The sequence below is a fragment of the Streptomyces yatensis genome (assembly GCF_018069625.1).
Lineage (GTDB): Bacteria > Actinomycetota > Actinomycetes > Streptomycetales > Streptomycetaceae > Streptomyces > Streptomyces yatensis.
Genome location: NZ_CP072941.1, coordinates 1036696 through 1094366, shown reverse-complemented (window position 1 = coordinate 1094366; position 57671 = coordinate 1036696). Strand labels below are relative to the sequence as shown.

Here is a 57671-nt window from a genome sequence, read left to right as displayed (position 1 = left end):
GGGCGGCCGATGAGGTCGGCTGTGGTGGCGTGGATGAACTGGCGCTGCGGGTGCCGCTGGTCCTGCCGTCGTCGGGCGCGCTGCGGGTGCAAGTCGTCGTGGGCGAGGCCGCCGAGGACGGGCGCCGTGATGTGCGGGTGTACTCACGGCCCGCCGGTGCGGGAGACTCCGGCACGGGATGGGTGTGCCATGCGGAGGGCGTGCTGAGCGCTCCCTCGGACCGTGCCGACGAGGCGCCGGGACTGGGCGGGGCGTGGCCCCCGGCCGGTGCGGCACCGCTCGGTGTCGAGGGGTTCTACGACCGGGTCGCGGCCTCGGGATATGCCTATGGGCCGTCGTTCCAGGGGCTGCGGGCCGCATGGCGCGACGGCGCGGATGTGTGCGCCGAGGTGGCCCTGCCCGAGGCCGCCGGGGAGCAGGCCGGATTCGGCATCCACCCGGCGCTGCTGGACGCCGCGCTGCATCCCGCACTGCTGATCGACCAGCTCGACGCGGACAACACCGAGACCGGTACCGAAGCCACCGGTGGCCGCGTCTGGCTTCCGTTCGCCTGGAACGGCGTGACGCTGTGGGCGGCAGGGGCCACCACGGTCCGGGTCCGGCTCTCTCTCGCGTCGGAGAACACCGAGGGCGAGCGCGCCCTGCGGCTGACCGTGGCCGATGCCGTCGGCGCTCCGGTGCTGACCGTGGACTCGGTGGCGATGCGGCCCACGAGCGTCGATCAGTTGCGGGCGGCGGTGGCCCACGGCAGCCACGCCACGGACAGCCTCTTCACCGTCGATTGGACTCCCCTGCCACTCGCGGCCGGGGTCGAAGAGGCGGTGGCCGGGGCCGACGACTGGCCCGTCCTGGGCGACGGCGGCCACCAGGATCCTGCCGCGCTGATCGCGACCCTCGATGATGAGGAGGCCGCCCCGCCGGTCGTTCTCGCCGATATGACCGCCCTGACCAGCCACACCGGTGCGGGCGCCGAGGAGGCGTCGGCCGAGGCGCTGTCGGCGACGGAACGGGCGCTGGGGCTGGTGCGGAGCTGGCTCGCCGAACCGCGGTTGGCGGAGGCCCGGTTGGTGGTGGTGACGCGAGGCGCGGTCGCGGTCGACGGCCCCGAGAGCACCACCCGGGTGGACTTGGGCGCGGCCGCCGTATGGGGCCTCGTACGCAGCGCACAGTCGGAGAACCCCGGCCGGTTCGTCCTCCTCGACCTCGACGACGACCTGGACGCCAACGCCAACGCCAACGCCAACGCCAATGCCCACGCCAACGCGGACACCGACCCCAACGCCGATCCCAAGGCCACCGCCCACACCGACGCCGTGCGCATCGCCGTGGCCCGCGCCGTGGAGATGGACGAGCCCCAGCTGGCCCTGCGTGCCGGCCGGGCGCTGGTGCCCCGCCTGGTCCATGCCGGTACCGGGGGCGCGGGGCTGGTGGGCCCCGTGGAGCAGCCGGAGGCATGGCGGCTGGACACGGCGGGCACGGCGACCCTGGAGAACGTCGTACCCGTGCCCTGCCCCGAGGTGCTGGAGCCCCTGGGCGCGGGCCAGGTACGGATCGCCGTGCGCGCCGCCGGTGTCAACTTCCGTGATGTGCTGGTCGGTTTGGGCATGGTGCCGGGACAGACCGGACTCGGCGGTGAGGGCGCCGGAGTGGTGGTGGACATCGGCCCCGAGGTGACCCACGTGTCCGTGGGCGACCGGGTGATGGGCGTCCTCGACCAGGCGTTCGGACCACTGGCGGTCACCGACGCGCGGATGCTGGCGCCGATCCCGGACGGCTGGAGCTTCCGGCAGGCGGCGGCCGCACCGGTGGCCTATCTGACCGCCTGGTACGGACTGACCGACCTCGCCGGGCTCCGGCCAGGGGAGTCGGTGCTGATCCATGCCGCGACCGGTGGTGTCGGGACGGCCGCGGTGCGGATCGCCCGGCATCTGGGCGCGGAGGTCTACGCGACGGCGAGCCCCGGCAAGCATGCGGTGTTGGACGCGATGGGCATCGACGAGGCGCACCGGGCCTCGTCCCGCGATCTGGACTTCGAGGAGTCGCTCAGGGAGGCCACCGGTGGCCGGGGTGTGGATGTGGTGCTCAACAGCCTCGCCGGGCCCTTCGTGGACGCCTCGCTCCGTCTCCTCCGTGAAGGCGGCCGGTTGCTGGAGATGGGCAAGACCGACGTCCGCGACCCGGAGCTGATCACCGCCGAATACCCCGGGGTGACCTATCGGGTCTACGACCTGATCACGGACGCCGGTCCGGACCGTATCCGCCAAATGCTGCGGGAACTGGGCGAGTTGTTCGACTCCGGATTGCTTGAGCCGCCACCGGTACGGGCGTGGCCGCTCAGCCGGGCGCGTGAGGCGCTGCGGTATTTCAGCCAGGCCAAGCACACCGGCAAGCTGGTGCTGGATGTCCCCGCCCCGGTGGATCCGGACGGCACCGTGCTCATCACCGGTGGCACCGGCACCCTCGGCAAGCACGTCGCCGAACACCTCGTCCGCGTCTGGAATATCCGCCATCCGCTGTTGGTGAGTCGCCGCGGTATGGATGCCCCCGGCGCCCCGGAGCTGCTGGCCCACCTCACCGACCTGGGCGCCGAGCCCCGGATCGTGGCCGTGGACGTCACGGACGGCGCCGCGGTGAACGACCTCGTCGCGGGCGTCGATCCGGCGCACCCCCTGACCGGTGTCGTCCACGCGGCGGGTGTGCTGGACGATGCGATGGTCACCTCGCAGACCCCGGAGCGTCTGGCGCGGGTGTGGGCGCCCAAGGCCACGGCCGCGGCCCATCTCCATGCCGCCACCGCGCAACTGCGGCTCGGCATGTTCGTGATGTTCTCCTCGGCCGCGGGGGTGATGGGCAGCCCGGGTCAGGCCAACTACGCGGCGGCCAACGCCTATTGCGACGCCCTGGCCACCCACCGCCAGGCCATGGGCCTCCCGGCGGTCTCGGTGGCCTGGGGGCTGTGGGCCGATGCCAGCGGGATGACCGGGCATCTGGACGAGGCGGACCTGGCCAGGATGTCCCGCTCCGGCATCGCCGCCATGTCCGGCGATCAGGCGCTGGGGCTGATGGACGCCGCCTGCTGGCACGGTGCCCCGCAACCCGCGGCCGTCCGGCTCGACCTCGCGGCCCTGGCCGCTCAGCCCGCGGACACCCTGCCCGCCCTGCTGCGCACACTCCTCGACACCGGAACGAGCACCCGTCGTACCGCCGCCACCGGGGCGCCCGCAGCCGGTCTGGTCGCCCAGCTCGCGGCGGTGCCCGCGGAGGAACAGCACCGGATCCTGCTCACGCTGGTGCGCACGCAGGCCGCGGCGGTCCTGGGCCACACCGACGCCGGGGCGGTGTCCGCTGACACCCCCTTCAAGGATCTGGGCTTCGACTCGCTGACCGGTGTCGAACTGCGCAACCGGCTCGCCGCCGCCACCGGGCTGCGGCTGCCCGCCACCGTCGTCTTCCGGCATCCGACGCCGTCGGCCATCGCCGCCGAACTGCGCGAGAAGCTGTGCCCCGCGCAGGCGGACACCTCGGCGCCCGTCTTCGGCGAGCTGGAGCGGCTGGAGGCGGCGATGGCGCGCCTCGTTCCCCACGACGACGGGGCCCGCGACCGGCTGGCGAAGCGTCTGGAGGCGCTGCTGTGGCGCCTGACCGACGACACACCGGCCGAGGCCACCGGTCGGCACCACCCCACCGTGGACGACGGCGCCCTCGACTCCGCGTCGGACGACGAGTTGTTCGAGTTCATCGACAGGGAACTGCCCTCTTGATCGTGAGTGAGGACTGATGTCGGGTACGGAAGAGAAACTCCGCCAGTATCTGAAGCGGGTCACGGTGGATCTCGGGCAGGCTCGTCAGCGGCTGCGCGAGATGGAGGAGCGATCCCAGGAGCCGGTGGCCATCGTGAGCATGGCCTGCCGTTATCCGGGTGGTGTCGGCTGTCCCGAGGAGCTGTGGGAGCTGGTGGCCTCCGGTGGCGACGGCATCACCGCGTTCCCCACCGACCGGGGCTGGGATCTGGAGGGCCTCTACCACCCCGACCCCGACCACCCCGGCACCAGCTACGTGCGGCACGGCGGTTTCCTGGACGGCGCCGACCGCTTCGACGCGGAGTTCTTCGGGATCAGCCCGCGCGAGGCCCTGGCGATGGATCCGCAGCAGCGGCTGCTGCTGGAGGTGGCCTGGGAGCTGTTCGAACGCGCGGGGGTCGACCCGGTGACGGTGAAGGGCAGCCGGACCGGTGTGTACGCGGGTGTGTCCAGCCAGGACTACATGTCCCGGATGCCCCGCGTCCCCGAGGGCTTCGAGGGCTATGCCACCACCGGCAGCCTCACCAGCGTGGTCTCGGGCCGGGTGGCGTACACCTTCGGCCTGGAGGGCCCGGCGGTGACGGTGGACACGGCGTGTTCGTCGTCGCTGGTGGCGATGCATCTGGCGAGCCAGGCGCTGCGGCAGGGCGAATGCGATCTGGCGCTCGCGGGCGGGGTCACCGCGCTCACCACACCGACCGCCTTCGCCGAGTTCTCCCGGCAGCGCGGGCTGGCCCCGGACGGCCGCTGCAAGTCCTTCGCGTCGGCCGCGGACGGCACGGGGTTCTCCGAGGGCGTCGGCCTGGTGCTGCTGGAGCGGCTGTCCGACGCGCGGCGCAACGGGCATCGGGTGCTGGCGCTGATCCGGGGCTCGGCCATCAACCAGGACGGCGCCAGCAACGGTCTGACCGCGCCCAACGACGTATCGCAGGAACGGGTGATCCGTCAGGCGCTGGACAGTGCGCGCCTCGCCGCCGACCAAGTGGACGCGGTGGAGGCCCATGGCACGGGGACCTCCCTCGGCGATCCGATCGAGGCACACGCACTGCTGGCCACCTACGGACAGGACCGGCCCGGCGAACGGCCCCTGTGGCTGGGGTCGCTCAAGTCGAACATCGGCCATGCTCAGGCGGCCGCCGGAGTGGCCGGTGTCATCAAGATGGTGATGGCGCTCCAGCACGAGACGCTGCCGGCCACCCTGCACATCGACGAGCCGACCCCTCATGTGGAGTGGGAAGGCGGCGGGGTACGGCTGCTGACCGAACCGGTGGCGTGGCCGAGGGGTGAACGATCCCGCAGGGCCGGGGTGTCCTCCTTCGGGATCAGCGGCACCAACGCCCATCTGATCCTGGAACAGGCCCCCGAGCCCAGCCCCCCTGACCCGCCGGAGCCCGCCACCCCCGCAGCCGAGGCAGTGGTGCCCTGGGTGCTTTCCGCCCGTGGCGCCCAGGCCCTGCGGGGGCAGGCGGCGGCGCTCGCCCGGCGGATGGCCGCCGATCCCGGGCCGTCCATCGCCGAGGTGAGCTGGTCGCTGGTCACCACCCGATCGGTGTTCGACCACCGGGCCGTGGCCGTGGGCGAGACCCGCGAGGAGCTGATGGCGGCCGTGGAGGCGCTGGCCACCGGCGGGGCGCACCCGGGCCTGGTCCACCCCGGTGGCGCCGCCGTGGCGGGGGACCTGGGCCCGGTACTGGTGTTCCCCGGCCAGGGCTCGCAGTGGGCGGGCATGGGCGCCGAACTGCTCGATGCCTCACCGGCTTTCGCGGCCCGCGTGGCGGAGTGTGCACGGGCCCTGGCGCCGTACGTCGACTGGTCCCTCACCGATGTGCTGCGAGGTGCCGACGGGGCGGCCGACCTGGGCCGCGTCGATGTGGTGCAGCCCGTCCTGTGGGCCGTGATGGTGGCGCTCGCCGCGGTGTGGGCAGGACACGGCGTACGTCCCGGGGCGGTGATCGGGCACAGCCAGGGCGAGATCGCGGCGGCCGTGGTGGCCGGGGCGCTGTCGCTGGAGGACGGTGCCAAGGTGGTGGCGCTGCGCAGCAAGGCGTTGCGACGGCTCGCCGGTGGCGGGGCGATGGCCTCCCTGGGGATGGGCCGGGAGCGGGCCGGGAAGCTGCTGGCCGATCTGGGCGACCAGGCGGCGGCCGTGGGCGTGGCGGCGGTCAACGGCCCCTCCTCCACGGTGATTTCCGGACCGCCCGAGCAGGTGGCGCACGCCGTGGCGGCGTGCCAGGAGGCGGGCGGCCGGGCGTGGCCGATCGAGGTGGACTACGCCTCGCACAGCCCCCAGGTGGACGAGATCGCCGACGAGCTGGCGGAGGCCCTGGCGGGTGTCCGGCCGGTCGCGTCCAAGGTGGCGTTCTACTCCACGGTTTCCGCCCGCCGGATCGACACCACCGGGCTGGACACCGCGTACTGGGTGGCCAACCTCCGTGAGCCGGTGCGGTTCGCCGACACCGTCCAGCGGCTGCTGGCCGATGGCCACCGCGTGTTCATCGAGAGCAGCACCCATCCCGTACTGACCGTGGGAATGCAGGAGAGCTTCGAGGAAGCCGGGATCGACGCGGTCACCGTGCCCACGCTCCGGCGCGACCACGGCGGGCGGGCGCGGCTGATCGAGTCCCTCGCGCTGGCCTTCACCGCGGGCGTCGCGGTCGACTGGACCACCCTCCACCCCACCGGCCCCGCCGCCCCGCGCACGGTCGCGCTGCCCACCTACGCCTTCCAGCGGGAGCGGTACTGGCTGGCCGACGCGGTGTCCTTCGCCACCGAGTCCCCGGCCGACGAGGAGGAGTCCCGGTTCTGGGCCGCGGTGGAGGGAGAGGACCTGAGCGCGCTCTCCGAGACGCTGAGCCTCCCGGACGGCACCGGCCACCGGGCCTCGCTGGGCACCGTGCTCCCCGCGCTCTCCACATGGCGTCGCGCCCGGCGCGAGCGCTCGGCCGTGGACTCCTGGCGCTACCGCGTCGAGTGGCGGCCCGTCCCCGACGCCGCCCCCGCCACCGCGGGCTCCTGGCTCGTGGTCCACCCGAAGGGCGCCGCCGACGGCTGGACGGACGCCTGCGTACGGGCGCTGGGCGCGGACGGCGGCCAGGTGCGCCAGCTGGAGCTGGCCGAGGACACCGACCGGACGGGGCTCGCCGAACTGCTGCGCTCCCGGTGCGCCGGGGAGATGCCACCGACCGGCGTACTGTCGCTGCTGGCCCTGGACGACGGCACACGGCCACCGCTCCCCGACGTGGCTCCCGGCCTGACCGGCACGCTCACCCTCCTCCAGGCGCTGGTCGACGCCGCCGTCACCGCGCCCCTGTGGTGTGCCACCCGCGGCGCGGTCGCCATCGACGACTTGGACCCCCTGGACGCTCCCCACCAGGCTCAGCTGTGGGGGCTCGGCAGGGTGGCCGCCCTCGAACACCCCGACCGGTGGGGCGGGCTGGTGGACCTGCCCGCGAGCCCGGACACCCTGGCCACGGAGCGGCTGCGCGCCCTGCTCACCGGGGCCTGCGGCGAGGAAGAGGTGGCGCTGCGCCCGACCGGTGCGTACGGCCGACGGCTGGTCGCCGACCCGATCGGCGGCCGTGCCCCGCGGCGCACCTGGAAACCCCGGGGCACCGTGCTCATCACCGGAACCGCCGACGGACCCGCCGCCCACGTCGCCCGCCGGCTGGCCGCCGAGGGCGCCGAACACATCCTGATGCTGAGCCCCGGAGGCGGCGACGCCCCCGGCGCCCTGGAGGTGAAGGCCGAACAGGAGCTGAAGGCCGAACTGGACGCGCTCGGCACCGGACTCACCATGGCGGACCACTCACCCGCCGACCGGGACGGCACCGCACGCCTCGTCGAGCGGGTGGCGGAGGCGAGCGGACGCATCGGGACCATCATCCACACCTCAGCCTCCGGTGAACTGGCCCCGCTGATGGAGCTCACCCCGCGGCGGCTGGCCGAGGAGATCCGCGCCCATCTCGACGACACCGGGCGCCGGTTGGACGAACTGTGCGGCATGGGCCCCGAGGACACCGTGGTCTACTTCTCCACCGTCGCCGCGTCCTGGGGCAGCAAGGACCACGGCTCCTACGCGGCCGCCACCGCCTGCCTCGACGCGCTGGCGCAGCGCGACCGGGCCGATGGCCGCCCCACCGTCTCGATCGCGTGGGGGCTGTGGGATCTGCCGTACGACGGTGACGCATCGGACGCGTCGGCGGCCCCGCACGCCGAGCGCTCCCGGCGGCAGGGCCTGTCCCCGCTGGACCCACGGCCCGCGCTGACCGCGCTGCACCAGGTGCTCGACCACGACGACCCGCGCGTCACGATCGCCGATGTGGAATGGGAGCGCTTCGCACCGCTGTTCACCCTCGCCCGCCCCAGCAGGCTCTTCGACGACATCCCGGCCGCCCGCCACGCCATCGAGGCCGCGCGGGGATCCGCGGAGGACACCGGCACCGATGAGGCGTCGGCGCTGCGGAGGGAGCTCGGCCCCTTGGCCGAGGACGAGCGGGTCGAGCGGCTGCTGGCGCTGGTACGCGCCCATGTGGCCGCCGTACTGCACTATCCGGCGCCGGAGTCGGTCGAGCCGGACCGCCCGTTCAAGGAGCTGGGGTTCGACTCCATCGCGGCCGTCGAGCTCAGGAACCGGCTGCGCGCCACCACGGGGCTGAGCCTGCCGACGACGGTGGTCTTCGACTATCCGACCCCCCGGGCGCTGGCGGGCCATCTGCTGGCCGAGGTGGATCCGGAAGAGGCCGGCGCGGCACATCCGCTGTCCGGACACCTCGACGAACTCGAGGCCGCACTGGCCGGGCTGCCGACCGGCGATCCGCGCCGAGCCGGTCTGGTGAACCGGTTGCAGGCCCTGGTCTGGAAGTACACCGCCACCGCGCAGGAGGCCGACGGACCGGCAACCGAGGAGGACCTGACGGCGGCCACCGCCGACGAGGTGTTCGCCCTCATCGACCGCGAACTCGGAGTCTGACCGGTGGTCGCGGGCCCCGGCCCGCGACCACCGCATACGCGAACTCCCCGTACGCAGACCGTACGGGGAGTTCGCCTATGCGGTGAGTCAGCGAGCGTCGAGGGCCGGCTGGACGCCGCGGGCCAGGTCGAGCAGATCGTCGGCCACCCGCCGCGGACGCTGGGCGTGCAGATCGTGCTCGGAGTCGAGATATTCGCGCATCGTCGCGTGGCGCAGATCGGCCGTGGTCTCCCTGATGCGGGAGCGGATGCGGTCCGCCCACTTCCCGTCCGCGCCCTTGGGAATGGCGGGCATCAGCAGAGTGGGCACCGTGATGGCCGCGTACCACGGCCTCGGCGGCTCGTTCCAGATGCTGTGCAGGATCGACATGTGCTGCTCGGTGGACATGCGCCGGGACAGCGAGCCGTCCGGGTTCACCAGCATCGTGTCCACCGCGGCCTCGATCGCCGCCGGGGACCAGTCCGGGTGGATGGCGCGGAAGTAGTCGCTCACGCTCTGCACGGTGGCGCCCTCCAGGGACGCGGGCCGCAACGCCCCGACGAACGCGTCCCAGGACGCGAACGCCTTGGCCGGCTCCAGCCAGCCGCCGTCCACGAGGGCCAGCGCGGCCACCAGCTCGGGGTGCTCGGCGGTCAGCCGCACCGAGACATTGCCGCCCCAGGAGTGGCCGGCCACCACCACCCGGTCCAGCCCGAGGGCGGCGGACGCCGCCACCAGATCCGCGACCGCGGTCTGGGTGTCGTAGCCGGTTTCCGGTGTGTCGGAGTCACCGTGGCCACGCAGATCCACCGCGTACACCGCATGGCCCGCGGCGGCCAGATGGTCGGCCACCTCGTCCCACAGCCGGGCGCTGGAGGCCATGCCATGGACCAGGAGAAAGGGAAGCGACGCCGTTCCCGGCCGGTGCCGGAAATGCAATTTCACATCGTCGGTTACGGGCACGGAAAGATCCATGCCGGAATTCTAGCCGGGTAGCCCAATCCGATTCGACCGCTGGGCATGTGATGTCCGCGCAGATTAGCGGCACTTAAGCGGGGCGCGAGATGCTGGGCCGCCGGGCGATTCATTTTCTCATGCCGACCCGACTCTTTTACCGACCGTAGACTCCGAGCCGAAGTGAGGCGCTGTGTATCCCCCGGAATCGAGGTTCACCCATGTCGACAACATCGACCTCACCGACTTGTCCTTCTGGGCCCAGCCCTACGGCGACCGTGACGCCGCCTTCGCGGCGCTGCGCCGGCGGCCGGAGCCCGTGCTCTTCCGTGAGCCGGTCATGCCCGGGTTCGGGCGTGGGTCCGGCTATTACGCGATGGTCAGGCACGCCGATATCGCCGAGGTGAGCCGCCGTCCGCAGGACTTCGGCTCGCTGCCCACCGCGATCAGCATCATCGATCTGCCGGAGGAGTTCAACAGCTTCTTCGGATCGATGATCAATATGGACAATCCCCAGCACGCCCGGCTGCGCCGGCTGGTGTCCCGCGCGTTCGGCCGGGGAATGGCCGCCGAGTTCGAGGTGGCGTCCCAAAAGGCGGCCCGGAAGATTGTCGACGACCTCATCGCGGACGGCCCGGGCGACTTCGTACGGAACGTCGCGGCGATCATGCCGATCGCGGTGCTCAGCGGCATGATGGGCATTCCCGGCGACGACTACGAGTTCATTTACGACCGGTCCAATGTCATCGTCGGCACCTTCGACCCCGAATACGTTCCCCGGGCCGATCAGGCCACCGCCGCCCTGCTGAAGACCTCCCATGAACTCGCCGACTACATCTCACGGCTCGCCGCCGACCGCACCCGTAACCCCACCGGGGATCTGGTCACCCGGCTGGTGCAGGCGCAGATCGACGGTGAGCGGCTGAGCCCCGAAGAGCTCTCCTCCTTCTTCATCCTGCTCGTCGTCGCCGGAATGGAGACCACCCGTAACGCGATCTCACGTGGTCTGGTGCTGCTCACCGAACATCCGGAGCAGCGGAAGCTGCTGCTCTCCGACTTCGAGACCTACGCGCCGGGCGCGGTCGAGGAGATTCTGCGGGTCGCGACCCCCATCAACTGGATGCGCCGCACCGTCAAACGGGACTGCGAGGTGAACGGCCACCGCTTCCAGGAGGGCGACAAGTTGCTGCTCTTCTACTGGTCCGCCAACCGGGACGAGGACGTCTTCACCGACCCCTATCAGTTCGACATCACCCGGGACCCCAATCCGCATATGACCTTCGGGTCGGTCGGCCCGCACTTCTGCCTGGGCGCCCATCTGGCCCGCATGGAGGTCACGGTCCTCTTCCGTGAGCTGTTCGGCCGGCTGCCGGAGATCCGCACCGTGGGGGAGCCCCGGCGGCTGGTGGCCAGCTTCGTCGAGGCCATCAAACACGTGGACTGCGCGTTCTGACACACCGGCGGAAGCCGCGCACCACCGACTGGAAAACGCCGCGCGGGAGGGGGTTTGTCCCCCTCCCGCGCGGCGTTGTGCCCTGCGGGCCGGACTAGGCCGTGGCGCCGTCACCGGAGTTGACCGCGGCGTACGCCTCGGCGAGGTAGTGGCCGAGCTGGGCGGGGGTGGGGTACTCCAGAATGGCGACGAGGGGGATCTCCACGTCGGTGAGCGTCATCAGATTGCGGGTGAGCTCGAGAGCGGTCAGCGAAGTGAGGCCGTTCTCCAGGAAGTTGCTGTCGTCGTCCACCACGGCGGGTGCCAGGATGTCGGCGAGCTGCGCGCGCACGGTCTCCCGCAGGATGTCCTCGCGCTCCTCGGCCGTGGCGATGGCGAGCGCCTGGTGCAGCGCCGCCCCGTCCAGTGCGGTTTCGCTCTTCTCCGTCTGCATCGCGGATCCGTCTCCTTGAGGGCCGGCGTCGCCGGGCGTGTGGTTGTTGACGGTGGTGTGTGTGTTCATCGGTACTCCCGCCTGGTTGGGGCCGGTCGGCGTGATCACCGACCGTGGTGCGTATGCGGCGTGGCCGAAGGGCCGGAAAGGCCATCGAAGAGCCGATCCGTTCCCAGCTCGGAGGCGTGTGCGGTCATCCAGGCCCAGTCGATGTCCGCGATGACCACGGAGGCCATGTCGGCCATGACCGCCTGCCGCAGCAGGGCGGCGGCCGAGCGCTGGGGCAGTGCGGGCATCCCGTTGGTCCTCAGCTGCTTGGCGGCGCCGACGGCCGTGTCGGGCTCGTCGATCGAACCCCAGCACACCGAGGTCGCCGGAACGCCCCGCGCCCGGCACCCCTGGGCCAGCGCGCTCAGATAGGCGTGGGCCGGCGCCTGGTTGCCCAGGCCCGGGCTGGGCAGGACGCCCACGATCGAGCACCCGAGCACCAGGACCGACAGCTCATGGCTGCTGCCGAGCGCGCAGAGGTTCACCGCACCCGCCACTGTCGCCGCCCACTCGTCCTCGATCCGCGCCGCGTCCAACTGCCCCGTCTCGGCGGCCAGCGGCGCCGCGAGATGCAGGACGGCCGTCAGCGGGAACTCCGCGGGAATGCCCGTGACCGCCGCGGCGAGCGCCTCCGGGTCCGCCACGTCGACGTTGGCCACGGAGACCCGTACGCCCGAGGCGTTCAGCTCGGCCACCAGGTCGGCGACCGGTGGTGCGGTGTCGACCAGCAGCAGGTGTTCGGCGCCCTCCTCGGCTGCCCAACGGGCGGTGTGCGCGGCCAGGGTGGTGGCGGCGCCCGTGATGAGGACCGTCCCCCGGAGCCGTCGGGCAGGGGTGGTGGGGGCCGTGGGGGTGTCGCGCACCAGGCGCCGGGCGAAGCAGCTGTCGCCGCGCACGGCCACCTCCACCTCGCCGTACGCCCCGGCCAGGACCGCAGCGAACCGCCGTCCCGCCCGGTCGTCGAACAGCTCCGGCAGGTCGACCAGCCCGCCCCACCGGCGCGGACGCTCCATCGCCAGCGCCCCGCCCAGACCCCAGAACCGGGCCTGCTCCGGACGGGACATCGGATCGCCCAGGTCGACGCCGACGCCCCCACGGGTGGCCAGCCACACCGGTGCCTCGATCCCGGCCCGGCGCAGTGTCTCGAACACGTCGAGGGTCGGGGCGAGTGCCGGGCCGCGCCCGTCGCCGGTCGGTGGCTCCACTGCCAGCAGGGAGAGCACCCCGGCGACCGGCCGCCCGGCGACGGCTTCGGACATCCGCCGGGCCCGGGTCTCCTCGTCCGGCGGTGTGGTCTCCGAAGATGTGGTGTCCGGGGCGAACACGACGGCCTCGGCGCCATGGTCGCGCAGCGCGGTGATCACGGCGGTCACCATGGCGTCGCCGCCGCTGTCACCGGACCCGCTGTGGCCGGACGTCACGACCAGCCAGGTGCCGGTCAGTCGTGACGTCGGCGGGTCGGCGAGGGGTTTCCAGGCGATGCGGTAGCACCACTCCCGCTGCCGCCGCCAGGTGGCCAGGGCGGGAAGGATCTCCGCGAGCACGTCCCGTCGGTCGGCGGGGACCTCGAGTGCCCGGGTCAGGGCCGCCGTGTCCGTACGGGCCACGGCGTCCCAGAACTCGGCGTCCGCCCAGGTCTCGGCCCGGGACACGGCATCCGCCGGAGCCTCGTTCTCCAGCCAGAAGCGCTGCCGTTGAAAGGCATAGGTGGGCAGGGCGACGGTGCGGGGAGCCGGATCGCCGTCGAACAGCGCGACCCAGTCCACGGTGGCGCCCATGGTGTGCATACGTGCCAGGCCGCACAACAGCTCCCGCACCTCCGACTTTTCGGTCCCCTCGGCCCCATCGCCCCGGAAGGGCGACAGCACCAGCGCCGCCGGGGCGGAGGTCAGCATCGCCTCCGGCCCCAGCTCCCACACCGCGCCGGCCTCATCGAGCGAGGGCAGGGGCGGCCGCTCGTACTCCACCGTGCTCGGATCGGTGCCGGCGGCTACCAGGCGGCAGGCGCGGGTGAGGTCGAGAGCACCGGCGATGTGCGCCGCGGCGATCTCACCGACCCCACAGCCCACCACCGCGTCGGAACGCACCCCCACCGAGGCCAGCAGCCGGGCCAGTGCGACGTAGAGGGCGAACAACCCCTCCCGGGAGGACGCGTCGCGGTCCCCCTTCACTCCCAGCAGCTCACCGGCCTCGTCGAAGGCGGAGGCGAAGACGGGGAACCGGTCGTACAGCTCGGCGCCCGTCCCCGGGAGGTGGCGACCCTCGCCACCGAAGACCAACACCGTCCCGCCCACCGAGGCGGCCGCCGCGCCGGCACGGGCCACCTCGGGTCCCACCACCGAGGGATGCGGCTCACCGGCCGCCAGCGCCGCCAGCCCCGCCCTCAGCTCATCAGGCCCCCGGCCGACCACGACCGCCCGGTGGTCGAAGGCCGACCGCGTGGTCACCAGTGACCATCCCACCTCGACGGGGGACAGCCCCGGACCGGCCGCCGCCGTATGCGCGGCCAGCGCACGGGCCTGGCCGCGCAGCGCCGCCGCACCTCGCGCGGACACCACCCACGGCACCAGCCCCGGGTCGCGGGCGCCACTGTCGTCGACATCAGACTCCACCGATTCGGTGAACTCCTCGAGAATCACATGGGCGTTGGTGCCGCTGGCGCTGAACGAGGACACCCCGGCCCGCCGCGGCCGGTCCACTCGCGGCCACTCCGTCCGCTCGGTCAGCAGCCGCACCGCGCCCTTGCGCCAGTGCACCAGCCGGGTCGGCCGGTCGATGTGGAGCGAACGTGGCAGCACGCCCCGGCGCATCGCCATCACCATCTTGATCACACCGGCCATTCCCGCGGCGGCCTGCGTATGACCGAGATTCGACTTGATGGATCCCAACAGCAGCGGCCGGTCCTCCGGACGGCCCTGGCCATACGTGGCGAGCAGCGCCTGGAGCTCGATGGAGTCGCCGAACGCGGTACCGGTGCCGTGCGCCTCCACCGCGTCCACATCCCCCGTGGACAGCCGGGCGTCGGCCAGGGCGTCGCGGATCAGCTGCTGCTGGGCGGGGCCGTTGGGAGCGGCCATGCCCGTACTGGCACCGTCCTGGTTGATCGCCGAGCCCCGGATGACGGCCAGCACGGGATGCCCGTTGCGCCGCGCGTCCGACAGCCGCTCCAGCAGCACCAGCCCGGAGCCCTCCCCGTACACCATGCCGTCGGCGGCGTCAGCGAACGACCGGCACCGGACATCGGGGGACAACTGGCGCTGACTGGAGGCCACTTGGAAGACGCTCGCGGTGTACATGATGGCGGCGCCACCGGCCAGCGCCAGCGTGCACTCGCCCCGGCGCAGCGATCCGGCCGCCAGATGCATCGCCACCAGCGACGACGAACACGCGGTGTCCAAGCTGACCGCCGCGCCCTGCAGACCGAGGGTGAACGCCACCCGGCCCGAGGACACACTGCCCGCGTTGCCGTTGCCCACGTGGCCCAGCAGGCCCTCGGGGATCTCGTCCAGCCGCGAGGCGTAGTCGTGGTACATCACCCCGGTGTAGACGCCGGTCCGGCTGCCCCGCAGGGTGTGCGGATCGATACCCGCGCTCTCCGTCGCCTCCCAGGCCAGCTCCAGCAGCATCCGCTGCTGCGGTTCGATGGCCGCCGCTTCCCGGGCGCCGATGTCGAAGAACTCCGCGTCGAAGTCGGCCGCGTCATAGATGAAGCCACCGGCCCGCACGTACGAGGTGCCGTGGTGCTCCGGATCGGGGTGATAGAGGTTCTCCAGGTCCCAGCCCCGGTCGGTGGGGAAGCTGGAGACGGCGTCCCGCTCGTCGGCCACCAGCTCCCACAGCTGTGCCGGGGTGCGCACACCGCCGGGAAAGCGGCAGGCCATGCCGACGACGGCGATCGGCTCCGCCAGCTGCGCCTGGACCTCCCGCAGCCGCTGCCGGGTCTCATGGAGCTCGGCCGTGGTCCACTTGAGATAGTCGACGAGCTTTTCCTCGTTGCTCATGAGCCGCCCGCACTCACCGTGCTGCGCGGTGTCAGGTTCACCAGCGCGAGCTCATCGGCGGTCAGTGGCGGCTCGGTGAGCTCCGGGAGGACCCGGTCCTTGTGCATCAGCGACAGAAAGCGGCTGGACGCCAGCTCGGACTGCGGGGCGGTCAGGCTGATGACATCGGTCACCACATCACACACCGCCGAGGAGCGGATCGACCGGTCGGCGATCAGATCGGAGAAGCGCTGCCGGGCCACGGCCCCGCCCGTCAGCCGCGGATCCGTCGTGCTCATCCGGCAGTTGACGTACTCCACATCCTTGGACGCGGCCATGATCCAGGGATCGTCCACGGTGGCGCTGATCGCGTGCTGGGCCCGCCGGGTCGCGCCCACATCGCTCCCGGACCGCCGCAGCTCGGTGTCCAGCGCGGCGGCCGCACGAGCCGCGGAGCTCATCCCATGGCCGTAGATGGGGTTGAACGCGGCCAGCGCGTCGCCGAGCACCAGCAGCCCCTCCGGCCAGATGTCCAGCCGTTCCGGATACAGCCGCCGGTTGGCGCCGACACGCGAGACGGCCACCGAGGTCAGCGGCTTGGCGAGGTCGATGAGATCGGCGACCAGCGGATGGCGCAGTGTCCGGGCGTAGGGCAGGAAGTCGTCGTCGTGTGCGGGCAGTCCGGCGCCGCGGGTGCACGACAGGGTCACCATCCAGGTGCCGTCCTCCTGCGGATACACCACCCCGAACCGGCCCGGCTCGCGCAGCCGGTGGTCGGCGGCCACGTTGACGGCGGGGAATCCGGCGGCGGCACCCGGCGGCGCCTGGTACACGCGGGTGGCGTACGCGATGCCCGCGTCGACGATGTCCTCCTCGAGCGGCGGCACCTCCAGCGCCGACAGCCAGTGCCGGAGCCGGGAACCGCGCCCGGAGGCGTCGATCACCAGATCGGCCTCCAGCGTCTCCTGCGCACCGGTGTCCATGTCGCGCACCCGGACCCCGGTGACCCGCTTGGCGTCGCCGACCAGATCGAGGATCTCGGTGCGCTGACGTAACGTGATCCGCCCGGTGGCCAGAACGCGAGCGCGGACCTTCCAGTCCAGGAACGGGCGGGTGCACATCAGGGCGTACTGCCGCGGTGGAAAGCGGTGTTGCCAGCCGTGGGACGTCAAGGTCACCAGGTCCTGATGGAAACCGATCCGGCGGGCGCCCGCGTCGAGCAGTTGGTCGATCATGCCCGGCAGCAGTGTGTCCACGATGCGCGCACCGCTGGACCACAGCACATGGACATGGCGTCCCTGCGGCGATCCCTTACGGTGCCGGGGCCCGTCCGGCAGCACATCGCGCTCCACGACGGTGACGCGCTCCAGATGGCGGGCCAGCACATGGGCAGCCAGCATTCCCGCCCAGCCTCCGCCCAGAACGATTCCGTGCTTGGGTTCGGTCATGGTTCTGCTTTCGTCCCTTCACCGCTTACGGCCTTTTACATCGGACTGGGGCTGCCCTTGGCCTGGACCATCTTGGCGAGGTTTTGGGTGACCGCCATGAAATGCGCGACACCGGTGAGTTCGGGGCCGTCGCCCACTTTCGTATCCGTGATGCCCCAGAACGCCTGGGCGTGATGGACCAGACCGTCATCGCCGAGTTCGATCACGCCGATGATGCTGAAGGTGAGTTTGGCCGGTGCGTACACCGTGACCGTGGTCGGCACCGCCACCCTGCGGCCGTCCATCGAGGTGACCGGACGGCCCGGGGTCTCATGTACCTGGCATTCCATGGACCAGGCGATATGGCCGCGAAGCGCGTCCTTTCCGATGAGCGGGGGAGCGCCGACCGGGTCTTCGAAGACGATATCGTCCGAGAACAGCTCCAATACGGCCTCGACATCACCGGCGTTCATCCGCCGCGCGTATTCCAGGGCCATCTTCTTGAGGGTCGCCTCATCGGCCATGAACGCCTCCTGTGCGGTGCCGGGGTCGTGGGGGATCAGCCGGTGATGCCAATGTCCGACCTCCCCCAGAACATCTGCAGTTCCTGAATGAGACCGCCGGCCCCCGCGCGCATCATCAGGACGTAGTCCCAGGTGATGCGGGAGCTCTCCGGGGTATCCGGGGCCGTCAGCCAGCCGCGCTCGGCGAATCCGGGGCCTTTGGGCAGATAGTCCATGGTGGCCGTCACCGGCACCAGGACATGCACACCGTCCTGCCCCGCGACCGGCTCACCGGGAATCTCGCTGATCCCCGCCGCGGCCAGCTCCTCGAAATGCTCACGAAGGGCGTCCCGCCCGGTCCTGCGTCCCGATCCGACGGGGTCCTCGAAAGTGACCTCGTCCGCGTAGAGTTCGAGAAGCCCGTCGATATCCGCGGCGTTCATCCGGCGGCTGTGCTCGAGGATGAGCTTCTTCCGGCTGCGCTCATCAATCACCGTGTGCCCCCATGTGCATGCTCTCCGTTGCTGTCGCTCCGGCCAAGGTCCTGGTCGATGAACTGGAAGATCTCGTCGGCCGTGGCGTCCTGAATACGGCCGGCCGCACGCCCTTCCTCCGTTCCGCCGCCGTGCAGGGCGCCCAATTTCGACAGAGTGCTCTGAAGGCGCCCCAGCAGCGCTTCCCGCGCCGCCTCGTCCTGGGCCACGGAAAGCAGCGCGCTTTCCATCCTGTCGATTTCGCCCAGCATCGGGGCGAGTGGATCCACGTCCTCGGGCGCCAGTTCCGTATGCAGATGCGCGGCGAGCGCGGCCGGATTCGGATGGTCGAAAATGAGGGTGGTGGCCAGCCGCAGCCCGGTCACGGCGGTCAGCCTGTTCCGCAGTTCGATCGCGGTCAGCGAGTCGAAGCCGAGCTCCAGGAAGCCGCGCTCGGTCTGGATCCGCCCGGGGTCGGAGTGGCCCAGCGCCGCCGCGGCATGGGTGAGGACCAGACTGAGCAGCGTGCGGCGCTGCTCCTCCAGTGGCAGCGTGGCCAGATGACCGGCCCAGTCGGTGTGCGGCCGGGCGGTGGCCGCGGTGCGCCGGGCCGTACCGCCACCGGTGAGTGCCCGCAGGGGAGCGGGCAGGGTGAGCGCCGGCTGTCCGGCCAGGGCCCGTACGTCCAGATCGATGGCGATCAGATGGTGGTGGCCATGGCGAACGGCCACGTCCAGCAGCCCCAGCGCCCGCTCACTGGACATCGCCCCGATGCCCGACTGGGCCATCCTGGCCCGGTCCGCCTCCCCCAGATGCCCGGTCATCCCGCTGGCGTCCGCCCACAGGCCCCACGCCACCGAGAGTCCCGGCAGGCCGAGGGTACGGCGATGGGCGGCCAGGGCGTCGCAGTAGGCGTTCGCCGCGGCGTAGTTGGACTGCCCGGAGGCGCCCAGTGTGCCCGCGGTGGAGGAGAACATCACAAACAGGGCCAGCGGCAACTCCGCTGTCGCGGCGTGCAGATGGGCCGCGGCCGTGGCCTTCGGGTGCCACACCCGCGCGAGCCGCTCCGGGGTCTGGGTGGTGAGGACGGCATCGTCCAGTACTCCGGCCGCGTGGACGACACCGGTCAGCGGATGCGCGGGATCGACCCCGGCCACCAGAGCGGCCACCGCGTCCGGATCGGTGACATCGACCGCGGCGATCCGCACCTGGGCGCCCAATTCGGTAAGCCTGTCGATGAGTTGATCGGCGCCGGCGGCCTCCGGACCGCTCCGGCTCACCAGCAGCAGATGCCCGACCCCCCAGCTGCGCACCAGGTGCTCGGCGACCAGAGCGCCCAGGGTGCCGGTGCCACCCGTGATCAGCACGGTGCCGTCGGCGTCGAGTCCGGGGGTCTTCTCCTGCCCGTCCTGAGCGTCGACGGCCGGACCCGGCGTGGCCGTCGCGACCGTAGCTGCCGTCGCGCGGACCATGCGGGGCACCAGCACCCGTCCGTCCCGCACCGCCACCTGAGGCTCATGCGACTCGACCGCGCGCACCACGGCCGCCACGACGGCCTCGCGGCCCTCGTCGAGGTCGAGCAGTACGAACCGGCCCGGGTTCTCCGACTGGGCGCTGCGGATCAGCCCCCACGCCCCGGCACCGGACGGATCCAGCGCGGTGCCGTCGGGGTCATCCGTGTCATCGGTGTGTTCGCCCGGACGGTCCGCCGCCATCGCACCCCGTGTGACGACCACCAGCCGCGCATCGGCCAGGGCCGGCCGCCTCAGCCAGGACTGCACCAGACCCAGCAGCTCCTCGACCGCCCCCAGCCCGTCCCCGTGGCCGCCCTCAGCGGCGTACGGGTGGGCCAGGACGACGGCGGGGGCGGGCTCACCCGCGTCCACGGCCGCGATCAGCGCCTCCAGGTCCGGATGGCACATCGTGGCCTCCGCACCCACCCCGGCCGCGACCGGCTCCGCAAGCCCCAGCCGGTCCTCGCCCAGCACCACCCAGCCGCCCTCGCCGACCACCGACGCCGGGGACGGTGCGGTGGCCGCGGCGGGCAGCGGCGTCCAGTCCAGGGTGAACAGCCCGTCCACGGCACGGGCGGCCGCGGCCGTGCGCAGCCGGTCCGTCGCGGCCGGACGGGTCACCAGTGAATCGACCGTGAGCACCGGAGCGCCCACCGTGTCCGCCACCGTCAGCCGCAGCGACTGCCGCTCCTCGTCCCGCGAGAGCCGCACCCGTACCGTGGCCGCCTCGGTGGCCCACAGGGACACGCCGTTCCAGGCGAACGGCAACCACACCTGGCCGTCGTCCTCCTGCCCCTCGGGCCGGTCCATCAGCAGGGACGGATGCAGCGCCGCGTCCAGCAGCGCCGGATGGATGCCGAAACCGTCCCGGCCACCCGCCGCATCGGGCAGCGCCACCTCGGCGAGGACATCCCGGCCATGGCGCCACGCGGCCGTCAGCCCCTGATACGCCGGGCCGTATCCGTAACCCGCCGCCATCACCTGCTCGTAGAAGGCGCTGACGTCCAGCGGCTCGGCGCCCGGTGGCGGCCACACCCCGCCCAGGCCCTCCGCCGGTGCGGGGCCCCCGGCAGCGGGTGCGGGGACCTCAGCGGGTGCGAGCACGCCCACCGCATGACACACCCACCCCGCGTCCGTTCCGGAATCGAGGGCCAGGGTCTGGCCGGGGTCGTCGAGCCGGTCGGGGCGGGAGTACATCCGCACCTCACGCCGCCCGTCCTCCGCCGCGGCACCCACCACCACCTGCACCCGCAGCCCACCGGACTTGGGCAGCGCGAGCGGAACCTGCAGCGCGAGCTCCTCCACCCCACCACAGCCGACCGCGTCGGCCGCCCGCAGCGCCCACTCCACCAGCACCGCGCCCGGCGCCAGCACCGCACCCGCCACCACATGCTCGGCGAGCCACGGATGGGAGCGTGCGGAGAGTCGGCCGGTGAGCACATGGGTGGTGCCGTCGGCGAGTTCCACTGCGGCGCCGAGCAGCGGATGGCCCGCGGACGTCAGACCCAGATCGGCCGGATCGCCACCCGGACCGCCCGCTCCGTCCAGCCAGTACCGCTCACGCTGGAAGGCGTACGTGGGCAGGTCGATGGCGCGGGGTGCGGGGTCGGTGCGGAACCATCGTGTCCAGTCGACCGCGACCCCGGCGGTGAACGCCTGCGCCACCGACCTCGCCAGCTGCTCCGGGCCACCGTGGTCGCGCCGCAGGGTCGGGACGGTCACCGCGTCGACCCCCGCCTCCTCGATGCACTCCTGCATGCCGATGGTGAGGACCGGGTGGGTGCTGGCTTCGATGAATACGCGGTGGCCGTCGTTGAGGAGTGCTTGTACGGCGTCGGCGAACCGTACTTGTTCGCGGAGGTTGGTGACCCAGTAGGCGGTGTCAAGTCCGCTGGTGTCCATACGGGCGCCGGTGACGGTCGAATAGAACGCCACCTGGCCGGACACCGGCTTGACCCCGGCCAAGAGTTCATGCAACTCCTCGGCGATCTCGTCCACTTGGGCGCTGTGGGAGGCGTAGTCGACGTCGATGAGCCGGGCCCGGCGGCCCGCCTCTTCACACGCGGCCACGGCGTCGGCGACCTGCTCCGGCGGTCCGGAGACCACCACGGAGCCCGGCCCGTTGACGGCGGCGATGCCCACCCCTACGGCACGTTCGCCGAGCCCGGTCAGGAACTCCTTCGCCTGGTGCTGGTTGATGGTGAGGGAGGCCATGGCGCCGTGGCCGGCGAGGCGGCGGAGGGCGTGGGCGCGGAGGGCGACGATGCGGGCGCCTTCGTCGAGGGAGAGGGCTCCGGCGACGCAGGCGGCGGCGATTTCGCCTTGGCTGTGGCCGACGACGGCGGCGGGGGTGACGCCGTGGTGGTCCCATACGGCGGCGAGGGAGACCATGACGGCCCACAGGACGGGTTGGACGACGTCGACGCGGGCGAGGTCGGCGGCGTTGACGCCGCCGCGCAGGGCCTCGGTGAGGGACCAGTCCACGTGGGGGGCGAGGGCTTGTTCGCATTCGGTGATGCGGGTGGCGAAGGGGGGTGAGGTGTCCAGGAGTCCGGCGCCCATGCCGAGCCACTGTGAGCCCTGGCCGGGGAAGACCAGCACCGGGCCGAGGCTGCCCGTGGTCGTGATGGTGTCGGGTTCGATGAGGGCGGGGTGTGTTTCGCCGGTGGCCAGGGCGTTGAGTCCGGCCAGGAGTTCGTCGCGGTGTTGGCCGATGATGACGGCGCGGTGGTCGAAGACGGACCGGGTGCTGATCAGTGACCAGCCGATATCCGCCGGTGTGGCTTCGGGGTCGGTGGCCACTCGTGCGGCCAGCGCCGCGGCCTGGCCGCGCAACGCGTCACGGCCACGCCCCGAGACCACCCAGGGCACCACACCACCCACCGCAACACCGCCCGGCGAGGTGTCCGGTGCGGGGGCGGCCTCGGCCGGTTCGGGGGCCTGCTCAAGGATGAGATGAGCGTTCGTACCGGAGATGCCGAACGACGACACACCCGCACGGCACGGCCGTCCGTTCGCCGCCCATTCGACCGGTTCGGTCAGCAGCCGCACCGCGCCCGCGTCCCAGTCCACATGCGGTGTCGGCTCGTCGATGTGCAGCGAGGCGGGGAGCAGCCCGTGCCGCAGCGCCTCCACCATCTTGATGATGCTCGCCACTCCGGCGGCCGCCTGGGTGTGCCCCAGGTTGGACTTGACGGAGCCCAGCCACAGCGGACGTCCCTCCGGCCGGTCCTGGCCGTAGGTGGCCAGCAGCGCCTGGGCCTCGATCGGGTCACCCAGCGTCGTGCCCGTACCGTGCGCCTCCACCGCGTCCACTTCGGACGGCGACAGCCCCGCGTTGGCGAGTGCCTGCCGGATGACCCGTTGCTGCGAGGGCCCGTTGGGCGCCGTGAGACCGTTGCTGGCGCCGTCCTGGTTGACCGCCGAACCCCGGATCACCGCCAGCACCCGATGCCCGTTGCGCCGTGCGTCGGACAGCCGCTCCAGCAGCACCAGACCGACGCCCTCGGAGAAGCCCGTGCCGTCCGCCGCCGCGGCGAACGCCTTGCACCGACCGTCCGGCGACAGCGCGCGCTGACGTGAGAACTCGGTGAACCCGCCGGGCGTGGCCATCACCGTCACCCCGCCCGCGAGCGCCAGCGAGCACTCGTCCTGCCGCAGCGCCTGCACCGCCAGATGCGTGGCCACCAGGGACGACGAGCACGCCGTGTCCACCGTGACCGCGGGCCCCTCCAGGCCGAACGAGTACGACACCCGGCCCGAGACGACGCTGCCGAGGTTCCCGGTGGCCACATAGCCCGCCGAGTCGCCGGTCGTCTGGCCGATGAGCGACAGGTAGTGGTACGAGTCCACCCCGGCGAACACTCCGGTGTCGCTGCCGCTCAGCGCCTCCCGCGTCAGCCCCGCGCGCTCGAACGCCTCCCACGCCGTCTCCAGCAGCAGCCGCTGCTGTGGATCCATCGCCGCGGCCTCACGCGGGTTGATCCCGAAGAACTCCGCGTCGAAATCGGCCACATCGCGCAGGAACCCGCCTTCGCGGGCGCTGCTGGTGCCGGCGTGCTCGGGATCCGGGTCATAGAGGTTCTCCAGGTCCCAGCCACGGTCCTCGGGAAACGTGGAGATGACATCCACGCCCTCGTCCACCACCCGCCACAGGTCCTCGGGGGTCGCCACATCGCCGGGGAAGTGGCAGGCCATCCCGATGATGGCGATGGGCTCCCGGGCGCGGTCCTCGACCTCGCGCAACTGCCGCCTGGCCAGACGCAGATCGGCGGTCGCCCGCTTGAGATAGCTGCGGAGCTTCTCGTCATCCGTCATATCGCATCAACCCGATCGTCACGGCGGTCCTGATTTCGGCGGTCCTGTGAGGGGTCCCGGTCCAGCGGTTCTGATTCAGCGGTCTTGATTCGGCGGTTCTGATTCAGCGGTTCTGATTTCAGCGGTTCATCGGAGGCTGTCGTCGGAGGGGACGGTCAGCTCGTTGTCGAGCGCCTGGAACAACTCCTCGTCGCTGGCCGACGCCAGATCCTCCTCGGCGGGGTCGTCGCCGTCCTCGCCGTGCCACGGGCCGTCCACCTTGCGCAGCAGCTCCCGCAGCCGCACCGCGATCCGGGCCCGCTGCTCACGGTCGGCGATTCCCCCGGTCAAGGCGGCGTCGAGGGTGTCGAGGCCGGCAAGGAGCGAGCCGGTCGGCGCCGCTCCGGCGGGGACCAGCAGCTCCCCCAGCAGCCGTACCACCGCGGTGGGTGTGGGGTGGTCGAAGACCAGCGTGGCGGGCAGCCGCAGACCGGTGGCGGCGCCCAGCCGGTTCCGCAGCTCCACGGCGGTCAGCGAATCGAAGCCCAGCTCCCGGAAGTTCTGGGCGGGGTGGACGGCATCCGCCGTGTCATGGCCCAGCACGGTCGCCGTGGCGTTGCGCACCAGCTTGAGGAGCGCCTGCTGCCGGTCCTCCTCGGACAGGGTGGCGAACGCCTCCGCCGGTGCCGCTCCGCCCGGGCCGGCGGCTGCGGTGGCCGCCTGCGGGGCGGCGCCGCGCACCAGGCTCCTGAAGAGAGGCGGCAGATCGTCGGTGTGGGCCCCGCGCCGCAGGGTGGCCAGATCGAGCTGGATGGGCGCCAGGGCCGGAAGGCCGCTGTCGAGGGCGATGTCGAGCAGTGCGAGACCCTGTTCGGTCTCCAGACCCACCATCCCGGCCCGGGCCAGCCGCGCCCGGTCGGCGTCGGTCATCCCCCCGGTCATCCCGGTGGCCTGCGCCCAGTACCCCCAGGCCAGGGAGGTGGCGGGCAGGCCCTGGGCATGACGGTGCGCGGCGAGCGCGTCCAGGAAGGCGTTGGCCGCCGCGTAGTTGCCCTGTCCCGCGGCGCCCAGCAGCCCGGCGGCCGCGGAGAACACCACGAACGCCGACAGCCCCGCGTTGCGGGTGAGCTCATGCAGATTCCACGCCGCGTCGGCCTTCGCCCACAACACCTCATCGAGCTGATCGGGTGTGAGCGCCTCGACCGTGGCATCGCGCAGCAGCCCGGCGGCGTGGACGACGGCGGTGAGCGGATGACGGTCGGGAACGGTCTCCAGCAGCTTGGCCAGGGCGGCCCGGTCGGCCGCGTCACACGCCGCGATGGAGACCCGCGCGCCGAGCCCGGTCAGCTCGGTCGCCAGCTCCGTGGCACCCGGGGCGTCGAGGCCCCGGCGGCTGATCAGCAGCAGCCGTCGTACGCCGTGCTGGGCCACCAGATGGCGGGCGGTGGCGGCGCCGAGAGTGCCCGTGCCCCCGGTGATGAGCACCGTGCCCTCCGGGTCGAGGGCGGTGGGGAGCGTCAGCACGATCTTGCCGATATGGCGCGCCTGGCTGAAGTAGCGGAACGCCTCCGGAGCCCGGCGGATGTCCCACACAGTGGTGGGCAACGGCCGCAGCGTCCCGTCCTCGAACAGGGCCGACAACTCGGCGAGCATCCGCTGGATACGGTCCGGGCCCGCACCGCCGACCAGGTCGAACGCACGGTAGATCACCCCCGGATACCGTGCGCCCACCTCCTGGGGGTCGCGGACGTCGGTCCGGCCCATGTCGATGAAGCGACCGCCCGGCGCCAGCAGCCGCAGGGACGCGTCCACGAAGTCACCGGCCAGCGAATTGAGCACTACATCGATGGAACCCGCGGCGGTGCGGAACCCCTCCTCGAAGTCGAGAGTGCGAGAGGAGGCGATGTGACGGTCGTCGAATCCGCGCTCCCGCAGGGCATGCCACTTGGTGGGGCCCGCCGTGGCATACACGTCGGCCTGCCAGTGGCGTGCCAACTGCACGGCCGCCAGGCCCACCCCGCCCGTGGCCGCGTGCAGCAGCAGCTTCTCGCCGGCCCGCAGCCCCGCGAGATCGGCGAGACCGTAGTAGGCCGTGAGAAACGCGGACGGTGTGGTCGCCGCCTGGGCGTATGACCACCCCGCCGGGATCCTGGTGATCATCCGGACATCGGTGACGACCAGCGGCCCGGTGCCGTTGAACAGCCCCATCACCCGCTCGCCCACCGCGAACGTGTCGGTGTCCGGGCCCACCTCGACGACCACACCCGCACCGTCGCCACCCAGCGGCCTGGGATCCTCCACCATGCCCAGCGCCACCACCACGTCATGGAAGTTCACCCCACCCGCCCGCAGCGCCACCCGGACCTCGCCCCGGCCCAGCGGCCGGGTGTTGTCCGGGCAGTCGACCAGCGCGAGCTGGTCCAGGCTGCCGTGGCCGGTCAGCCCCAGACGCCACGCGGCCGACCCCTCCGGCGGGGTGAGCCGCTTGGCCGCGTCGTCGTGGACCAGCCGCGGGACGTACCCCACACCGTCGCGCAGCGCCAACTGAGGCTCGCCCGAGGCCACGGCGTCGGCCAGGACGCTCAGCGAGGCCTCCCGTTCATCGAGGTCGAGCAGCAGGACCCGGCCGGGGTTCTCCGACTGGGCGCTGCGCACCAGACCCCATACGGCCGAGGCGGGCAGATCGTGGACATCGTCATGACTCTGCGGGGCCACCGCCCCACGGGTGACCACCGCCAGCCGGGCCTCGGCGAGTTCGGGGGCGGCGAAGAACTCCCGCAGCACCCCGAGGGCTTCCCTTCCGAGGTCATGGGTGCGTTCCATCGGATCGCAACGCCCATCGGCGGGAGAGCCGAAGAAGGCGAACACCACATCGGGGGCCGGCGCCCCGTCCGCAACGGCCGCCCGCACGGCGGCGAGATCCGGAAGGCCCGTGGCGTCGGGCAGCGCATCGGTCAGGGGGCCGTCGTCCGGATCGATCACGGACGAACGGCACGTGGGGGCGCCCTCGACCGGTGTCATCCGCGTCCAGGTGAGCTGGAACAGAGAGTTCCTGCCCGCCGCACGGGCCCGCCCCAACTGCCCGTCCGGCACCGGGCGCAGGATCAGATCGTCCACGACGGCCACCGCGGCCCCGGTCGGATCCACCGCGAACAGCGTGAGCCGGTCCGGTGCCGTCGGGGTGATGCGAATCCGCAGGGTGTCCGCCCCGGTGGCGCGCAGCCGCAGACCGCTCCAGGTGAACGGGAGCAGGACCCCGTGCGTGTCCTCGGAACCGGGGGCGACACCCAGGGCCCGGGCGTGCAGCGCGGCGTCGAAGAGGGCGGGATGGACGCCGTACGCCGCCGCGCCGGCGCGCTCCCCTTCGGGCAGGGACACCTCGGCGTACACGTCGCCGTCCAGCCGCCAGGCGGCGGTGAGGCCCTGGAAGGACGGTCCGTAGTGATAGCCGTGGCCGGCGAGCTGCTGGTAGAAGTCCTCGACGGGGAGCGGCGTGGCCCCTGGAGGCGGCCAGGCGCCGTCCAGGGGCGGGGCGTCGGCCGAGGAGGAGGTGGCGAGTGCCCCGATGGCATGCCGGGTCCAGGCCGCGTCGCCCGTTTCGGCCGTGTCAGCCGCCTCGGTTGCCGGCCGGGAATGCACCGTGATCGGACGCTCCCCGGTGTGATCGGGAGCGGCCACGGCGATCTGCACATCGACCGCCTCACCCTGCGGAATCACCAGCGGCGCGTGCAGGGTCAGCTCCGACACCTGGTCACAGCCCGTCCGCGCGGCGGCGTGCAGGGCGAGCTCGGCGAAGGCGGTGCCCGGGAGCAGGACCGTGTCCAGGACCCGGTGGTCGTTCAGCCAGGGGTGGGTCCGTGGCGACAGCCGGCCGGTGAGTACATGCGCGCCGCCCTCCGCGAGTTCCACGGCGGCGCCGAGCAGCGGATGACCGGCGGACCCCAGCCCGAGGTCGCCAGGGTCGCCGCTGTGGCCACCCCGCCCGTCCAGCCAGTAGCGCCGTCGCTGGAAGGCGTAGGTGGGCAGGTCGATGGCGCGGGGTGCGGGGTCGGTGGGGAACCAGCGGGTCCAGTCGACCCCGACTCCCGCGGTGAACGCCTGCGCCACGGACCGCATCAACTGGGCGTGGTCGCCGTGGTCCCGGCGCAGGGTCGGCACCGCGGCAGCGGGCACACCCGCTTCCTCGAAGGTCTCCTGCATGCCGATGGTGAGGACGGGGTGGGTGCTGGCTTCGATGAATACGCGGTGGCCGTCGTTGAGGAGTGCTTGTACGGCGTCGGCGAACCGTACTTGTTCGCGGAGGTTGGTGACCCAGTAGGCGGTGTCGAGTCCGCTGGTGTCCATGCGGGTGCCGGTGACGGTCGAGTAGAACGCCACCTCCGCCTGGACGGGTTCAATCCCCGACAACACCTCCCTCAACTCGTCCGCGATGTCGTCCACTTGGGCGCTGTGGGAGGCGTAGTCGACGTCGATGAGCCGGGCCCGGCGGCCTGTCTGCTCGCATGCGGCCACGGCGTGGGCGACCTGCTCGGGGGGTCCGGATACGACGACGGATCCGGGGCCGTTGACGGCGGCGATGCCCACTTGGCGGGCTGGTTCGCCAAGGCCGGTGAGGAATTCTCGGGCGTGCTGGTGGTTGATGGTGAGGGAGGCCATGGCGCCGTGGCCGGCGAGGCGGCGGAGGGCGTGGGCGCGGAGGGCGACGATGCGGGCGCCTTCGTCGAGGGAGAGGGCTCCGGCGACGCAGGCGGCGGCGATTTCGCCTTGGCTGTGTCCGACGACGGCGGCGGGGGTGACGCCGTGGTGGTCCCATACGGCGGCGAGGGAGACCATGACGGCCCACAGGACGGGTTGGACGACGTCGACGCGGGCGAGGTCGGCGGCGTTGACGCCGCCGCGCAGGGCCTCGGTGAGGGACCAGTCCACGTGGGGGGCGAGGGCTTGTTCGCATTCGGTGATGCGGGTGGCGAAGGGGGGTGAGGTGTCCAGGAGTCCGGCGCCCATGCCGAGCCACTGTGAGCCCTGGCCGGGGAAGACCAGCACCGGGCCGAGGCTGCCCGTGGTCGTGATGGTGTCGGGTTCGATGAGGGCGGGGTGTGTTTCGCCGGTGGCCAGGGCGTTGAGTGCGGCCAGGAGTTCGTCGCGGTGTTGGCCGATGATGACGGCGCGGTGGTCGAAGACGGACCGGGTGCTGATCAGTGACCAGCCGATATCCGCCGGTGTGGCTTCGGGGGCGGTGGCCACTCGTGCGGCCAGCGCCGCGGCCTGGCCGCGCAACGCGTCACGGCCACGCCCCGAGACCACCCAGGGCACCACACCACCCACCGGCGAGGTGTCCGGTGCGGGGGCGGCCTCGGCCGGTTCGGGGGCCTGCTCAAGGATGAGATGAGCGTTCGTACCGGAGATACCGAACGCGGAGACACCGGCCCGGCGCGGACGCTCCCCACGCGGCCAGGGAACCGGCTCCGTCAGCAGCCGCACCGCACCCGACGCCCAGTCGGCGTGGGGCGTCGGCTCGTCGATGTGCAGCGAGGCGGGCAGCAGCTCATGCCGCATCGCCATCACCATCTTGATCACACTGGCCGCACCGGCGGCGGCCTGGGTGTGCCCCAGGTTGGACTTGATCGAGCCGAGCCACAGCGGCCCGTCCTCCGGCCTGCCCTGGCCGTACGTGGCCAGCAGCGCCTGCGCCTCGATCGGATCACCGAGCGTGGTCCCCGTGCCGTGTCCGTCGACCGCGTCCACCTCGGCTGCGGACACCTGCGCGTTGGCGAGTGCCTGCCGGATCACCCGTTGCTGCGAGGGCCCGTTCGGCGCCGTAAGACCATTGCTGGCGCCGTCCTGGTTGACCGCCGAACCCCGGATCACCCCGAGAATACGGCGGTTGCGGCGCCGCGCCTCGCACAGGCGCTCCAGGACGATCAACCCGGCGCCCTCGCCCCATCCGGTGCCGTCGGCGGCCGCCGCGAACGGCTTGCAACGGCCGTCCGGGGCCATGCCACGCTGCCGGGAGAACTCGATGAACGCGCCGGGCGTCGCCATCACGGCCACCCCGCCGGCCAGGGCCAGATCGCATTCGCCGTGGCGCAGCGCCTGAGTGGCCAGGTGGATGGCGACCAGCGATGAGGAACACGCGGTGTCCACCGTGACCGCCGGACCCTCGAGGCCGAGCGAGTACGCCACCCGGCCGGACACCACACTGCCGAGGTTCCCGGCGCCGACGTAGCCCTCCACCTCGCTGGTGATGTTGCCGATGACCGACAGATAGTCATGCGAACCCACCCCGGCGAACACGCCGGTGTTACTGCCGCTCAGCGACTCCCGATTGAGCCCCGCCCGCTCGAACGCCTCCCACGCGGTCTCCAGCAGCAGCCGCTGCTGAGGGTCCATGGCCTGGGCCTCGCGGGGGCTGATGTCGAAGAAGGCCGCGTCGAATGCCGTGGCGTCGTAGCAGAATCCGCCCTGGTCCACATAGGACTTTCCATAGCTTTCGGGATCCGGGTCGAACAGCTCCTCGGTGCCCCAACCCCGGTCCGTGGGAAAGCCGGAGACGGCGTCCTCCCCGTCCCGCACCAGCCGCCACAGCTCCTCCGGCGACCGCACCCCACCCGGATAGCGGCAGGCCATGCCCACGATCGCGATGGGCTCCGGCTCGGCGGACTCGGCCTCCCGCAGACGCTCACGGGTCTGGCGCAACTCGGCCGTGACCCACTTGAGGTGGTCGAGCAGCTTCTCTTCGTTCGACATCTAGCGGAGGCTCCTTGGCGCGTCGCGGAGGATGGGGGTCATCGGGCTCACGACTTTCCGAACTCGTCGGAGATGAGGTCGAAGATGTCTTCTGCCGTCGCCGTCTCGAGCTCGCTGTGGGCCGCGGAACGCTCCGTTTCCCGTTCCGTGTCGCTCCACTTGGCCAGCAGCAGCCGCAGTCGCCCGGTGATCCGCCGACGGGCCGCCTCGTCCACCGCCGAGGGCGCCGAGACCGCGTCCCACCGGTCGAGCTCCGACAGCAGATGTCCCTCGGAGGTCAGCTCCCCCTCGACGAGCCGCTCGCGCAGAAAGTCGGCCAGCTCCTTGGGCGTGGGATGGTCGAAGACCAGGGTGGGCGGAAGGTCGAGACCGGTGGCGGCGGAGAGCCGATGCCCGAATTCGACGGCCGTGAGGGAGTCGAACCCCAGCTCCTGGAAGGGCTGGGTGGGGGGAACGGCATCGATGGTGGCGTGGCCGAGGATCGCCGCGGCATGCGTCTGGATGTGATGGAGGAGAAGCTGATGCTGCTGGGCGGGGGTGCCGGTGGCCAGCTGCCGCTGAAGCGAACCGCTTACGGCCGTGGCGTCGTCCGGAGCGGCATCGGTGCCCGGCGACGCGGTGGCCAGGTCGGACAGCAGCGGGCTGGGCCGCTGGGCGGTGAAACCGGCCGGGAACCTCTCCCAGTCGATGTCCGCGATGGTGACCGTGGTGTCGCCGTGGTCGAGGGAGCGCTGGAGCGAGGCGATGGCGAGATCGGTGTCCAGGGGACGCATCCCGCGCCGGCGGTAGTACTCGACGACGGCCTCGTCGGCGGCCATGCCCGCATCGCTCCACGGCGCCCAGGCGAGGCTGGTGGCGGGGAGTCCCCGGGCGCGGCGGTGCTCGGCGAGGGCGTCGAGATAGGCGTTGGCGGCGGCGTAGGAGGGCTGCCGGCTTCCGCCCCACGCGGCCGCGCCGGACGAGAAGAGCACGAACGCGCTGAGGTCGAGGTCCTCGGTGAGTTCATGGAGGAGGGCGGCCGCCAGCGCCTTGGGCCGCAGCACCGCCTCGATCCCCGGCAGATCCAGCTCGGCGAGCGGGGTGTTCTCCGCGATACCGGCGGCGTGGATGACGGCGGTGAGGGGGTGTTCGGCCGGGATGGTGTCGAGGAGGTGTTGGAGTGCGGTGCGGTCGGTGACGTCGCATGCGGTGATGGTGACGGTGGTGCCCAGGGTGGTGAGTTCTTGGGTGAGTTGGGTGGCGCCGGGGGCGTCGGGTCCGGAGCGGCTGATGAGGTGGAGGTGGGGTGCGCCGTGGCGGGCGAGCCAGCGGGCGACATGGGCGCCGAGACCCCCGGTACCGCCGGTGATCAGGGTCGTCCCGGTGGGGCGCCACGCGGTGGGTGCGGTGTCCGGGCAGGCGGCGCGCTCCAGCCGGCGGGCCAGGGCGGTGGAGCGGATGGCCACCTGGTCCTCGGGCTGCCCGGGCACCAGCACGGCGGCGATACGGGCGGGTGTGCGGGCGTCGACGACGGCCGGGAGGTCGATGAGACCGCCCCAGAGATGCGGGTGTTCCAGCGCGGCGACCCGGCCCATACCCCAGATCTGGGCCTGGTGCGGATGGGGGAGCGGATCGCCGGCAACGGCGGCCACCGCACCCTGAGTGACACACCACAGGGGCGCGACCGGCGCCGTTTCGCTGAGGGCCTGGACAAGCGCGGCCGTGGCGGCCAGCCCCAGGGGAACGGCGGGGTGGTCCGGGTGGGGCGTCTGATCGAGCGCGAGCAGACTCAGAATGCCCTCGGGTGTGCTGCCGTCCGGCAGATGCGAGACCAGTGGGACGAGGCCGTCCCGCCGGACGTCCGCGCCATCGACCGACAGAAGTTCATGGGCCGCGCCATGGGTGTCGAGCGCCTGGACGGCGGCGCGGACGGCCGGGTGCTCCTCCAGCCCTGAGGGGACGAGCAGCAGCCAGGTTCCGCTGAGCGTCGGAGCGGTGGCGGTGGCGGGGTCCGGCAGCTGCATCCACGCGACGCGATAGCGCCAGGAATCGATGGTGGACCGTTCACGGTGCCGGCGCCGCCAGGTCGACAGTACGGGGAGTGCGGGCAGCAGGGCGTCGACGCCGGGGCTGTCCTTCTCCAGCTGGAGTGTGCTGGTGAGGGCGTCGACATCGAGCTCTTCGATGGCGTCCCAGAGCCTGGCCTCGGCCGGGTCGTGGCCGTTGACATGAGCGTCGGCGCGCGGAACGGGCGGGGCGAGCCAGTAGTGCTGGTGTTGGAAGGCGTAGGTGGGGAGGTCGATGGTGTGGGTGGTGGGGGTGGCGGGGTACCAGCTGGTCCAGTCGATGGTGGTGCCGCTTGTGTGGAGTTGGGCGAGGGTGTGGGTGAGGGCTTGGGTGTCGGGTTGTTTGCGGGTGAGGGTGGAGGTGGTGAGGGGGGAGGGCCGGTCGGTTGTGTGGTGGAGGGTGTGCTGGGTTGCGGTGGTGAGGACGGGGTCGGGGCCGAGTTCGAGGTAGGTGCTGGTGTGGGGTGCGGTGTGGGTGATGGCGGGGTGGAAGTGGACGGGTTGGCGGATGTGTTGGGTCCAGTAGTCGGGTGTGGTGATGTGGTGGTCGGCTGGTTGTCCGGTGAGGTTGCTGATGAGGGGGATGGTGGGTGGGTGGTAGGTGAGTCCGCTGATGGCTTCCTTGAAGGGTTCGAGGATGGGGTCCATCAGGGGAGAGTGGAAGGCGTGGCTGACCGTGAGGGTGCGGGTTTTGCGGCCGCGTTCGGCCCAGGAGTTGCTGATGTCGGTGACGAGGTCGATTGGGCCGGAGATGACGGTGTTGCCGGGGGTGTTCAGGGCGGCGATGCCCACTTGGCCGTCGAATTGGGTCAGGTTCTCGGCGAGTTCGTCGGGGGTGGCGGCGATGGTGGCCATGCCTCCGCCTTCGGGGAGTCCTCCCATGAGGGTGGCGCGGATGGCGACGAGGTGGCAGGCGTCGGGGAGGTCGAAGACTCCGGCGATGTGGGCGGCGGCGATCTCGCCGATGGAGTGGCCGATGACGGCGTCGGGGCGTACGCCGACGGAGTCGAGCAGCCGTGCCAGGGCGATATGCAGGGCGAACAGTCCGGCTTGGGCGTAGGTGGTGTGATCCAGCAGCGCCGCGTCTTCGGGGTCGTGGCTGAAGACCAGATCCCGCAGGGGGTGTTCCAGGTGGGGGTCGAGCAGGGCGCAGACCTCGTCGAAGGCTTCGGCGAAGATGGGGAAGCGGTCGTAGAGTTCGGCGCCCATGCCGGGGCGCTGGCTGCCCTGCCCGCTGAAGAGGAACACGGTCTGTCCGGTGGCGTCGCCAGTCGTCCCCCCGGGCCCCACCAGGCCCGCATGCGGCTCTCCGGCGGCCAGTGCTTCCAGCCCGGCCACCAGTTCGTCGCGGTTCTGGCCGATGACCACGGCCCGGTGGTCGAAGAGCGTCCTCGTCCGGAGCAGGGACCAGCCCACCTCGGCCGGTGTCACCTCGGGGGCGCCGACGATGTGCCCGGTCAAGGCTCGCGCCTGGCCCCGCAGCGCCGCCTCGCTCTGTGCGGAGATCACCCACGGGGCCACACCGGCGACGTGCGATACCCGGGTGGGCTCGATCGGCTCGGGGGCCTGTTCAAGGATGAGATGGGCGTTCGTACCGGAGATGCCGAAGGAGGAGATCCCCGCCCGCCGGGGCCGTTCGCCCTGGGGCCACGGGACGGGTTCGGTGAGCAGGCGCAGGTCGCCGGCGTTCCAGTCGACATGGGGTGTCGGTTCGTCGATGTGCAGCGTGGCGGGCAGCATCCCGTGGCGCATCGCCATCACCATCTTGATGACACCGGCCACTCCGGCGGCGGCCTGGGTGTGGCCGATGTTGGACTTGATGGAGCCGAGCCACAGTGGACGTCCCTCGTCCCGCTCCTGCCCGTACGTGGCCAGCAGCGCCTGCGCCTCGATCGGATCACCGAGCGTCGTGCCCGTACCGTGTGCCTCCACCGCGTCCACCTCGGACGGTGACAGCCGGGCGTTGGCGAGCGCCTGCCGGATCACCCGCTGCTGCGAGGGTCCGTTCGGTGCGGTCAGGCCGTTGCTGGTGCCGTCCTGGTTGACGGCCGAGCCACGGACGACAGCCAGCACTCGGTGGCCGTTGCGGCGCGCGTCCGACAGCCGTTCCAGCAGTACGAGGCCGGCGCCCTCGCCCCACACCATGCCGTCCGCCGCGGCCGCGAACGGTTTGCACCGCGCGTCGGGCGCCAGACCACGTTGGCGGGAGAACTCGATGAACGCGCCCGGGGTGGCCATCACCGTCACGCCGCCCGCCAGCGCCATCGTGCATTCGCCCTGCCGCAGCGCCTGCGCCGCCAGATGCATCGCGACCAGCGAGGATGAGCAGGCCGTGTCCACCGTCACCGCGGGGCCTTCGAGGCCGAACGAGTACGCCACCCGGCCGGACACCACGCTGGCGATGTTGCCCGTGGCGACATAGCCTTCGACGTCGCTCGCCGTATCGCCGGTGAGGGACAGATAGTCCTGGGACGTCACCCCCGCGAACACTCCCGTGTTGCTGCCCGCGAGTGTGTCCCGGTCCAGGCCCGCGTTCTCGAACGTCTCCCAGGCAGTCTCCAGGAGCAGGCGCTGCTGGGGATCCATGGCGACCGCCTCGCGTGGGCTGATGCCGAAGAACCCGGGATCGAACTCGGCCGCCTGATAGAGGAAGCCGCCCTCCCGGACGTAGCTCGTCCCCGCGCGGTCGGGGTCGGGGTCGTAGAGCACGTTCAGATCCCAGTTGCGGTCGGTGGGCATCTCCGCGATGGCATCGCGGTGGGCGACGACCAGGTCCCACAGCTCCTTCGGGGAGTGTGCGTCGCCGGGGTAGCGGCAGGCCATGCCGACCATCGCGATCGGCTCGTCCTGGGCGGCCGTGGTGGGGCTGTGAGCGGCGACGGCGATCTGCTGGCCGGTGAGTTCGGCCCGCAGGTACGTCGCGAGGGCGTTGGGCGTGGGGTGGTCGAAGACGAGTGCGGGCGCGAGGTCGATCCCGGTGGCGGTGGCGAGTTGGTTGCGCAGCTCCACGGCGGTCAGGGAGTCGAACCCGAGCTCCTGGAACGGCTGGGCGGGCGGAATGGCGTCCGGCCCGGAATGGCCCAGGATCGAGGCCGCGAGGGTCTGGATCCGTTCGAGCAGGAGTTGGTGCTGCTGCTCGGGGGTGCCGGCGGAGAGCCGCTGCTGGAGCGAGGTGCCGGCGGACGGGCCTGTGGACGCGCCACTGGTTCGCTCGGTGGGATTCTCGGCGGCCGTGTTCAGGTCGTCGAGGAGCGGGCTGGGGCGCTGAGCGGTGAAGGCCGTCGGGAACTTCTCCCAGTCGATGTCCGCGACGGTGATGGTGGTGTCACGGTGGTCCAGGGCGTGCTGCAGTGATGCCACGGCCAGTTCGGGGCTCAGCGGAGACAGTCCACGTCGGCCGTAGAACGCGAGCGCCGTCTCGTCGGCGGCCATGCCCGCATGGCCCCAGGGGCCCCAGGCGAGGCTGGTGGCAGGGAGTCCCCGGGCGCGGCGGTGCTCGGCGAGGGCGTCGAGATAGGTGTTCGCGGCGGCGTAGGCGCCCTGCCGACTGCCGCCCCACGCGGCCGCGCCGGACGAGAAGAGCACAAAGGCGCTGAGGTCGAGCTCCTGCGTCAGCTCATGCAGATGAGCGGCGGCCAGGGCCTTGGGCCCGAGCACATGCTGCAGTCGCTCCGGGCCCAGATCGGCGATGAGCTCCGTGTCCGATGTTCCGGCGGCGTGGATGACGGCGGTGAGGGGGTGTTCGGCCGGGATGGTGTCGAGGAGGTGTTGGAGTGCGGTGCGGTCGGTGACGTCGCATGCGGTGATGGTGACGGTGGTGCCCAGGGTGGTGAGTTCTTGGGTGAGTTGGGTGGCGCCGGGGGCGTCGGGTCCGGAGCGGCTGATGAGGTGGAGGTGGGGTGCGCCGTGGCGGGCGAGCCAGCGGGCGACATGGGCGCCGAGACCCCCGGTGCCACCGGTGATGAGCGTGGTACCCGTGGGCTGCCAGGTCCTGGGCGCGGTGGCGGGTGCACCGGCCCTACGGAGGCGCCGGGCGTAGCTGCCGGTGGCGCGGATGGCGGTCTGGTCCTCCGGTCGACCGGGGGTGAGCAGGGCGGCCAGACGGTCGGAGGTGTGGTGATCGATGACGGTCGGGAGGTCGATCAGGCCACCCCAGCGGCGAGGGTGTTCCAGGGCCGCCGCGCGGCCCAGTCCCCATGTCTGCGCCTGCAGCGGGCTCGGGAGCGGATCGCCGGGACCGGTGGCGACCGCGCCCTGGGTGAGGCACCACAGTGGCGCAGGGATCTCAGCGTCGCCGAGGGCTTGGACGAGCACGGTGGTCGCGTTCAGCCCGGAGGGTACGGCGGCGTATGCGGGGTGCGGCTCCTCGTCGAGGGCGAGCAGGCTCAGCACTCCGGCGGGTTCCGCCTCCGAGGTGAGGCGGGTGAGATGGTCCGCCAAGGCGTCGCGATCGACGGTGTGGGGGTCGAGCACATGGCGGAGCGGGGTGGCGCCGTGGGCGGTCAGGGCCTGCTCGGCGGTTGCCACGGCAGGATGGTCGGACCGACCGGCGGGGACGATCAGCAGCCAGGTGCCGGAGAGGGCCGGAGGCGCGGGGGAAGCGGAAAGTCGCTTCCATGTGGCCTGATACCGCCAGGAATTGATGACCGACTGCTCCCGGTGATGCCGCCGCCAGGCGGACAGCGTCGGGAGGACGGCGCTCAGCATGGGCCGCTGGTCCGCCGGTGAGTCGATGGTCGCCGCAAGCGCTTCCAGATCCTCGCGCTCCACCGCCTCCCAGAACTCCTTGTCGACCAGAGCCGCCTCGGTGGGCGTCGGGTCCGAGGAGGAGGCCGACGACAGCCAGTAGTGCTGGTGTTGGAAGGCGTAGGTGGGGAGGTCGATGGTGTGGGTGGTGGGGGTGGCGGGGTACCAGCTGGTCCAGTCGATGGTGGTGCCGCTGGTGTGGAGTTGGGCGAGGGTGTGGGTGAGGGCTTGGGTGTCGGGTTGTTTGCGGGTGAGGGTGGAGGTGGTGAGGGGGGAGGGCCGGTCGGTTGTGTGGTGGAGGGTGTGCTGGGTTGCGGTGGTGAGGACGGGGTCGGGGCCGAGTTCGAGGTAGGTGCTGGTGTGGGGTGCGGTGTGGGTGATGGCGGGGTGGAAGTGGACCGGCCGGCGGATGTGTTGGGCCCAGTAGTCGGGGGTGGTGATGTGTTCATCCGCTGGTTGTCCGGTGAGGTTGCTGATGAGGGGGATGGTGGGTGGGTGGTAGGTGAGTCCGCTGATGGCTTCCTTGAAGGGTTCGAGGATGGGGTCCATCAGGGGGGAGTGGAAGGCGTGGCTGACCGCCAGCCTCCTGGTCTTACGGCCCTTGGCCGCCCAGGTGACGCTGATATCGGTGACGAGCTCAAGGGGTCCCGAGATGACGGTGGTGCCGGGGGTGTTCAGGGCCGCGATGCCCACTTGGCCGTCGAATTGGGTCAGGTTCTCGGCGAGTTCGTCGGGGGTGGCGGCGATGGTGGCCATGCCTCCGCCGGTGGGAAGCCCTCCCATGAGGGTGGCGCGGGCGGCGACGAGACGGCAGGCATCAGGGAGGTCGAAGACTCCGGCGATGTGGGCGGCGGCGATTTCGCCGATGGAGTGGCCGATGACGGTGTCGGGGCGTACGCCGACGGAGTCGAGCAGCCGTGCCAGGGCGATATGCAGGGCGAACAGCCCTGCCTGAGCATAGGTGGTGTGATCCAGCAGCCCGGCGCGCTCTGCATCAGTGGCGAAGGCCACCTGCCGTAGCGGATGTTCGAGATGCGGATCGAGAAGACCGCAGACCTCGTCGAAGGCTTCGGCGAAGACGGGGAAGCGGTCGTAGAGTTCGGCGCCCATGCCGGGGCGCTGGCTGCCCTGCCCGCTGAAGAGGAACACGGTCTGCCCGACGGCCTCGGCGGCCTGTCCGGGGTGCACCAGGCTCGGATGCGGCTCTCCGGCGGCCAGTGCCTCCAGACCCGCCACCAGCTCCTCACGGTCCTGGCCGATCACCACGGCCCGGTGATCGAAGAGCGTCCTGGACCGCAGCAGGGACCAGCCCACCTCCGCAGCGGTCACCCCCGGGTCGGTGGTCACCCGTGTGGCCAGCGCCCGGGCCTGGCCTCGTAGCGCCTCCGTACCGCGCGCCGAGACCACCCACGGCACCGGCCCGCCCACCGGCTCCGCCTCGAGGGCTTCGACCGCCGCCGGCGGCTCCTCGGGGGCCTGCTCCACGATGACATGCGCATTGGTCCCGCTGATGCCGAAAGAGGAGACCCCCGCCCGGCGAGGATGTTCGTCCCCCGGCCACTCCACCGCCTCGGTCAGCAGCTGGACATCGCCCACGTTCCAGTCGACATGCTGGGTCGGTTCGTCGATGTGCAGTGAGGCGGGCAGCGTCCCATGCCGCATCGCCATCACCATCTTGATGACACCGGCCACTCCGGCGGCGGCCTGGGTATGGCCGATGTTGGACTTGATGGAGCCGAGCCACAGCGGCCGGTCCTCCGGCCTGCCCTGGCCGTACGTGGCCAGCAGCGCCTGCGCCTCGATCGGATCGCCGAGCGTGGTCCCGGTGCCGTGCCCCTCCACCACATCGACCTCCGCCGGCGACAGCCGCGCGTTGGCGAGCGCCTGTCCGATGACCCGCTGCTGTGACGGCCCGTTCGGCGCGGTCAGGCCGTTGCTGGTGCCGTCCTGGTTGACCGCGGAGCCCCGGATCACGGCCAGTACCCGGTGGCCGTTGCGGCGCGCGTCCGACAGCCGCTCCAGCAGCAGAAGCCCGGCGCCCTCGCCCCAGCCGGTGCCGTCGGCCGCCGATGCGAACGGCTTGCACCGACCGTCGGCCGCCAGACCGCGCTGGCGGGAGAACTCGATGAAGGTGGTCGGGGTGGCCATCACCGTCACGCCACCCGCCAGCGCCATCGTGCATTCGCCCTGCCGCAGCGCCTGGGCCGCCAGATGCATCGCCACCAGCGAGGACGAACACGCCGTGTCCACCGTCAGCGCGGGCCCTTCGAGGCCGAACGCGTACGCCACCCGGCCGGACATGACACTCGGCGTACCGCCCGCGAGCAGATACCCCTCGACCTCCCGCGCCGAGGAGCTTCCGGAGGCGCCGTAGCCCTGATAGGTGCCGCCCGCGAAGACACCGGTGACGCTTCCGGCGAGCGTGTCCCGGTCCAGGCCCGCGTTCTCGAAGGTCTCCCAGGCGGTCTCCAGGAGCAGGCGCTGCTGGGGGTCCATGGCGAGCGCTTCGCGCGGGCTGATGCCGAAGAACGCCGCGTCGAACCCGGCCGCGTCGTGGAGGAAGCCGCCCTCGCGCGCATAGCTGGTGCCCAGACGCTCGGGGTCGGGGTCGAAGAGGGTGTTCAGATCCCAGTCACGGTCGGTGGGCATCTCCCCGACGGCGTCCCGGCCCGCGGCGACCAGCTCCCACAGCTCCTCCGGTGAGCGCACGCCACCCGGGTAGCGGCAGGCCATGCCGACGATCGCGATCGGCTCGTCGTCGGCGGCCGCGGACGCCGTATGGGTGGTGACGGCGGCCTTCTGCCCCGTCAGTTCCGCGCTGAGGTAGGTGGCGAGCGCATTCGGCGTCGGATGGTCGAAGACCAGCGCCGGGGCGAGCGGGAGGCCGGTGGTGGCGGCGAGCTGATTACGCAGCTCGACCGCCGTGAGGGAGTCGAAGCCCAGCTCCTGGAAGGGCTGCGCCGGGGGAATCGCGTTCAGGTCGGGGTGGCCGAGGATCGTCGCGGCCAGGGTCTGGATATGGCGGACGAGGATCTGGTGCCGCTGCGCGGCCGGCGCCGCGCCGAGCTGCCGCCGCAACGGATTGTCGTCGGCGGTGTCCGTGGGTGTGGCGGGCTCGGCGGCCGACGGCATCAGCCGGGTGAGGAACGGGCTCGGGCGCTGCGCGGTGAACGTACTCCCGAACCTCGCCCAGTCGACATCCGCGATCGTGACGACGGTGTCGTGGTGTGTCAGGGCGTGGTGCAGCGACGCGATGGCGAGGTCGGTGGGGAGGGGCGAGAGACCGCGCCGCCTGAGGTGGGAGAGCGTGTGCTGGTCGGCGGCCATGCCTGCCTCGCCCCACGGGCCCCAGGCGAGGCTGGTGGCGGGCAGGCCCCGGGTGTGGCGGTGTTCGGCGAGCGCGTCCAGGTAGGTGTTCGCGGCGGCGTAGGCGGCCTGCTGGCCGCTGCCCCAGGTGGCGGCGTTCGACGAGAAGAGAACGAAGGCCGTGAGGTCGAGGTGCTGGGTGAGGTCGTGCAGATGAGCGGCGGCCAGGGCCTTGGACCGCAGAACGGACTGCAGCCGCCCGGAGTCCAGCTCGCTGATCTGTCCCAGTTCCATCGTTCCGGCGGTGTGGAAGACGGCGGTGAGGGGGTGTTCGGCGGGGACGGTGTCGATGAGCTGCCGGAGTGCGGCGCGGTCGGAGGCGTCGCAGGCGGTGATGGTGATATCCGTCCCCAGAGCGGTGAGCTCCTCGCTGAGCTCGGACGCACCGGGCGCGTCGGGTCCGGAACGGCTGATGAGGTGGAGATGAGGTGCGCCCCGGTGGGCCAGCCAGCGGGCGAGCCCGGCGCCGAGACCCCCGGTGCCACCCGTGATGAACGTGGTCCCCGACGGCTCCCAGGGAGCGGGAGCGGGGGCGGTGTCGACGGCGGGCACACGGATGAGGCGGCGCGCGTACGTTCCGGTGGTGCGGATGGCGGCCTGATCCTCGGGCTGTCCGGCTACGAGAAGGGCCGCCAGCCGACCCGCGGTGTGGTGGGTCATGGTGGCGGGCAGATCGATGAGCCCGCCCCAGCGCTGCGGATGTTCCAGGGCGGCCACGCGGCCGAACCCCCAGATCTGCGACTGCTCGGGGTGGGGGAGAAGGTCGCTGCGACCAGTGGTGACGGCGCCCTGCGTCACGCACCACAGGGGCGCGCCGATGTCGGCGTCACCGAGAGCCTGGAGAAGAGCGACGGTGGCCCCGAGCCCGGCGGGCACCGCGGAGTGGCCGACGAGCGGCTCCTGGTCGAGGGCGAGCAGGCTGATGACTCCGGCGGGCTGGAACTCCTCGGTCAGCCGGCCGAGGCGTTCGCGGAGCGTGGCGCGATCGATGTCATGAGCGTCGACCTCAAACGGATGCGCCGTGGCGCCGTGTGCCCGCAGCGCCTGGACGGTGACCCGGACCGTCGCGTGCTCCTCCTGCCCGGCGGGGGCGACCACCAGCCAGGTGCCCGTCAGGGCCGGTGCGGCCGGGTCGGGGAGCTGCTGCCAAGTGGCCCGGTAGCGCCAGGAGTCGATGGTGGAGCGTTCCCGGTGCTGACGCCGCCAGGCGGACAGCACGGGCAGTGCGGGCAACAGGGCGTCGATGCCGGGGCCGCCCTCCTCCAGCTGGAGTGTGCTGGTGAGGGCGTCGACGTCCAGCTCTTCGATGGCATGCCAGAGCTGCGCCTCGGCCGGGTCCTCGGCCGTCCCCTCGACGGTCGTACGGGCGGCGGGCGGAGCCAGCCAGAAGCGCTGGTGCTGGAAGGCGTACGTCGGCAACCCGACCACCCGGGGCGCCGGGTCGGCGGGGAACCAACTGGTCCAGTCGACTTCCACCCCCGTGGTGTGCAACCGGGCGAGCGTATGAGTGAGGGCCCGTTCCTCGGGCTGCTTACGGGTGAGGGCGGATGTGATCAGGGGCGTCGGCCGGTCGGTGGGGTTGTTCTGCTCGGTGTTGGTGGTGGTGCGGTGGTGAAGAGTGTGCTGGGTTGCGGTGGCGAGAACGGGGTCGGGGCCGAGTTCGAGGTAGAGGCTGGTGTGGGGTGCGGTGTGGGTGATGCCGGGGTGGAAGTGGACCGGCTGGCGGATGTGTTGGGCCCAGTAGTCGGGGGTGGTGATGTGTTCATCCGCTGGTTGTCCGGTGAGGTTGCTGATGAGGGGGATGGTGGGTGGGTGGTAGGTCAGCCCGCTGATTGCCTCTTTGAAGGGTTCGAGGATGGGGTCCATCAGGGGGGAGTGGAAGGCGTGGCTGACCGTGAGGGACCTCGTCTTACGGCCCTTGGCCGCCCAGGAGTTGCTGATGTCGGTGACGAGGTCGATTGGGCCGGAGATGACGGTGTTGCCGGGGGTGTTCAGGGCGGCGATGCCCACTTGGCCGTCGAATTGGGTCAGGTTCTCGGCGAGTTCGTCGGGGGTGGCCGCGATGGTGGCCATGCCTCCGCCTTCGGGGAGTCCTCCCATGAGGGTGGCGCGGGTGGCGACGAGGTGGCAGGCGTCGGGGAGGTCGAAGACTCCGGCGATGTGGGCGGCGGCGATCTCGCCGATGGAGTGGCCGATGACGGTGTCGGGGCGTACGCCAAGTGAGTCGAGCAGGCGGGCCAGGGCGATATGCAGGGCGAACAGTCCGGCTTGGGCGTAGGTGGTGTGATCCAGCAGCCCGGCGCGCTCTGCATCAGTGGCGAAGGCCACCTGCCGTAGCGGATGTTCGAGATGCGGATCGAGAAGACCGCAGACCTCGTCGAAGGCTTCGGCGAAGACGGGGAAGCGGTCGTAGAGTTCGGCGCCCATGCCGGGGCGCTGGCTGCCCTGCCCGCTGAAGAGGAACACGGTCTGCCCAGTGGTATCGCCAGTCGTCCCCCCGGGCCCCACCAGACTCGGATGCGGCTCTCCGGCGGCCAGTGCCTCCAGACCCGCCACCAGCTCCTCACGGTCCTGGCCGATCACCACGGCCCGGTGATCGAAGAGCGTCCTGGACCGCAGCAGGGACCAGCCCACCTCCGCAGCGGTCACCCCCGGGTCGGTGGTCACCCGTGTGGCCAGCGCCCGGGCCTGGCCTCGTAGCGCCTCCGTACCGCGCGCCGAGACCACCCACGGCATCGGCCCGCCCACCGACTCCACCGCGACCGCAACGGGCTCCACTCCGCCCGCCACCGGTTCCGCTCCGACCGCCCCCGGCTCCACCTCGACGGGGACCGGCTCCACCGCCACCGGGTCCACCGGCGCCACCCCGAGGTCCCCGAGCTCCGTCGCGGCCTCCTCAGGGGCCTGCTCCAGGATCAGATGGGCGTTCGTCCCGCTGATGCCGAACGAGGACACCCCCGCCCGGCGTGGATGCTCGCCGCGTGGCCACTCGCGCGCCTCGGTCAGCAGGTGGACATCGCCCGCGGTCCAGTCGACATGGGGTGTCGGCTCGTCGATGTGCAGTGAGGCGGGCAACACTCCATGCCGCATCGCCATCACCATCTTGATGACCCCGGCCGCACCCGCCGCCATCTGCGCATGCCCGATGTTGGACTTGATGGACCCCAGCCACAGCGGCCGTCCCTCGTCCCGCTCCTGCCCGTACGTGGCCAGCAGCGCCTGCGCCTCGATCGGGTCGCCCAGCGTCGTGCCCGTGCCATGTGCCTCCACCGCGTCCACCTCGGACGGTGACAGCCGGGCGTTGGCGAGCGCCTGCCGGATCACGCGCTGCTGCGAGGGCCCGTTCGGGGCGGTCAGGCCGTTGCTGGCGCCGTCCTGGTTGACCGCCGTGCCCCGGATCACGGCCAGCACCTGGTGGCCGTTGCGGCGCGCGTCCGACAGCCGCTCCAGCAGCAGGACCCCCACGCCTTCGGCCAGGGTCATGCCGTCGCTGTTCGCCGAGAACGCCTTGGACCTGCCGTCCGGGGCGAGCCCCCGCAGCTCGCTGAAGCCGATGAACGGCGCCGTCGAGGACATCACGGCCACGCCCCCGGCCAGCGCCATATCGCATTCGCCCTGCCGGATCGCCTGACAGGCCAGATGCATGGCGACCAGGGAGGAGGAGCACGCGGTGTCCACCGTCACCGCGGCGCCCTCGAGACCGAGCGTGTACGCCACCCGGCCGGACACCACACTGGCGGAGTTGCCGATGGTGAAGTAGCCGGCCGAGCCCTCGGGCACCTGGGAGGCGTCGGAGCAGTAGTCGAGGTGATCGCAGCCGATGAAGGTGCCCGTCCGGCTGCCCCGCAGCGACTCCGGGTCGACACCGGCGTGCTCGATGGCCTCCCAGGACGCCTCCAGGGCCAGCCGCTGCTGCGGGGCCATCCCGAGAGCCTCGCGGGGGCTGATGCCGAAGAACGTGGCGTCGAATCCCGCGGGGTCGTCGATGAAGCCGCCCTCGCGCGTATAGCTCGTGCCCGGGTGGTCCGGGTCGGGATGGAAGAGATTCTCCAGGTCCCAATTGCGGTCGGTGGGGAGTTCCGAGATGGCGTCCCGCTCGGTGGCGACCAGTTCCCACAGCTCTTCGGGGGACCGTACGCCTCCGGGAAAGCGGCAGGACATTCCCACGATCGCGACCGGCTCATGCCCCGCGGACTCGACATCCTTGAGACGGCGCTGCGTCTGCCGGAGATCCGCCGTCACCCGCTTCAGATAGTCGAGCAGCTTCTCTTCATTGCTCGCCATGGTCGGCCACCCCCACTTCCCTCGGTCCGGAACTGAACGCTATTGGCGGCGGCAGTCGTAACTGCCGTGCAAGATACTTCCGTCGGGGAAGGTGAAGCTCGTGGAATTCTTGAAATGCCCCCGGCCGAGCACCTGGTAGTCATCCATGAGGTCCAGCTTCACGCCCGATGTCTGTCCCGTGGCATTGGGTGTGATGACCTGGGTGAGCGGGCCCTTGAATATCAGGTGGCCGTCCTTCCAGCCGGATGAGGTGTAGTTTCCGGACGAACCCCAGTTGTCGTGGTACTGGTTGATGAATTTCCCGTCGACGGGATTCCAGCCGAAGGTCGAACGGCCGACCACGTTTCCGGGTTCGAGGGTGGCGTCCGTGTAGAAGTAATGCCCTCCCATCGCCCGCCTGGTGGTCAGCTTCAGCACCGCCGCCGTGCCGCCCGGCGGTGGGGTGTACTCGCAGGTGTAGGAGCCGAGCAGAAAGTCGAGGTCGCGGATCTGCGGGGGAGCGGGCAGTGGATTCCTGCCGCGCGGCGGTTTGGCTCTGCTATCGGGCTCGGCGTTCACCGGGGAGACGGTGAGCGCGATCAGGCTCACGGCGGCCACGCCCACGACACCGGCCGGGACGTACCGGATCCACTTCCGCCGCCGTGCCGTGCCATCCGGTTCCCGTTCCTCTGACTTCTCGGTGCGCACACTCGACTCCCAACCGTCAATCGGGCACTGACCTGCGGCTGAGCCGCCTGCCGGGCGGCCAGTCCGGATACGGCGACCATCATTTGCGCCGTCACCAAAGTGGGTCTAACGCCCGGCTTGGCCTCCTCCTGATACGAACCGATACGGAAAGGGGCTCCGCGAAAAGAGGCGCACTGGACTCGCGTTAGCCCAGCTTTAGCCCGCCCGTCGAGCATGAATCCGGACCGTGGCGATGAGGAGGATGACGATGAGCGGCTGGCCGGCGCTGGAGAAGTACCTCGATCGGGCACCCACGTCGAAGGAGATGATGGCCTGGATCGAACTGATCGTCAGCCAGGGCATTCGCCGGGCGGGCTATCCGGCCGACGGCTGGACCGAGGAGTGGGCGGCGGAACAGTTCCGGGAGACCGGGCTGGCGGATGTGCGGCTGGAGCCGCTGGACACGCCCATCTGGCGGCCCCGGTCCGCCGCCTTCGAGATCTGGCCCACCGGCCGCCCCGATGAGGCCATCCGCTTCGAGGGACTCGCCCTGCCGTACACCACCCCGACCGAGGGCACCGAGGGCCGGCTGGTGCGGATGGAGGACGGGGAGGTGCGCGGCTCCATCGCGGTCCAGGAGATCGGCTTCACACAGCTGCCGCAGACCGAGGTGCAGGCCCGGGCCACCGGCTCCTACGACCCCGAGGGGGTGTTCCCCGACCTCGTCCAGACCGTGCCGTTCGACCTTCCCCATGTGCTGGACTTCGACATCGCCGCCAAGGACGGTGCCACGGCCTACGTCGGGCTGCTCACCGGACTGCCCTGGGAGACCAGCGACTTCTACTGGCCCTATGACGCCGAACGGCGCCCCATCCCCGGCATCTGGCTGAGCGGCGAGGACGGACAGCGGGTCCGCGAACTGATGGCGTCGGGGGAGTGCGAGGGCCGGATCGTCTCCGACGCCACCATCACCGAGGAGACCACCCACAATGTGGTGGGCACCCTGCCCGGCGCCTCCGACCACTGGCTGATCATCGGTTCACACCACGACGGCCCCTGGGCGTCCGCCGTGGAGGACGCCTCCGGGGTCGCGCTCGTGCTGGCGCAGGCCAAGTTCTGGGCGTCGGTGCCCCAGGAGCTGCGACCGCACAACATGCTGTTCGTGCTGACGTCCGGCCATATGGCGGGCGCCGCGGGCACACAGGCGTTCATCGCGGCGCACCCCGAGCTGTTTCCGCAGGTCGTCCTCGAAATGCATTTGGAACACGCGGCACGCCAGGCGGTGGTGGTCGACGGAGAAGTCGTGCCGACCGACGACCCCGAGGTGCGCTGGTGGTTCACCACCCAGGCGCCCCGGCTGGAGGAGCTGGTGGCCGAGTCCCTGGCGGCGGAGGACCTGCGCCGCTCCTGGATCCTGTCGCCGACCGCCTTCGCGCCGAACCCGGCCACCGACGGCGCCTACTTCTACTACACGGGTGTGCCACTGGTGCAGCTGATCACCACGCCCATGTACATCTTCGATCCGCGGGACACCCCGGACAAGGTGGACGAGCAGAGCCTGGTGCCGCTCACCAAGGGGGCGGCGAGGATCATCGCCGGTACGGCCGGCTGTGAGCCCGACACCCTCCGGGTGCCGATCCAGACCGCGGGCGACGAGACGGAGTAGGGGCCACCGAGCCCCGACGGCCCGCGGAGCAGACAGCGGGGACGGCCCGCCGTATGCCGGCGGGCCGTCACCCGTTTCACACGTCACCTGTCACGCGCCACCTGTCCCGCGTCATCTGGCCACGCGTCACTTGTCACCCATCGCTGCCCTACCGGCGGCTCGACAACCGGCACATGGCCTTGGCGGTGCGGTGCGGATCGCTTTCGGAGCGGGCGGTGAGCATGACCGCCCCCTGCCGTGTGGCGCCCTTCCTCGCGGCCACGGCCACCTCGACATCCACCGTGCCACCGGCCCTGGCGGTGGCGAGACGGTTGGGCAGCCACGCGGACCAGCCCCGGCCGACAGCCCTCGCCGACAGCCGGTAGACATCCGAGTCCACCGAAGTGGCCGCCGATTCGGCCCGGTTGCCCGTGGTGCGCCCGGTGTTGTCGAGGCCGAAGGTGCACACGGCCCGGGACTGGGCGGCGTCCCCCTTGGCCTCGCCGCGGTGGAGGGCCAGTCCGCGGCGCTGCGGTCCCGCGCCGTCGAGGGACTTCACGGCGATGGTGTACGAGAGCACACCGGACCGGTCGCGCTTGAGTTCGAGCACGTAGAAGTGCAGCCGGTTGGCCCGGTCGATGTACTCGTACTGGCTGCCGGAGTCGGCTCCGGCGTGGAAGAGCGCATCGCTGAGCTGCCGGTAGTCGCCCATGGTGATCTTCTGGGTGGTGCCGTCGGGGCGCCGGAAGTCCACCAGGTCGATGTCCTCGGGATGCGCGTCGACCACCCAGGCGAACGGCGCCCGGTCCTTGTTCTTCGTCTTGGTGAGCAGCACCCCGTGATCCGGGGTGAACGAGTCCATGCCCATGCGGTCGACGATCTCGACGGTGTAGTGGTCGTAACCACCGCCGTCGCACAGCGGGTCGGTGGCGTTGTCGCAGGACGGCGAGAGATCGCGGCCCAGGGCGATGTTGACCCCGGAGAGCCCCTTTTCCCCCGGTGGCGCCGAGCGTGCGGTGACCCGGGCGACCACGAGACCGGAGCTCTTCAGGGCGTCGCGGTCCAGCCGCAGGACGTTCTTCTCGTCGACGATGCCGAGCTTCAGCTTGTCGCGCAGCACATGCTGGGAGCCCATCGAGCCGCCGGCGGTGGCGGGGATCTGCCAGCGGGTGTGCGGCCCGCCGGGGCCGTTGAACGAACCGCGGGAGAGCATGCCCCAGATACCGGTGTACGAACGGCTGAGGGGCGTGCCGTACGGGTTGTTGTAGTTGTCCCCGATGCCCAGGATATGGCTGAGTTCATGGGCGTACACGGCCATGCCGGAGCTCTCGGCCTGCACCGACGACCCGTCGGCGGCGTTGGGCCAGATACGGGCGGCGGACTGCCAGGACGTCCATGGCACATAGCGGGTCCGGGCGGAGTTGTCGCCCGCGGTGGCCGGTGGTCCCCAGTCGGCGGGTATCTCCGCCGCGCTCGGGAACTTCATCTGGCCGAACTCCTGCCAGGTGGACGACTCGTCCTGTCCGGCCGTGAGGTAGAAGACGAAGTCGAACGAGTCCGCCTCGTCGGCGCCGACATCAGCCACCCAGGCGGCCTTGCCGTCGGCCCGGATGTCCTGGTCGCAGCTGTCCCCGGCCGGGCAGGCGCCCGGGTTCATCGAGTCCTCGACACCGTACTGATAGGACTTGCCCGGCATGCGGTACACGCCGAAGGCGGTCAGATCGACACCGATGCGGCCGCCGGAGTCCTCCATCCAGTACTCGTTGATGGTGTGACCGTTGTTCAGCGGCCCCGGGGTGTTGAGGAAGTCCTGGTAGAAGCGGGGGAGGCGGTCGCGGGGGATATCGGAGGCGCTTGCCTGGGGATTGCCGAAGAGGGTGGATCCGGCCGGGCGGCTGACCGTGAACTCCTCGTCCGGATAGTCCAGGAGCACCAGCGCGCCCTTGAAGGTGCGCTGTGTGGGTTTGACGTCGGGGTCCGCCCAGCGCGTTCCGGGAACCGCACGGTAGTCGGCCCAGGTCATGTCGTCCGGGTTGCGCCACTGCTGCGGGTCGATCGGCCGCACCAGCGAGGGACGGGCGGAGCCGGCCGACGGTGTGCCATCGGGGGTGGCGCGCGCGGGTCCGGCGGCGATGGCCGCCGCGGTGGCGAGGACCGTGGCGACGACGGTCAACCGGCCGACGGGTCTTCGGGGGAGTAACAAGGCTCACCTCGTGTCGGGCGTCTTGGAGCTCAGAGATGACAATCCGTACGAGCGGTATGCCTACCGCTGCCCAAAGGTAAGGCGGGGAAAGAGGGGGCGCCAGAGTGCGTCGGTGACGGACGGTGGCCGTCGCCCGCCGGTTCCTGCCCCGGCTCCCCGTCGGGTCCGCGTCGGCTCCGCTCCCGGCTCCCCGGCGGCTGCGCATCGGCTTCGCTCCGGGCTCCGCGTCGGATCCGTATCGGCTGCGCATCGGCTCCGCTCCGGCTCGCGGATGCCGTCCCGGTCCCGGTACCGGAGGACGGCTGCCGGACCGGCGGGAAAGCGCGATAGCGTGTACAGGCCAACGGGAGCTGCCGCCTGGGACTTCGGCTCAGCGCAACCCGGGAACAGCCCACCCCGGAAGGCGAGATGCGCCCGCGCCCCCGAGGTGCGTCCGCACTCGCCCGAAGCCGGGCACCGGCCCTGTCTCCCGTCCGGCGCGATTCGTGGATACCAGCACTAGGAGCCCTCTTGACCAGCCCGGAACAGCGCATGGCTGACCTGCTCAAGACCTTCGGTGAGCCCGCGGCGAACACCGCGTACCTGCTGTGCGACAGGCACCCGGACGACGCCGTCGCGTTCACTGTGGTGGGCAAGGATCTGACCGGCCACGACTTGACGTACGGGGAGCTGCGTGACCGTTCGTCGCGTATGGCCGGTGCCCTGGCCGCCCTGGGAGTCGGAGTGGGCGACCGCGTCGCCACCTTGATGGGCAAGTCCGCCGACCTGCTGGTCGCGAGCCTTGCGATCTGGCGGCTCGGGGCCGTCCAGGTGCCGCTGTTCACCGCGTTCGCCCCGCCGGCCATCGCGCTGCGGATCGCGGGCAACGACACCAAGGTCGTGATCAGCGACGCCGACCAACGCCCCAAGCTGGACCCGGAGTCGGGCTTTCCTGGCGAGCGTCCCTGGCGGATCGTCACCACCGGGCCCGTCACCGGAGCCGACCTGTCCTTCGCGGAACTGGCCGAGGGAGACGCCACGCTGCCCGAACCGGTGGCCGTGGGCGGCGACGGGCTCATCGTGGAGCTGTTCACCTCGGGGACCGCGGGCACCCCCAAGGCCGTCCCGATCCCGCTGCGGGCCGTCGCGGGCTTCACGATGTACCAGCAGTTCGGCCTGGACCACCGGCCCACCGACGTCTTCTGGAACGCCGCCGACCCGGGCTGGGCGTACGGCCTGTACTACGCGCTCATCGGGCCGCTCGCCCTCGGGCAGCGCGCCCTGCTGCTGAACGGTCTGTTCTCCGCGGAGTCCACCTGGGAGGTGCTCTCCCGCTTCGGGGTCACCAACTTCACGGCCGGGCCCACCGTCTACCGCAAACTGCGCGCCTCCGGCATCCCCGCCCCCGGCGATCTGCGGCTGCGCTGCTGCTCCGCGGCGGGCGAACCGCTGCCCCCGGACGTCGTCGACTGGGCGCTCGAGACGCTCGGTGTGCCCGTGCGCGACCACTACGGCTCGACCGAGCTGGGCATGGTGATCGCCCACGCCTGGCACCCGGCCCTGCGTGAGGACATCAAGCCCGGCTCCATGGGCCGTCCGCTGCCCGGCTGGGGGGTGAAGGTGCTGCGCGAGGACACCAACTCGGCGCCGGCCCGCGTGGACATCCCCGGCCGGGTCGTGGTGGACATCGAGGAGAGCCCCCTGATGTGGTTCAAGGGCTACCGCGACGCCCCCGAGCAGACCGCCGAGAAGTTCAGCCCCGACGGGCACTGGTTCTACACCGGGGACACGGCCTCCCGCGACGAGGAGGGCCATCTGTTCTTCTCCGGGCGCGGCGACGACATCATCCTGATGGCGGGCTACCGCATCGGCCCCTTCGAGGTGGAGACCGTGCTGCTGGAGCACGCCGCGGTGGCGGAGGCCGCCGTCGTCGGCGTACCGGACGAGGAGTATGGCGAGGTCGTGGAGGCGTTCGTCGTGCCGCGACCGGGTACGGAGGCGGGCGACGCGCTCGCGGCCGAGCTGCAGCAGCTGGTCAGGGAGCGGTACGCCAAGCACGCCTATCCGCGGAACGTCCATTTCGTGGCCGAGCTGCCGAAGACCTCCAGCGGTAAGACGCAGCGGTTCCTGCTGCGTCCGCAGCAGCCGTCGCCCCGGCGCCGCTGAGCCGCCTCCCGCGCCGAGGCGGCCTCCGGGCACGCCCCGGAGCCGTACCGCGCACGCCCGGCGCCCCGTGTCGCAGCACGGGGCGCCCGGGCCGTGCCCAAGGCCTTGGGGTCACTCGCGGGACCGGGACAGCGCCTCCCGGACCGCCTCCTCCGTGCGCCCCACCACGGCCGTACCGTCGTCCGCCGTGATGATGGGCCGCTGGATGAGCTTGGGGTGCTCGGCGAGCGCCGCGATCCAGCGGTCGCGAGCGCCCTCCTCACGCGGCCAGTCCTTCAGTCCCAGCTCCTTCGCGGCCGCCTCCTGGGTGCGGGTGATGTCCCACGGCTCCAGCCCGAGCCGGCCGAGCACCTCGCGGATCTCGTCCTGGCTCGGTACGTCTTCGAGATAGCGGCGGACGGTGTACCCGGCCCCCTCCGCGTCGAGCAGGGTGAGCGCGCCACGGCACTTCGAGCATGCCGGATTGATCCAGATCTCCATGCCGTACACGGTATCGCGAGACCGCCTCGTAAATGGCGCCTGACCAGGGGCCTTTGTCAGTGCCCGGCCGTAGAATGGAGGCAGTTGAAGGGAAGGTTTCCCGACCATCTCAGGAGGCTGCCGATGGCCGTTGCCGCACCCCCTCTTCAGGAGCTGCCGAGCTTTCCGACCCTGCCGAAGAAGCGGATGCCCGCCGGGCGTCCGCGTGAGTGGTACGAGTCCCACAATCGCCGTCTGAAGGCCATGCGTCTGGCCATCGCGCTGCTCAACTCCGGTGTCTACCGCCCCGAGCAGGCGTCCAACCGCAAGATACGCTCCACGGCCGCCCGGATCGGAGTGCATCCGCCCTCCGACATCACCTGCCGGATGGTGCGCTCCCTCATCCGCCCCGATCACACCGACCGCCCCGCCCGCAGCTAGCACCGTCGGCCCGCCGCGCCTCCTCGGAGCGCGGCGGGCCACGGCTGACGCTCGCCGGGCAACGGTTAACCGAAAACGGACAACGGTTTCCCGAGCGAGGGAGCAGGCCTCCAGCACGGCCCCTGCACCGGCAGTGCGAAAGGAAACGGTCCCTTCCGGGAATGGCGCGGTCCTCGTGCCCGGGTAGGAAATGAAGGGTGAAGAGGGCCGGGGAAATGTTCCGCGGAGAGCCGCGCCGGCGCTCCGGATATCCGGCGGCACGGACCATTCTCGGAGGTTTCGCCGCTTTCCCCTCGCCGTTCCCCGCCGCCTCTCCCGTTGCGAGGGGGCGGGCGCGGGCGCACGCTCTCCTTGACGGAGGGAGGCGGCGATGACCCAGCAACCGCCGTCGGAGGTGGTCGACCGCCCGGTCGTCGGCTCGTTTCCGACCTACGCCGGCGCCCAGCGCGCGGTCGATTTCCTTTCCGACAACAAGTTCCCGGTGGAACACACGGCGATCATCGGCTCGGACCTCCGGATGGTCGAGACGGTGCTCGGGCGGCTGACCAGGGGCCGTGCGGCGCTGGCGGGGGCCGGTACGGGGGCCTGGTTCGGACTGCTGGTCGGGCTGCTGCTGTCCGTGTTCGCCGCCGGGGCCAACAATGTGATCGTGCTGCTGGTGAGCGGTCTCGTCTACGGCGCGGTATTCGGCGCGATCTTCGGTTTCGTCGGGCACGCCATGACCCGGGGGCAGCGCGATTTCTCCTCCCGCAGCCAGATCGTGGCCGCGCGCTATGACGTGGTCGCGGACGCCGAGGTCGCCGATGAGGCGAAGAACATGCTGGCCAGGCTCGCGATGCAGGAGAGCTGAGCGGCTTCCGAGGGTCTTCCGGGGGCCCGTGCACGTACTAACGGCATTAGGAGTAGGGTGTGGCTCCGAGAGATCACACCGACCCCCGAGGAGCGACGGTGAACACCGGCAGGAGCGTGCGCGCGGGCGGAGTCCTTCCGCGACTCCTGTTCGTCGTCGTGCTCGCGCTCGGTGTCTTCGTCATGCACGCCCTGGGCCATCCCGACGGCGGATCCGGTCCGGGTGGCAGCCCCTCGGCCCACCATGCCTCCGGTGAGCTGCGCCCCGCGCCGTACGGTGGCGACCGCGACGCCGGTACGGCCGTCACCGGCTCCGGGTCGCACCGGGCCGCGCCCGCCCCGTCCGCCGAGGCCGGGCATGCGCCGGCCTCGCCCGAGGCAGCGCCGCGCACAACGCCACGCGCGCCCATGACCGGGATGGACATGGCCTCGCTGTGCGTCGCGGTGCTCGGCGTCTGGGTGCTCGGAGTGCTCCTGAGTGCGGTGCTCGCGCGTCACCGCGGTCCCTCGCTGAGGCTCCCCGTGGCGTCGGCCGTCGTCGCACGGCCCGACCCTCCGTCACGCGGACCCGACCTCACTGCCCTGTCTGTTCTGCGGATTTAGGCCGAACCGCGCGCAAAGCGCCGGTACGCCCCATGGAACAGTCAACACTTGGCAAAAAGAGGTAAATCGACATGACCGCATTCACGCATGTCCCGCGTCGGTCGCTCCACCGTCGTCTCGCACTCGTGGGCGCCGTCGCCGCCGGAGGGCTGCTGCTCGCCGGCTGTGGCGGGAACGACGACATGAAGGGCATGGGCCACGCGAGCGCGAAGGAGTCCGCCCCCTCCGGGGCGACGGCGGGCTCCGCGGCGGACACGTTCAACGACGCGGACGTCCGCTTCGCGCAGCTGATGATCCCGCATCATGAGCAGGCCCTGGCGATGGCCGCCCTGGCCGACGACCGGGCCTCGGACGCCCGGATCACGAGGCTGGCGGGGCAGATCGAGAAGGCGCAGGACCCGGAGATCGCCACCCTGAAGTCCTGGCTCAAGGGTTGGGGCAAGCCGGAGCGGCCGTCGTCGGGCGGTATGGACGGCATGGAGGGCATGGAGCACGGTTCAGGCGGTAAGGGTGATATGGGCGGAATGATGTCCAAGGAGGACATGCGGAAGCTCGAGGCCGCCAAGGGGCCCGCCTTCGACCGCGCCTTCGCGAGCATGATGATCGACCATCACCAGGGCGCGATCGCCATGGCGAAGGACGAGAAGAGGAACGGCCGTAACGCCAAGGCCAAGAAGCTCGCCGACGACGTCGTCAAGAGCCAGTCCACCGAGGTCGCCACCCTGCGCACCCTCCTCGACCGGCTCTGATCCGCATCGAGTCCCCGCCGCCCCGGGCCCCGCGGTCCCGCCGCGTGGCCCGGGGCGGCCACCGAGGCGCGCAGGGGCCGTTACCCCATCCCGGGGGCGCAGCCGAGCAGAGGGGGCAGCAGCGGTACGGCCACCGCGGCCGCCACCACCATGCCGCGCAGCGCCGGATGCGGCCGCCGCCGGGCCTCCAGTATCCGCCGCAGCCGGACCACGGCGTCCGGTCCGCCGACGCTGAAGGCCCCGCCGGGAGCCCGGCCCGCCGCCATCGCGTACAGGGCGGAGACGAGCGCTTCGCGCGGATGGCGGCGCAGGGCCCGGTCGTCCGCGGCCATCTCCAGCAGAAGTGCCGTCTGTGCCCTGGCCTCGCGCGCCAGCGGCAGCCACCGGAACACCCGGGCGAACGCCTCGGTGGCCGCCAGCGCCAGATGGTGGCGGCCCGCGATATGGGCGCGCTCATGCTCCAGTACGGACTCCAGCTGCGCGGGGGAGAGCAGTTTCAGCGCGCCCGCGCTCACGACGATCCGCGGCCTGCGACCGGGCAGGCAGTACGCGGCGGGCGTGTCATGGTCCAGCGCGGTGGCGCGCCATCGCGCCGAGCGCCGGCCGACCATGTCCAGTACGCCCCGGTGGTGGGCGCGAACGCGCCGGGCCCGCAGCAGCTCATGGGCGAAGCAGACGAGCGGAAGCAGTGTCACCGAGGCCGGTACCGCGATGGCCGGAACGCCGACCGGGCCCGTGCCCGGGATGCGGGCGTCGAACGTCAACCCACAGAACCGGAGCAAGCCGGACATTCCATTATGAAGATGCCAAGTTGGGGTGACGAGGTGATAAGTGGTCAGAGCCAGCGCGATGGTGAACGACAGGACCAATCCATGCCAAACGGCAACCGCCAAACAGGGTGCGCGATGCGGCCAGGCGCTGCGCGCCAGTGTCGTCGGGGCCACCGTGCCGACCACGGCGGCGTAGCAGCCCAGCGCGAGGGCGGCCGTCACGCCTGGGTCCGCCGCCCCGCGGCCCGAAGAGCCTTGCGCAGCGCGCTGACCTCCTCCGGACCCATCTGCTCGACGAAGTGGGCGAGGGCGGCGGAGCGGTCCTCGCTGGTGCCGAGCGCGTCCTCCATCAGGGCGGCGGTGTACTCCTCGCGGCTGCGGACCGGGGAGTACACCCACGCCCGGCCCTCCTTGGCGCGCAGCAGCCAGCCCTTGTTGTAGAGGATGGAAGCGACGGTCATCACCGTGGTATAGGCGACCGGGCGGTGCTCATTGATGTCGTCCACGATCTCCCGCACTGTGGTGGGACGCTGCCAAGCCCAGAGGCGGTCCATGATCTCCGCCTCGAGCTCCCCCAACCGTCGCATGGACGCTTCCTTCCGCCGTTAGTACGGAGGCCCATAGTAGAGACCCCTGCGGGAGGCCCCGCACGCGGCCGTCGGGAAATCCTCAACTCGCCCTGCCCGCGATAGGCTTGACGCCACGCGCATTCAACATCCGCACGGTTCGAGGGAAGGGAAGTCCGGGTGACTGGTCTCAACAAGGGGCTTCGGAAAATCGAGGTGGCGCTCAAGTGGGATCCGAGTCCCACCGGCGAGCCGCCCCATGATCTCGACATCGTGGCGGGGACGTACCGCGCCGCCGATCCGTACGGCGAGCCCGCGTATCTCGTCCACTTCGACAGCCGCTCACCGGACGGCACCATCAACCTCAACCGGGACAGCCGCACCGGTCAGGGCCTTGGCACCGACGAGTCCATGACCCTCGAACTCGAACGGCTGTCGTCCGAATACTCACGGGTGGTCGTCGGGATAGTCATCCAGCCGACCTCGGGACGGAAGGCGTTCGGAGATGTTCCGAACACCAGCGTCCGGATTCTCGACGGATACACCGAGCTCATTAAGAGCGACTTCACCGGTGTCGCAGAAGCCACTGCCGCCACGGTGGCGGTATTCACCCGGGACGACTCGGGGGAATGGGGAATGCGGAGCGCTATTCGTGGATTCGACACGGATCCCGAAGAGTTTGGGCGGCTCATGGGCCAGGACTATTCCTGAGGGTCCCGGCGACCGGGGTCCGGTGGGGCGCGCGGCCCGCACGGTGAAGGTGCGGACCGCGCGCCGATTCCGGACATCGGGTCAGATATCGGGTCAGGTGTTGCTCGGCGGGCGTCCCGGGAGGCGCGGCCCCCGGGTGAGGGTGTAGCCGCCCACCCCGGCGAGCGCCGCCAGCGCCGCGCCGATCACGGTCCACACCCATCGGTCCGACCACCAGCCGGAGCCCCAGTCGTCCTCCGGCTCGGCGACCGCGTGCGGGATGTCCCCGTCCTTGTCGTCAGCGGAGTCAGCGGAGTCAGCGGAGTCAGCGGAATCAGCGGCATCCGCGGAATCCGAGGACGCGTCGCCCGACGGGTCGGAGTCCGTGCCGGGGGCCGTGCCGGACCGCAGCACCGGATTGAGCGGGGTCACGTCCCCGCCGTCGGCGTGCGCCCCGCCCGCGTCCGGTACGGACGCCTCGATCTCGGCGTCGATCGGCAGCCCGAGGTCCTCGGCGGGCAGATCGACGACGGTGAGCCGCACGTAATAGGCGCCCTGCAGAGGGTCGTTGGCCCAGCGCTCGGACCAGGACCGCACCTGGCGCAGGGTGCAGCTCACGGTGACCGACCCGTCCTGCTGGCCCGCCCTGCGCGCCGGGGTGCCCGAGGCGCACGCCTGGTGGCGGCGCAGACCGTCGTAGACATCGAGCTGCCAGGTGGCGCTGCCGTGCCGGTTGGCAGCGTCGGGCAGCTTCAGCTCCGCCTCGACCTTGGGGATCTGCCCGGCGGCGGCCGGGAACACCCAGTACAGATAGTCGCCGGTGGAGGCCGCCGCGGTGGCCTTCTGACCGGGCTTGATCTCGGTGGCG

General features: G+C 71.5%; 24 protein-coding genes and 1 pseudogene (2 of these 25 only partly in view). 10 read left to right on the top strand and 15 right to left on the bottom strand.

What is annotated here, in order from left to right:
- Both J8403_RS04065 and J8403_RS04060 read left to right on the top strand, forming a co-directional pair.
- On the top strand, positions 1-3761 hold the end of the coding sequence (locus tag J8403_RS04065; protein ID WP_211121903.1) for a type I polyketide synthase. 8398 nt of this gene lie to the left of the window's left edge; the window shows 3761 of its 12159 coding nt (coding positions 8399-12159); its start codon lies off the left edge, out of view; the stop codon is at positions 3759-3761.
- Positions 3762-3777: 16 nt separating this feature from the next.
- Entirely contained in the window at positions 3778-8769 is a 4992-nt protein-coding gene (locus J8403_RS04060; protein WP_211121902.1) for a type I polyketide synthase, read from the top strand.
- Between the two features lie 87 nt (positions 8770-8856).
- Here the strand turns inward: J8403_RS04060 and J8403_RS04055 are convergent, their stop codons facing one another.
- On the bottom strand, positions 8857-9723 hold the full coding sequence (locus tag J8403_RS04055) for an alpha/beta fold hydrolase (protein ID WP_211121901.1): 867 nt from the start codon (positions 9721-9723) through the stop codon (positions 8857-8859).
- 172 nt (positions 9724-9895) lie between these two features.
- On the opposite strand from J8403_RS04055, the gene J8403_RS04050 reads away from it, so the two are divergent.
- Complete coding sequence (locus J8403_RS04050; RefSeq protein WP_211121900.1) at positions 9896-11155, top strand: cytochrome P450; 1260 nt, start codon at positions 9896-9898, stop codon at positions 11153-11155.
- Between the two features lie 94 nt (positions 11156-11249).
- On the opposite strand, the gene J8403_RS04045 is transcribed toward J8403_RS04050, so the two are convergent.
- From J8403_RS04045 to J8403_RS04005, 9 genes are all read right to left on the bottom strand, one after another.
- Positions 11250-11657 (bottom strand): acyl carrier protein, encoded by a 408-nt coding sequence (locus J8403_RS04045; RefSeq protein ID WP_211121899.1) that lies wholly within the window; start codon positions 11655-11657, stop codon positions 11250-11252.
- A gap of 35 nt (positions 11658-11692) precedes the next feature.
- Positions 11693-15637 carry a type I polyketide synthase gene (locus J8403_RS04040; protein WP_211121898.1) on the bottom strand — a complete coding sequence of 1315 codons (3945 nt, stop codon included), beginning with the start codon at positions 15635-15637 and terminating at the stop codon, positions 11693-11695.
- Entirely contained in the window at positions 15634-17064 is a 1431-nt protein-coding gene (locus tag J8403_RS04035; protein ID WP_211121897.1) for an NAD(P)/FAD-dependent oxidoreductase, read from the bottom strand. Before J8403_RS04035 ends, J8403_RS04040 begins: the two co-directional genes overlap by 4 nt.
- 35 nt (positions 17065-17099) lie before the next feature.
- The gene (locus J8403_RS04030) at positions 17100-17567 is read right to left on the bottom strand and encodes a nuclear transport factor 2 family protein (RefSeq protein ID WP_211121896.1); all 468 of its coding nucleotides are present in this window, start codon (positions 17565-17567) and stop codon (positions 17100-17102) included.
- A gap of 35 nt (positions 17568-17602) precedes the next feature.
- Positions 17603-18040 (bottom strand): nuclear transport factor 2 family protein, encoded by a 438-nt coding sequence (locus J8403_RS04025; RefSeq protein ID WP_211121895.1) that lies wholly within the window; start codon positions 18038-18040, stop codon positions 17603-17605.
- The gene (locus tag J8403_RS04020; RefSeq protein WP_211121894.1) at positions 18037-23850 is read right to left on the bottom strand and encodes a type I polyketide synthase; all 5814 of its coding nucleotides are present in this window, start codon (positions 23848-23850) and stop codon (positions 18037-18039) included. Before J8403_RS04020 ends, J8403_RS04025 begins: the two co-directional genes overlap by 4 nt.
- 126 nt (positions 23851-23976) lie before the next feature.
- Complete coding sequence (locus J8403_RS04015; protein ID WP_211121893.1) at positions 23977-30576, bottom strand: type I polyketide synthase; 6600 nt, start codon at positions 30574-30576, stop codon at positions 23977-23979.
- A 47-nt stretch (positions 30577-30623) separates the two neighbouring features.
- A complete protein-coding gene (locus J8403_RS04010) occupies positions 30624-45017 on the bottom strand; it encodes a type I polyketide synthase (protein WP_211121892.1) in 14394 nt (4797 codons plus the stop codon).
- A 39-nt stretch (positions 45018-45056) separates the two neighbouring features.
- A complete protein-coding gene (locus tag J8403_RS04005; RefSeq protein ID WP_211121891.1) occupies positions 45057-45704 on the bottom strand; it encodes a hypothetical protein in 648 nt (215 codons plus the stop codon).
- Positions 45705-45951: 247 nt separating this feature from the next.
- Between J8403_RS04005 and J8403_RS04000 the strand changes: the two genes are divergently transcribed.
- A complete protein-coding gene (locus J8403_RS04000; protein ID WP_211121890.1) occupies positions 45952-47349 on the top strand; it encodes a M28 family metallopeptidase in 1398 nt (465 codons plus the stop codon).
- Between the two features lie 148 nt (positions 47350-47497).
- On the opposite strand, the gene J8403_RS03995 is transcribed toward J8403_RS04000, so the two are convergent.
- Complete coding sequence (locus tag J8403_RS03995) at positions 47498-49501, bottom strand: M6 family metalloprotease domain-containing protein (protein WP_246585681.1); 2004 nt, start codon at positions 49499-49501, stop codon at positions 47498-47500.
- A gap of 561 nt (positions 49502-50062) precedes the next feature.
- Here J8403_RS03995 and J8403_RS03990 point away from each other — a divergent pair.
- On the top strand, positions 50063-51676 hold the full coding sequence (locus J8403_RS03990) for an AMP-binding protein (protein WP_246585680.1): 1614 nt from the start codon (positions 50063-50065) through the stop codon (positions 51674-51676).
- 111 nt (positions 51677-51787) lie between these two features.
- Here J8403_RS03990 and J8403_RS03985 read toward each other — a convergent pair whose 3' ends face one another.
- Complete coding sequence (locus J8403_RS03985) at positions 51788-52156, bottom strand: arsenate reductase family protein (RefSeq protein WP_211121887.1); 369 nt, start codon at positions 52154-52156, stop codon at positions 51788-51790.
- A 123-nt stretch (positions 52157-52279) separates the two neighbouring features.
- On the opposite strand from J8403_RS03985, the gene J8403_RS03980 reads away from it, so the two are divergent.
- The 4 genes from J8403_RS03980 (at position 52280) to J8403_RS03965 (ending at position 54777) form a co-directional block, all read left to right on the top strand.
- Positions 52280-52576: a hypothetical protein gene (locus J8403_RS03980; protein ID WP_211121886.1), complete on the top strand. Its 297-nt coding sequence runs from the start codon at positions 52280-52282 to the stop codon at positions 52574-52576.
- Between the two features lie 370 nt (positions 52577-52946).
- The gene (locus tag J8403_RS03975) at positions 52947-53426 is read left to right on the top strand and encodes a general stress protein (RefSeq protein WP_211121885.1); all 480 of its coding nucleotides are present in this window, start codon (positions 52947-52949) and stop codon (positions 53424-53426) included.
- A 98-nt stretch (positions 53427-53524) separates the two neighbouring features.
- A complete protein-coding gene (locus J8403_RS03970) occupies positions 53525-54028 on the top strand; it encodes a hypothetical protein (RefSeq protein WP_211121884.1) in 504 nt (167 codons plus the stop codon).
- A gap of 71 nt (positions 54029-54099) precedes the next feature.
- Complete coding sequence (locus tag J8403_RS03965) at positions 54100-54777, top strand: DUF305 domain-containing protein (RefSeq protein WP_211121883.1); 678 nt, start codon at positions 54100-54102, stop codon at positions 54775-54777.
- 80 nt (positions 54778-54857) lie between these two features.
- On the opposite strand, the gene J8403_RS03960 is transcribed toward J8403_RS03965, so the two are convergent.
- Positions 54858-55568, bottom strand: a complete 711-nt coding sequence (locus J8403_RS03960; RefSeq protein ID WP_343245250.1) for a M56 family metallopeptidase — start codon at positions 55566-55568, stop codon at positions 54858-54860.
- 197 nt (positions 55569-55765) lie between these two features.
- On the bottom strand, positions 55766-56134 hold the full coding sequence (locus tag J8403_RS03955; RefSeq protein WP_059147558.1) for a BlaI/MecI/CopY family transcriptional regulator: 369 nt from the start codon (positions 56132-56134) through the stop codon (positions 55766-55768).
- A 156-nt stretch (positions 56135-56290) separates the two neighbouring features.
- On the opposite strand from J8403_RS03955, the pseudogene J8403_RS03950 reads away from it, so the two are divergent.
- Positions 56291-56824, top strand: a pseudogene (locus J8403_RS03950) (TerD family protein); the annotation flags it as partial.
- Between the two features lie 93 nt (positions 56825-56917).
- Here the strand turns inward: J8403_RS03950 and J8403_RS03945 are convergent.
- Positions 56918-57671: the 3' portion of a hypothetical protein gene (locus J8403_RS03945; RefSeq protein ID WP_211121880.1), read on the bottom strand. Its footprint extends 140 nt past the window's final position; only the last 754 of its 894 coding nucleotides appear in the window; its start codon lies off the right edge, out of view — the gene reads right to left on this strand; the stop codon is at positions 56918-56920.

What these genes read in the sequence shown, in the direction of transcription:
- J8403_RS04060 (WP_211121902.1), top strand. Translation starts at nt 3,778, where the DNA reads ATGTCGGGTACGGAAGAGAAACTCCGCCAGTATCTGAAGCGGGTCACG.
- J8403_RS04055 (WP_211121901.1), bottom strand. Translation starts at nt 9,723, where the DNA reads ATGGATCTTTCCGTGCCCGTAACCGACGATGTGAAATTGCATTTCCGG.
- J8403_RS04045 (WP_211121899.1), bottom strand. Translation starts at nt 11,657, where the DNA reads ATGAACACACACACCACCGTCAACAACCACACGCCCGGCGACGCCGGC.
- J8403_RS04040 (WP_211121898.1), bottom strand. Translation starts at nt 15,637, where the DNA reads ATGAGCAACGAGGAAAAGCTCGTCGACTATCTCAAGTGGACCACGGCC.
- J8403_RS04035 (WP_211121897.1), bottom strand. Translation starts at nt 17,064, where the DNA reads ATGACCGAACCCAAGCACGGAATCGTTCTGGGCGGAGGCTGGGCGGGA.
- J8403_RS04030 (WP_211121896.1), bottom strand. Translation starts at nt 17,567, where the DNA reads ATGGCCGATGAGGCGACCCTCAAGAAGATGGCCCTGGAATACGCGCGG.
- J8403_RS04020 (WP_211121894.1), bottom strand. Translation starts at nt 23,850, where the DNA reads ATGACGGATGACGAGAAGCTCCGCAGCTATCTCAAGCGGGCGACCGCC.
- J8403_RS04015 (WP_211121893.1), bottom strand. Translation starts at nt 30,576, where the DNA reads ATGTCGAACGAAGAGAAGCTGCTCGACCACCTCAAGTGGGTCACGGCC.
- J8403_RS04010 (WP_211121892.1), bottom strand. Translation starts at nt 45,017, where the DNA reads ATGGCGAGCAATGAAGAGAAGCTGCTCGACTATCTGAAGCGGGTGACG.
- J8403_RS04000 (WP_211121890.1), top strand. Translation starts at nt 45,952, where the DNA reads ATGAGCGGCTGGCCGGCGCTGGAGAAGTACCTCGATCGGGCACCCACG.
- J8403_RS03990 (WP_246585680.1), top strand. Translation starts at nt 50,063, where the DNA reads ATGGCTGACCTGCTCAAGACCTTCGGTGAGCCCGCGGCGAACACCGCG.
- J8403_RS03985 (WP_211121887.1), bottom strand. Translation starts at nt 52,156, where the DNA reads ATGGAGATCTGGATCAATCCGGCATGCTCGAAGTGCCGTGGCGCGCTC.
- J8403_RS03980 (WP_211121886.1), top strand. Translation starts at nt 52,280, where the DNA reads ATGGCCGTTGCCGCACCCCCTCTTCAGGAGCTGCCGAGCTTTCCGACC.
- J8403_RS03975 (WP_211121885.1), top strand. Translation starts at nt 52,947, where the DNA reads ATGACCCAGCAACCGCCGTCGGAGGTGGTCGACCGCCCGGTCGTCGGC.
- J8403_RS03965 (WP_211121883.1), top strand. Translation starts at nt 54,100, where the DNA reads ATGACCGCATTCACGCATGTCCCGCGTCGGTCGCTCCACCGTCGTCTC.
- J8403_RS03960 (WP_343245250.1), bottom strand. Translation starts at nt 55,568, where the DNA reads ATGTCCGGCTTGCTCCGGTTCTGTGGGTTGACGTTCGACGCCCGCATC.
- J8403_RS03955 (WP_059147558.1), bottom strand. Translation starts at nt 56,134, where the DNA reads ATGCGACGGTTGGGGGAGCTCGAGGCGGAGATCATGGACCGCCTCTGG.